The sequence below is a fragment of the Methanimicrococcus stummii genome, assembly GCF_032594435.1.
In the GTDB taxonomy this organism is placed as follows: Archaea; Halobacteriota; Methanosarcinia; order Methanosarcinales; family Methanosarcinaceae; genus Methanimicrococcus; species Methanimicrococcus stummii.
In genome coordinates this window covers 1,729,497-1,787,167 of sequence record NZ_CP131062.1, presented here as the reverse complement: position 1 = coordinate 1,787,167, position 57,671 = coordinate 1,729,497, and the positions used below count along the sequence as shown (strand labels likewise).

59 protein-coding genes (2 of these 59 cut by a window edge) are annotated in these 57,671 nt (G+C 43.4%); 17 read left to right on the top strand and 42 right to left on the bottom strand.

The annotated features are described in order from the left end of the window. Window positions 1-197 carry the 3' portion of a hypothetical protein gene (locus tag MmiEs2_RS08220; protein ID WP_316559380.1) on the top strand. 739 nt of this gene lie to the left of the window's left edge, so 197 of the gene's 936 nt are visible here — the last part of the coding sequence; its start codon lies off the left edge, out of view; its stop codon occupies window positions 195-197. 58 nt (window positions 198-255) lie between these two features. Beyond that, on the top strand, window positions 256-612 hold the full coding sequence (locus MmiEs2_RS08215) for a hypothetical protein (protein WP_316559379.1): 357 nt from the start codon (window positions 256-258) through the stop codon (window positions 610-612). 40 nt (window positions 613-652) lie between these two features. On the opposite strand, the gene cmk is transcribed toward MmiEs2_RS08215, so the two are convergent. The 32 genes from cmk to MmiEs2_RS08055 form a co-directional block, all read right to left on the bottom strand. Then, entirely contained in the window at window positions 653-1,201 is a 549-nt protein-coding gene (cmk, locus tag MmiEs2_RS08210) for a (d)CMP kinase (protein ID WP_316559378.1), read from the bottom strand. A gap of 69 nt (window positions 1,202-1,270) precedes the next feature. After that, window positions 1,271-1,891, bottom strand: a complete 621-nt coding sequence (locus tag MmiEs2_RS08205; protein ID WP_316559377.1) for a DUF106 domain-containing protein — start codon at window positions 1,889-1,891, stop codon at window positions 1,271-1,273. A gap of 74 nt (window positions 1,892-1,965) precedes the next feature. Continuing rightward, a complete protein-coding gene (locus MmiEs2_RS08200; protein ID WP_316559376.1) occupies window positions 1,966-2,613 on the bottom strand; it encodes an adenylate kinase in 648 nt (215 codons plus the stop codon). 175 nt (window positions 2,614-2,788) lie between these two features. Then, a complete protein-coding gene (secY, locus tag MmiEs2_RS08195; protein ID WP_316559375.1) occupies window positions 2,789-4,273 on the bottom strand; it encodes a preprotein translocase subunit SecY in 1,485 nt (494 codons plus the stop codon). A 250-nt stretch (window positions 4,274-4,523) separates the two neighbouring features. Further along, entirely contained in the window at window positions 4,524-5,009 is a 486-nt protein-coding gene (locus MmiEs2_RS08190) for an uL15m family ribosomal protein (protein WP_316560250.1), read from the bottom strand. 19 nt (window positions 5,010-5,028) lie between these two features. Beyond that, window positions 5,029-5,490 (bottom strand): 50S ribosomal protein L30, encoded by a 462-nt coding sequence (locus MmiEs2_RS08185; RefSeq protein WP_316559374.1) that lies wholly within the window; start codon window positions 5,488-5,490, stop codon window positions 5,029-5,031. A gap of 2 nt (window positions 5,491-5,492) precedes the next feature. Continuing rightward, the gene (locus tag MmiEs2_RS08180) at window positions 5,493-6,122 is read right to left on the bottom strand and encodes a 30S ribosomal protein S5 (RefSeq protein WP_316560249.1); all 630 of its coding nucleotides are present in this window, start codon (window positions 6,120-6,122) and stop codon (window positions 5,493-5,495) included. Between the two features lie 5 nt (window positions 6,123-6,127). Then, window positions 6,128-6,646 (bottom strand): 50S ribosomal protein L18, encoded by a 519-nt coding sequence (locus MmiEs2_RS08175; RefSeq protein ID WP_316559373.1) that lies wholly within the window; start codon window positions 6,644-6,646, stop codon window positions 6,128-6,130. A 363-nt stretch (window positions 6,647-7,009) separates the two neighbouring features. Next, a complete protein-coding gene (locus MmiEs2_RS08170) occupies window positions 7,010-9,853 on the bottom strand; it encodes a GLUG motif-containing protein (protein WP_316559372.1) in 2,844 nt (947 codons plus the stop codon). Window positions 9,854-10,153: 300 nt separating this feature from the next. Continuing rightward, window positions 10,154-12,418: a GLUG motif-containing protein gene (locus tag MmiEs2_RS08165; RefSeq protein WP_316559371.1), complete on the bottom strand. Its 2,265-nt coding sequence runs from the start codon at window positions 12,416-12,418 to the stop codon at window positions 10,154-10,156. A gap of 122 nt (window positions 12,419-12,540) precedes the next feature. After that, window positions 12,541-12,729 (bottom strand): hypothetical protein, encoded by a 189-nt coding sequence (locus MmiEs2_RS08160; RefSeq protein ID WP_316559370.1) that lies wholly within the window; start codon window positions 12,727-12,729, stop codon window positions 12,541-12,543. 1,253 nt (window positions 12,730-13,982) lie between these two features. After that, window positions 13,983-16,712, bottom strand: a complete 2,730-nt coding sequence (locus MmiEs2_RS08155; protein ID WP_316559369.1) for a GLUG motif-containing protein — start codon at window positions 16,710-16,712, stop codon at window positions 13,983-13,985. A gap of 340 nt (window positions 16,713-17,052) precedes the next feature. Then, window positions 17,053-17,493 carry a 50S ribosomal protein L19e gene (locus MmiEs2_RS08150; RefSeq protein WP_316559368.1) on the bottom strand — a complete coding sequence of 147 codons (441 nt, stop codon included), beginning with the start codon at window positions 17,491-17,493 and terminating at the stop codon, window positions 17,053-17,055. A gap of 4 nt (window positions 17,494-17,497) precedes the next feature. Continuing rightward, window positions 17,498-17,965: a 50S ribosomal protein L32e gene (locus tag MmiEs2_RS08145; RefSeq protein WP_316559367.1), complete on the bottom strand. Its 468-nt coding sequence runs from the start codon at window positions 17,963-17,965 to the stop codon at window positions 17,498-17,500. Between the two features lie 11 nt (window positions 17,966-17,976). After that, window positions 17,977-18,504: a 50S ribosomal protein L6 gene (locus tag MmiEs2_RS08140; RefSeq protein WP_316559366.1), complete on the bottom strand. Its 528-nt coding sequence runs from the start codon at window positions 18,502-18,504 to the stop codon at window positions 17,977-17,979. Window positions 18,505-18,519: 15 nt separating this feature from the next. Further along, a complete protein-coding gene (locus tag MmiEs2_RS08135) occupies window positions 18,520-18,912 on the bottom strand; it encodes a 30S ribosomal protein S8 (RefSeq protein WP_316559365.1) in 393 nt (130 codons plus the stop codon). An 11-nt stretch (window positions 18,913-18,923) separates the two neighbouring features. Further along, entirely contained in the window at window positions 18,924-19,076 is a 153-nt protein-coding gene (locus MmiEs2_RS08130) for a 30S ribosomal protein S14 (RefSeq protein ID WP_133517082.1), read from the bottom strand. Window position 19,077: 1 nt separating this feature from the next. Next, window positions 19,078-19,575, bottom strand: coding sequence for a 50S ribosomal protein L5 (locus MmiEs2_RS08125; protein WP_316560248.1), 498 nt, complete (start codon window positions 19,573-19,575; stop codon window positions 19,078-19,080). 14 nt (window positions 19,576-19,589) lie between these two features. Next, window positions 19,590-20,288: a 30S ribosomal protein S4e gene (locus MmiEs2_RS08120; RefSeq protein WP_316559364.1), complete on the bottom strand. Its 699-nt coding sequence runs from the start codon at window positions 20,286-20,288 to the stop codon at window positions 19,590-19,592. 5 nt (window positions 20,289-20,293) lie between these two features. Next, a complete protein-coding gene (gene rplX, locus MmiEs2_RS08115) occupies window positions 20,294-20,656 on the bottom strand; it encodes a 50S ribosomal protein L24 (RefSeq protein WP_316559363.1) in 363 nt (120 codons plus the stop codon). Window positions 20,657-20,667: 11 nt separating this feature from the next. Further along, window positions 20,668-21,066, bottom strand: a complete 399-nt coding sequence (locus MmiEs2_RS08110; protein WP_316559362.1) for a 50S ribosomal protein L14 — start codon at window positions 21,064-21,066, stop codon at window positions 20,668-20,670. Next, window positions 21,063-21,395 carry a 30S ribosomal protein S17 gene (locus tag MmiEs2_RS08105; protein ID WP_316559361.1) on the bottom strand — a complete coding sequence of 111 codons (333 nt, stop codon included), beginning with the start codon at window positions 21,393-21,395 and terminating at the stop codon, window positions 21,063-21,065. Before MmiEs2_RS08105 ends, MmiEs2_RS08110 begins: the two co-directional genes overlap by 4 nt. A 10-nt stretch (window positions 21,396-21,405) precedes the next feature. Then, on the bottom strand, window positions 21,406-21,786 hold the full coding sequence (locus MmiEs2_RS08100) for a ribonuclease P protein component 1 (protein ID WP_316559360.1): 381 nt from the start codon (window positions 21,784-21,786) through the stop codon (window positions 21,406-21,408). 3 nt (window positions 21,787-21,789) lie between these two features. Beyond that, entirely contained in the window at window positions 21,790-21,996 is a 207-nt protein-coding gene (rpmC, locus tag MmiEs2_RS08095) for a 50S ribosomal protein L29 (RefSeq protein WP_316559359.1), read from the bottom strand. Then, window positions 21,996-22,973 (bottom strand): 30S ribosomal protein S3, encoded by a 978-nt coding sequence (locus MmiEs2_RS08090; RefSeq protein WP_316559358.1) that lies wholly within the window; start codon window positions 22,971-22,973, stop codon window positions 21,996-21,998. Before MmiEs2_RS08090 ends, rpmC begins: the two co-directional genes overlap by 1 nt. Window position 22,974: 1 nt before the next feature. After that, the gene (locus tag MmiEs2_RS08085) at window positions 22,975-23,430 is read right to left on the bottom strand and encodes a 50S ribosomal protein L22 (RefSeq protein WP_316559357.1); all 456 of its coding nucleotides are present in this window, start codon (window positions 23,428-23,430) and stop codon (window positions 22,975-22,977) included. Window positions 23,431-23,440: 10 nt separating this feature from the next. Further along, window positions 23,441-23,857 (bottom strand): 30S ribosomal protein S19, encoded by a 417-nt coding sequence (locus MmiEs2_RS08080; protein ID WP_316559356.1) that lies wholly within the window; start codon window positions 23,855-23,857, stop codon window positions 23,441-23,443. 9 nt (window positions 23,858-23,866) lie between these two features. Further along, on the bottom strand, window positions 23,867-24,583 hold the full coding sequence (locus tag MmiEs2_RS08075; protein ID WP_316559355.1) for a 50S ribosomal protein L2: 717 nt from the start codon (window positions 24,581-24,583) through the stop codon (window positions 23,867-23,869). 10 nt (window positions 24,584-24,593) lie between these two features. Further along, a complete protein-coding gene (locus MmiEs2_RS08070; protein WP_316559354.1) occupies window positions 24,594-24,842 on the bottom strand; it encodes a 50S ribosomal protein L23 in 249 nt (82 codons plus the stop codon). Next, window positions 24,839-25,612, bottom strand: coding sequence for a 50S ribosomal protein L4 (rpl4p, locus tag MmiEs2_RS08065; RefSeq protein ID WP_316559353.1), 774 nt, complete (start codon window positions 25,610-25,612; stop codon window positions 24,839-24,841). Before rpl4p ends, MmiEs2_RS08070 begins: the two co-directional genes overlap by 4 nt. Before the next feature lie 5 nt (window positions 25,613-25,617). Beyond that, on the bottom strand, window positions 25,618-26,631 hold the full coding sequence (rpl3p, locus tag MmiEs2_RS08060; RefSeq protein WP_316559352.1) for a 50S ribosomal protein L3: 1,014 nt from the start codon (window positions 26,629-26,631) through the stop codon (window positions 25,618-25,620). A gap of 567 nt (window positions 26,632-27,198) precedes the next feature. Next, window positions 27,199-27,933 (bottom strand): Pycsar system effector family protein, encoded by a 735-nt coding sequence (locus MmiEs2_RS08055; RefSeq protein ID WP_316559351.1) that lies wholly within the window; start codon window positions 27,931-27,933, stop codon window positions 27,199-27,201. A 674-nt stretch (window positions 27,934-28,607) separates the two neighbouring features. On the opposite strand from MmiEs2_RS08055, the gene MmiEs2_RS08050 reads away from it, so the two are divergent. Genes MmiEs2_RS08050 through MmiEs2_RS08040 form a run of 3 tightly spaced genes read left to right on the top strand, consistent with a single transcriptional unit; the run spans window position 28,608 to window position 31,449 of the window. Further along, entirely contained in the window at window positions 28,608-29,375 is a 768-nt protein-coding gene (locus MmiEs2_RS08050) for a ribonuclease III family protein (protein WP_316559350.1), read from the top strand. A 16-nt stretch (window positions 29,376-29,391) separates the two neighbouring features. Next, window positions 29,392-30,492 (top strand): radical SAM protein, encoded by a 1,101-nt coding sequence (locus tag MmiEs2_RS08045; protein WP_316559349.1) that lies wholly within the window; start codon window positions 29,392-29,394, stop codon window positions 30,490-30,492. 39 nt (window positions 30,493-30,531) lie between these two features. Next, entirely contained in the window at window positions 30,532-31,449 is a 918-nt protein-coding gene (locus tag MmiEs2_RS08040; protein ID WP_316560247.1) for an SPL family radical SAM protein, read from the top strand. A gap of 138 nt (window positions 31,450-31,587) precedes the next feature. Here MmiEs2_RS08040 and MmiEs2_RS08035 read toward each other — a convergent pair whose 3' ends face one another. Then, on the bottom strand, window positions 31,588-34,089 hold the full coding sequence (locus MmiEs2_RS08035) for a GLUG motif-containing protein (RefSeq protein WP_316559348.1): 2,502 nt from the start codon (window positions 34,087-34,089) through the stop codon (window positions 31,588-31,590). A 368-nt stretch (window positions 34,090-34,457) separates the two neighbouring features. Between MmiEs2_RS08035 and cls the strand changes: the two genes are divergently transcribed. The 12 genes from cls to MmiEs2_RS07975 all read left to right on the top strand — a co-directional run bounded on the left by cls (window position 34,458) and on the right by MmiEs2_RS07975 (window position 48,462). After that, entirely contained in the window at window positions 34,458-35,933 is a 1,476-nt protein-coding gene (cls, locus tag MmiEs2_RS08030) for a cardiolipin synthase (protein ID WP_316559347.1), read from the top strand. A gap of 41 nt (window positions 35,934-35,974) precedes the next feature. Continuing rightward, window positions 35,975-36,604, top strand: a complete 630-nt coding sequence (locus tag MmiEs2_RS08025) for a hypothetical protein (protein WP_316559346.1) — start codon at window positions 35,975-35,977, stop codon at window positions 36,602-36,604. Between the two features lie 284 nt (window positions 36,605-36,888). After that, window positions 36,889-37,320 carry a fibronectin type III domain-containing protein gene (locus MmiEs2_RS08020; RefSeq protein ID WP_316559345.1) on the top strand — a complete coding sequence of 144 codons (432 nt, stop codon included), beginning with the start codon at window positions 36,889-36,891 and terminating at the stop codon, window positions 37,318-37,320. 60 nt (window positions 37,321-37,380) lie between these two features. Further along, window positions 37,381-40,644: an InlB B-repeat-containing protein gene (locus tag MmiEs2_RS08015; protein ID WP_316559344.1), complete on the top strand. Its 3,264-nt coding sequence runs from the start codon at window positions 37,381-37,383 to the stop codon at window positions 40,642-40,644. 487 nt (window positions 40,645-41,131) lie between these two features. Next, on the top strand, window positions 41,132-42,508 hold the full coding sequence (locus MmiEs2_RS08010; protein ID WP_316559343.1) for a fibronectin type III domain-containing protein: 1,377 nt from the start codon (window positions 41,132-41,134) through the stop codon (window positions 42,506-42,508). Between the two features lie 445 nt (window positions 42,509-42,953). Next, a complete protein-coding gene (locus MmiEs2_RS08005) occupies window positions 42,954-44,315 on the top strand; it encodes a fibronectin type III domain-containing protein (protein WP_316559342.1) in 1,362 nt (453 codons plus the stop codon). Between the two features lie 197 nt (window positions 44,316-44,512). After that, window positions 44,513-45,277 (top strand): Fic family protein, encoded by a 765-nt coding sequence (locus MmiEs2_RS08000; RefSeq protein ID WP_316559341.1) that lies wholly within the window; start codon window positions 44,513-44,515, stop codon window positions 45,275-45,277. 86 nt (window positions 45,278-45,363) lie between these two features. Then, on the top strand, window positions 45,364-45,921 hold the full coding sequence (locus MmiEs2_RS07995) for an ADP-ribosyltransferase family protein (protein WP_316559340.1): 558 nt from the start codon (window positions 45,364-45,366) through the stop codon (window positions 45,919-45,921). A 142-nt stretch (window positions 45,922-46,063) separates the two neighbouring features. Next, window positions 46,064-46,225, top strand: a complete 162-nt coding sequence (locus tag MmiEs2_RS07990; protein ID WP_316559339.1) for a hypothetical protein — start codon at window positions 46,064-46,066, stop codon at window positions 46,223-46,225. Between the two features lie 65 nt (window positions 46,226-46,290). Beyond that, a complete protein-coding gene (mmp10, locus tag MmiEs2_RS07985) occupies window positions 46,291-47,532 on the top strand; it encodes a methyl coenzyme M reductase-arginine methyltransferase Mmp10 (protein WP_316559338.1) in 1,242 nt (413 codons plus the stop codon). 83 nt (window positions 47,533-47,615) lie between these two features. Beyond that, entirely contained in the window at window positions 47,616-48,317 is a 702-nt protein-coding gene (locus MmiEs2_RS07980) for an ADP-ribosyltransferase (RefSeq protein ID WP_316559337.1), read from the top strand. A 4-nt stretch (window positions 48,318-48,321) separates the two neighbouring features. Further along, a complete protein-coding gene (locus MmiEs2_RS07975; protein WP_316559336.1) occupies window positions 48,322-48,462 on the top strand; it encodes a hypothetical protein in 141 nt (46 codons plus the stop codon). A 111-nt stretch (window positions 48,463-48,573) separates the two neighbouring features. On the opposite strand, the gene MmiEs2_RS07970 is transcribed toward MmiEs2_RS07975, so the two are convergent. From MmiEs2_RS07970 to MmiEs2_RS07930, 9 genes are all read right to left on the bottom strand, one after another. After that, window positions 48,574-48,756 carry a hypothetical protein gene (locus MmiEs2_RS07970; RefSeq protein ID WP_316559335.1) on the bottom strand — a complete coding sequence of 61 codons (183 nt, stop codon included), beginning with the start codon at window positions 48,754-48,756 and terminating at the stop codon, window positions 48,574-48,576. A gap of 21 nt (window positions 48,757-48,777) precedes the next feature. After that, window positions 48,778-49,188, bottom strand: coding sequence for a hypothetical protein (locus tag MmiEs2_RS07965; protein WP_316559334.1), 411 nt, complete (start codon window positions 49,186-49,188; stop codon window positions 48,778-48,780). A 49-nt stretch (window positions 49,189-49,237) separates the two neighbouring features. Beyond that, window positions 49,238-49,798, bottom strand: a complete 561-nt coding sequence (locus tag MmiEs2_RS07960; protein ID WP_316559333.1) for a hypothetical protein — start codon at window positions 49,796-49,798, stop codon at window positions 49,238-49,240. Between the two features lie 268 nt (window positions 49,799-50,066). After that, complete coding sequence (mcrA, locus tag MmiEs2_RS07955) at window positions 50,067-51,785, bottom strand: coenzyme-B sulfoethylthiotransferase subunit alpha (RefSeq protein WP_316559332.1); 1,719 nt, start codon at window positions 51,783-51,785, stop codon at window positions 50,067-50,069. Between the two features lie 12 nt (window positions 51,786-51,797). Next, window positions 51,798-52,559 carry a coenzyme-B sulfoethylthiotransferase subunit gamma gene (gene mcrG, locus MmiEs2_RS07950; protein ID WP_316559331.1) on the bottom strand — a complete coding sequence of 254 codons (762 nt, stop codon included), beginning with the start codon at window positions 52,557-52,559 and terminating at the stop codon, window positions 51,798-51,800. Between the two features lie 12 nt (window positions 52,560-52,571). Next, window positions 52,572-53,171 (bottom strand): methyl-coenzyme M reductase I operon protein C, encoded by a 600-nt coding sequence (gene mcrC, locus MmiEs2_RS07945; RefSeq protein WP_316560246.1) that lies wholly within the window; start codon window positions 53,169-53,171, stop codon window positions 52,572-52,574. A gap of 37 nt (window positions 53,172-53,208) precedes the next feature. Beyond that, on the bottom strand, window positions 53,209-53,727 hold the full coding sequence (mcrD, locus tag MmiEs2_RS07940; RefSeq protein WP_316559330.1) for a methyl-coenzyme M reductase operon protein D: 519 nt from the start codon (window positions 53,725-53,727) through the stop codon (window positions 53,209-53,211). 29 nt (window positions 53,728-53,756) lie between these two features. Then, window positions 53,757-55,061, bottom strand: a complete 1,305-nt coding sequence (mcrB, locus tag MmiEs2_RS07935) for a coenzyme-B sulfoethylthiotransferase subunit beta (RefSeq protein WP_316559329.1) — start codon at window positions 55,059-55,061, stop codon at window positions 53,757-53,759. Window positions 55,062-55,708: 647 nt separating this feature from the next. After that, window positions 55,709-57,671, bottom strand: the 3' portion of a protein-coding gene (locus MmiEs2_RS07930; RefSeq protein ID WP_316559328.1) for an autotransporter outer membrane beta-barrel domain-containing protein. The gene runs 1,292 nt beyond the window's last position; the window shows 1,963 of its 3,255 coding nt (coding positions 1,293-3,255); its start codon lies off the right edge, out of view; it ends in the stop codon at window positions 55,709-55,711.

Sequence of the window (57,671 nt, the reverse complement as noted above, 5' to 3'; positions counted from 1 at the left end):
ATTACGATAAAAAAGTATTATCGGAAACATTAGACTTCAATCAAACTTTGGAAACATTTGGTTCAGAAGGATATGCATTCACACCACCGACAAAATACTGGATCGTTTCAAAAAAAGCGCGTTCAGTCCTCATCGATGAATTAAAGCAAAATGAATTTGATTTTATTCCGATTCATTTAATAGATGAAAAGGATTAAGGCAAATTAATATTCATTCATCACTTTTTTTGTTCTAATCAATTCAAAGAGCCGAAAAATGACAAACAAAATCTTATTCATATTATACATTTTAACAGGAGCCATTTTTTCGTTTTATTTAGCGATAAAAGGAATGCCGGACATTATGATACTTATTTTTTGCATCGTATTTGGAGGGATGGGACCGATTTTAAAAAAGATGTTAGATGAATGCATATCCATTATCAAAAATCCAAAAGAAAAGATAAAAGATGTAATATTGTTCATAATATTCATCCCAATCGTGTTTGTTTTTTCATATTATTTAAAAGCAAACGGTGTACCATTCATTATAATATTGATCATAAGCATCATATTTGGAGGAATGATTCCTGTTTTGAAAAGAGTTATTGCAAATACACTGCATCAGCAATAATCAAAAAATAACAGATGAAAAAGATGAAGCAAATTAAACTTCATTCATCAACTTTTTTAGCAGCTCTCAAAATCAAATCAACAATCGTCTCCGGATCAAACTTCGAAGAATCAATCACCAAATCATAAAGCATCAAATCCGCGATGTCAATTCCGTAATACATATCGTAACGAACGCGTTCGGATTCTTCCCTTGTTTTTGTTTGTTCCAGTTCAAATTTAAAAGACGAATTGGATCCTTCGCGATTCATAATTCTTCGAACGCGGGTTTCAAGCGGCGCTTTGAGAAGCACGCGCAGGATTTTCTTGCTCGGCGGAACTTCAAGCGACATGTGGCCGGCGAGGCGTCCTTCCAAAATCAAATTGTCTTTTGTTTTGGAAAGCTCTTTTTGACGGTCATCAATTTGCCGATCGTAAGTCACATCCAACTCGGCAAGTTTTCCGAAATCGGCAAGAGATAAGCCGAGATCCGCGGCAATGCTTCGAAAGATTTCACCGGAGGAGATGAATTCCATGCCGGTTTTTTCCTGCAAAAGCTTTGATGCCGTTGTCGTGCCTGTTCCCGGAAGTCCGCTGATTGTAATAATCATATCATGCACCTGAATTTAAAAAGAAAATATGAATCCATGAGATTTAAAAATAAAAAGAAAAAAAGAACATTACACGCCGGCGGCGCGAATGTTCAGGAATTTTCTGAGCACCTGGCTGAAAGCCAAGGAGGACAAGAAGTACCAAAAGAGCCAGTACGTGAACAAATAGAACACACGTCCGCTGAGCAGCTGTTCGCCCCAGAACGGGAAAATCATTGTCGCGGCTTCGTGGCTTCCGATGTAGTAATAAGCCCACATCAAAAACGGAATGGAGACCAAAACGATGTAAAGCATCGGCTTAAACTGGTCTTTCATCATCGTCATCTGTTCCTGCATGATTTCGGCCTGCTGTTCTTCGAGGCGCTTGAGCATGTAAGTGTTTTGAGTTTCCTGAGCTTCTTTCATCTCTTTTTGGAAAATCTTCATTCTTTCCTGGAACTCAATCATTTTAGACTGGTCAACCACGTATTTCTGAATGAGAGACGAATAAATGGCTGTAATGATTGCCATTGCCGATAAAATTAAAAAGAAATTCTGATCGCCGACAATTGAAACAATCGGAGACATGAGAACATCCATGCCTTTGCCGATGAGATCGCGGACGCTCGGAATCATAATGCCGATAAAAAGGATTAAACCGAGGCCCAAAACGATTTTATTGGCCCATTCTCTGACTTTTTGCGTATCCAAAATAATCCGACCTGTACTTGATAAATTGTAAAAATGAATTGTAAAATAATGATAGGATTGAAAAAACAATCCTTTTATTTAAAAGATGCCACGATTTTGTCAATATCGGCAAAAACGACGTCAATGTCTCTTGTGCCGTCGATGTCTTTGAGCAATCCTTTTTCATTGTAATAACCGATCAAAGGAGCGGTTTGGTTTTGGTAAACGTCCAAACGGTTTGAGACCGCTTCGGATGTGTCATCCGGTCTTTGGAACAATTTGTCGCCGCAGGTGTCGCAGATGCCTTCCGCTTTCGGCGGGTTGAAGACGGTGTGGTAGCTGGCGCCGCAGCCGGACATCCATCTGCCGGACAAGCGCTCGACCAAAATGTCGTTCGGAACGACAATGTTAATGACGACATCAATCGGTTTGTTGATTTCATCTAAAATTCCGGTAAGCGCGTCAGCCTGAGGAACCGTTCTCGGGTAGCCGTCAAGCAAAAATCCGTTGGCGCAGTCGGGCTGAAGAAGCCTGTCTTTAATGATGCCGATTAAAACATCATCGGGAACGAGTTCGCCTGCGTCCATGTATTTCTTTGCTTCCAAACCGAGCGGCGTTCCGTCTTTCACATTCGCGCGAAGGATGTCGCCGGTTGAAATTTGAGGAATGCCGTATTTTTGAGAAAGTTTTTGAGCCTGAGTGCCTTTACCGGCACCGGGCGGACCGAATAAAATAATATCCATAGAATCACCTAAAATGTAAAACCTGAAAATATCAGAAATGGTTTAAAAATCTGTGTAATCAGAAGTAAAGGAAATTATCATTTTTGTTATAAAAAGGATTCCATAACGAAACCGTAATGAAAAACGCAAAAAAAAAGACTTGAACAAATTTTGTTCAAGTCTTGGTTTTGAAATTTTAATCTTCTTTTCCGAGGAACGACCGAAGCATCGGATGCATTTCCATCAGCTGTTCGGATGCGAGATCCTCGTACAAGCGGTAGACAATACTGACCGTCAGCAAAAGACCTGTTCCGCCGGCGCCGCCGATTGTACCAAGCAAACTGGCGAACAAAGTCAAAAGACCGATGAACGCGCCGCCGATAATGGTAACTTTCGGGATGTACCGCTGCATGTATTTTTCAATAGATGCAATGTTGTTTCTGAAACCGGGAACTTGCATACCGGAATTGTAAATCTTTTTCGCAGTCTGCTTGGCACCCATTCCGGTTGTTTCAATCCAGAAGAGAGCGAAAATGATACCGCCGGCAACCAATAAGAATGCGTCAACACCGACGTGAAGCAAAATCTGCCAGATTTCGGGAGCTGCAAAGCCCATTGCCGCGTAATTCGCTTCAACGTAAGACGGAATCCAGTCCTGCGGGCTGTTGATTGCAGATAAATAATACATAATACCGTTGACAGGCGTTGCGCCGGAATATTCACCGAGGAACGTAATGCCTCTGCCGGCAAGCAAAACACCGACCAACTGGATGTTTGCCTGGAGAGCGCGAACCAAAATCATCGGCAAAACGGATGCGTAAATCAATTTGACCGGGAATTTACCGCGCGCGCCGCGAACGGAAGTGTGGGAGAGCGGGATTTCAATTCTGACACTTTCGACGTAAACGACAACGGCAAAGATGATAACGGTCGCGATAAGCGCCAAAATGCCGCCGCCGATTAAGACGTAATTCAGAATATTATCGGCCGATGAAAACATTAAGCTGAGGTCGCCGCGTGAAATGTGTTGAATCCAGCGCGGAATAATACCGATGGAATATCCGGTGGAATCCGGAAGCCAGTTGATTAAACCGGTAACGATGGACTGAGAAACACCGGCAACGATGAACAAACTGATACCGGAGCCGACACCCCATTTGGAAACGACTTCATCCATATACATAATAAGAACGCCGCCGATACAAATCTGAATGAACAGGAATAATGTAACGACCCAAGTTTCAACACCAAGGGAAGTAGCCAATCCGGCGTCAGGTTTGATGTAGCCGAAAAGCTGGGGAAGCGTCTCAAGAATAATCATAAAGAAGACAAGGAACTTTTGAGCGCCTTGGAAATAAGACTGGTCGCGCGGGTCGGACAAATCCAAATGAATAATGTCACCGCCGACTAAAAGCTGCAGAATAATGGATGCCGTCACAATCGGACCAATACCGAGAACGATTAATGATCCGGTCGCGCCTGCGAAGAACGCGCGATAGTGCGCAAATAAATCGATCGATTCGGCCGACATACCAAACAAGGGAATGTTCGATAAAATAAAGTAGAGCGCGAGAATTGCAAGCGTCCACATAATTTTATTTTTGAACAACACTTGTTTTTCAGGTCTGGCGACAGCGGGTAACCTTGCAAAGATAGGCTCCATTACACTCCTGAAACTCATTGTTAACACCTGACTTTCACGAAAACATCGCGGCATCCCATTGCCGCATTCCTGTTTTCGGAATACATTTAGTAATTATTGAAATTGTGAAAGATAAATAAATATGAATAAAATCATCAAAATAAGCATGATGAACTGAAAATGATAGCGATTAATAGTATTAATATATTTTTGTATTTTGAAGATGCGAATGTTTATATTCGGCATTAATTGACTTTAAAAAATAAAGAAAAAAAGAGAAGCGAAATGCTTACTCTTCTGCTTCTTCTTCCGAGTCGTCTTCTTCAAATTCATCGAATTCGTCGCCGACTTCGACACATTCGCCGCCTGCTGCTTCAATCTTGGAGCGTGCAGATGCGGAGAACATTTCAGCCTTAACGACCATTGCTTTGGTCACGCGGCCGCTGCCGAGAACTTTGTCGATTCCGATGCTGTAAAGATCAACAATGAATTTGTCGCCGTCTTTTGTGATGTAGTCCGCTTCGTTCTCAAAAAGGAAGGGAACGAGTTCGTCCAATTCACCGACGTTGACGATGAAAACCGGAGTGTCAACGACTGCCGGTCTTGAAAATCCTTTGTAGATGTAACCGGGTCTGTAACCTTCGCGCATGGCACGGATAAAGTGGTGGGCATTGCCTCCCGCATGTCCGCGGCCGCCGCGGTTACCGGCACCTCTTCTGTTCTTGTGAGTTCCGCCGCCGCAGGTGCGTGTTCCTCTGTATTTCTTAGTTCTGATGTGTCCCATGAAAACCACCTTATCTCATTTTGTGCAAAAGCACTGCAATGTCTTCGCCGTGGTTACCGAGAACGCCGCCCTGCTGAACGGTTCTCTTCAAACCTGCGTGTCCTTTTCTCGGGGGGTGAAGTCTGAAAACCGGCTTCATTGCGGGAACATCCTTAATCGCGATTTTGCCTTCGACGAATGCTTCAGCAAATTCTTTGATTGTTTTGTAGGGTGTCGTTTCCGCGATATATGCGTCGGTTAAACGTTCGCCGCCTTCAAGTCTGCCACGGGTTTCAAGAATTTCCGCAACAGCTTCCGCATCGACTGTACCGTATGCGATATAGTCTTTAGATTTTTGGATCATGCCTTTGTAAACATCATTTTCCGGAAGGAAAACGCAGTGATTCACTTTGTGGAGACGGAGCATTTTAAGGGTGTCCGCAATGGATTCTCTGACTGCGACTGATCCTCTGACTCTGATAACTGCGTACATAATCAGATACCTCCGTTGCCTTTCTTGGGCATGCGCATGGTATTCACATTGTTCAAAGCTTCAAATGTCGCTTTGGCAAAGTTGAGTGTGGTTCTGGTGGTTCCGAATGTTTGTGTCCAAACGTCTTTAATGCCTGCTTTTTCAAGCACTTTTCTGGCGGTGTTACCGGCAGCAAGACCGAGACCTCTGGGGGCCGGAACTAATGTCACAACAACGCTGCCGACTTTGCCGGTCACTTCGAAGGGCACGGTGTGCTCTTTTCCGCAAGCGCATTCCCATGAACCGCAGCCGCGGCCGATGCGTGTGATGTTTAATTTTGCTGCGTCGATTGCCTTTTTAATGGCGTTTCCGACCTGAACATCTTTACCCTGACCGATGCCGACGTAACCGTCGCCGTTTCCGACAATGACGGTTGCTCTGAATTTAACACGTCTGCCGGAGTCAGTCATTCTCTGAACCATATTAATGTCAAGAACTTCATCTTCGAGTCCCGGCAAGAGGATATCCACGATTTGGGGTTCTCTTAAGGGGAAACGGGATTTGAGAGCGTCTTCCATTGTTGTGATTTGTCCGTCTGCGACAAGCTTTCCGAGTCTTGTCTTCGGGACCCATTCTTCTTCATTGTAAGCCATGTTTCTCACTTGAACTCCGCTTTGATTTTTTCGACTGCTGCGTCGAACTGTGCCGGCAAGTCAGAGCCGTTGTATTCTGCCGCGATTTCTCCGCGAATGCGTTCGTCGGACGGGAAAATGGATTCGTCGTGGGGGATTTCAAAGCCTGCGTCAACGATGCCTTTTAAGGCGGCGTAGATGCGTGATCCGGGTGTGGATGTGTGAAGTCCGATGTCCAAAACGCCGTATTCATAACCGTTTTTAAGGGTTCTGAGTCCGAAAAGCAAACCGGTTAAGTATGCTGCGGTTGTGTTTCCTGTCGGTCCGGTGTAGCCGTATTTACCGAGTTCGGTTGAGATGGCAGAAGAGTATGTGACATCGCCGATCGGTGTTGGGGCTATAAGCTGTATCTGAACATTGCGTGTGCTTTTGCGCACGACAACGCGGTCCTCTTTGGAGAGAAGGAGTGCGAGACGGGAGTGGTAGTTTGTACGACCCTCTCTTCTTCTTCTCATGGGAACCTTATATCTTGGTCCTGTTGCCATAACTAGCTCCTCAACTATTTTATTTATTAATTTAAATTTAAAATATTAAGTAAATGAATTAAGCGCATAAAATTGAAAACAATTTGAAACAAATCGAAACAATCCAATGAAACGTAATCCGCTGCCCGTTAATCGCTTAACGAAACAGACATTCACAGTGCATAAATGTTCAATGAATTGAACTACAAAAGATGTCCTGTGAAAGAAATTGTAATACAGGTTTGAGATATATAAGGTTTCTGTTGAAAAACCCGGCAAACCAAAATGGAATTGAAATGAAATAAAACGGAATCTGAATATTTTGATTAAAAATAAAAAAGAAAATGAATAAACGCGAAAAACGTTTACTCATGAATTAATCTCTTATTCCCGGTTTTTATTCCAGAAATAAACAATGCAGCTGATGATAATAATCAAAAAGATTAGAATCAAAAGATACGACATTTGAACAGAGCCGCCTTCTTCATCAGGATAAATGATTTCAGAGCCGTTGTTTGAACTTAAATTTTCGTTTGTGAACCCTTGACCCGGACTTTCATTTAAAATCGGGCCGGCGGAAGAGGGCGTCGAATCGTTGACTTTTGCCTGACCGGTTCCGGAACCGCCGCCGGTATTCGGACCGGGCGCAGGGCCGGGACCCGGACCGGGCGCCAAATCAATTGAAGACAACAAAGGATAGGTTTGATCTTCAATGATGAACCAAACGTGATTCGTATCAAAAGCCGGAACAATATCCCAATTTGTGACAACATTCGGCGTTTGATATGTTTCGATTTTTTTCATGTCAGCGGAGGAGGCCGGCGTTCCGAATGAATTCGTGAAACCTGTGCCGGCTGTTTCTACGTAGAAACAGTCGGTGATAATCGGTATCCCAAAATAATTGCCGATGATTCCACCGGAATTTGTCCCGGATATCAGAGAAGCAGTCCCTGCAAAATAACTGGATTTGATTTCAGTTGATGTTGTAACTGTTCCGACAAGACCGCCGGAACGATTTCCTGCTTTAACTTGAGCTGCGGAATAACAGTCTTTAACAGATCCTGCCAAACCTCCGGCAAGACCACCGGAATCAGCCCTTTCAGCTGTCACGGAAACACCGTCTGAAACAGAACATCTTGCAAAATTAGAAGAACTATCAGCATAGCCAACCAATCCGCCAGCATAATCGCACATGGTAATCACCGAAACATTATCTGAAACAGAACAATTTGAAAAATTGCCTTTCGAAACATAGCCGGCAAGACCGCCAACCATATTGTTGTCAGAAAACAGGGAAACATTATCTGAAACAGAACAATTTGAAAAAACGGCGTAGTTGTTAACATATCCGGTAAAACTGCCGACATAATACACACCGTTCACCGAAACATCGCCTGAAACAGAACAGTTTGAAAAACTTATATTATTATAGGCACGTCCGACAAAACCGCCGACATGCCGTTCTTCGGCAACCACTGTAACATCATCAGAAATGGAACAATTTATAAAATCAACATTATTACTAGCCCTGCCAATCAGACCACCGACATAAAGTTTCCCTTTTACATCAGCATCAATCAAAGAAATATTTGAAAAAGATGCATCAGACACAACTCCAAAAAGACCTACACATTCATTACTTGGCAAATCAATTTTTAAATCGGAAATCGTGAACCCATTCCCTTCCAAAGTCCCAATAAACGGATTTGATAAACTGCCGATCGGACTCCAATTTGCATCGGTGATGACAATATCATCAACCAAAATGTAATCTGCATCCATTGTGTACCAATAATCATTCACAAAATCATACTCATTGGAACCGATTTTTTTAAGTTCGGCAACAGATGGAATTGGAATTGTGTTGCTCCGCAATGCAAATAGTTGGGGATAAGCGAGATTTTCTCGAATATACCAAATTTTAGAAGGATTTGGAGAATTGGAAATCGACCAAGCTGTTGAAACACTGCCCCCTGTTTCATAGGTTTCGATTTTCATCATGTTAGCAGAAGAAACGGGTGTTCCGAATGAATTTGTAAATCCTGAGCCGGAAGTATCCAAGTAGATACAATCGGTGACGGTTGGAGCAATATAGTAATAGTCGCCGAGAATTCCCCCGAGCTTATCTCTGGAGTCAACAGTCCCTGCGAAATAACTTGATTTGATCGTAACTGGTGAATAGCCATATCCGACAACAGCGGCATATCCAACAAGACCGCCAGCATACTCATTTACAGCTTTAACTTGAGCCGCCGAATAACAGTCTTTAATTAAACCAGACCCAAAATAACTGATAAAACCACCGGCATAAGCGTTTTCAGCAGTCACAGAAACATCACCCGAAACAAAACAATTTGTAAAATCAGCAGCACGAAGAGTATAACCGACAAGACCGCCGGCATAATCATTTTCGGCAGTCACGGAAACATCGCCCGAAACAAAACACTTCGTAAAGTTAACATAGGTAGGAACATAGCCAATAAGACCACCTGCATGATTTTTAGCGGTCACGGAAACATCACCCGAAACAGAACAGTTTTCAAAAATACCATCACTGACATGACCAACAAACCCACCAACGCCATTATTTTCAGCAGTTATGGAAACATCGCCTGAAACAGAGCAATCTTTAAAAATACCATAGTCGGCGTGACCAATAAGACCACCGACATGATTCTTACCTTTAATTTCAAAATTGCCGTTCGATGTCAATGAACTATTATTCATTAAAAATTTAGCAGGAGAACTGACGTGAACATATCCGACTAAAGATCCAATCCAATTATAATAGACTGAATTTGCTTCGTTTGTCAAATTAGATTCAAGAACAATATTGACATTTTTAATTTCGATTCTATCAGCGGAAGAAGGATTACCAACAGTTCCGAATAAACCAAAACCATCAGGTTCCCTATTGCCACCGTCAAAGTTTTTAAGAGTTGTCGTTCCTGTCAAACTTGCAAAAATGATTGAATGTCCTTGACCATCAAAAGTTCCGACAAACCGATTGTTTCGGTCGCCGATAGAATTCCATGTAGAATCAGTAATTATAATATCATTAATCAGAACATAATCCCCACCTAACGGAAAAGCAATATCATTTCCAATCTTTTTCAAATCATCAACCGAGCCGATTTCAATCGGATCGGCTGCGATTGCGGTTCCGCTCATCAATACGAATGCAATTAAAAGAATTGCAAATAAAGAGACTGATTTTATAGTTCTCATAAATCAAATCATACCTTTTTCTAAATTTTAATAAATTGAAAAATTAATTTAAAATCGTAAATAAAACATCAATTGAAATAAAATTTAATTGAGGATGAATAAAGACTATATTCACTTATATAAAATGTTTCATAAAATAGATTAATATAATTAATATAGATTGGAATAAACAGAAGATATTTGTTTTTTAAAGAAATACCAAAAAAATAAAGCTGCCGCTCATTCAAAAACAATTTTTTAAAAAAGAAAGAAAATGAATAAGCGTAAAAGCTCATTCATCAATTTTTAATTTATTTTTTATTAAACTCTTTTCTTATACAAGAAAAACGCAACGCAGCCGACAACGATAATCAAACCGGCAGCGAGCAAAATATACAATGTCCGATTGGAACCGCCTTCATCAGAATAACTGTCTTGGGGAACATTGTTGTTTTGACTGTTATCAGAACCATTCGTTGCTTGAGAAGGTGCCGGAGCAGTTGTTTCGTCCAAAGCAGGGGCTGAAGCAGAAGCAGGTGTTGAATTAACAACTGTCGCCTGACCGGTTCCGCCACCGCCGCCGCCTGTTGTCGTCGGAAGATAATTGGGTATTCCGGCATAAATCGAAGACAATTTCGGGTAACTGCCGCTTGTGATGTACCAAATATAATCCGGACTTTCCGAGCTGAATATACTCCAATCGGTATAAGTTCCGATTTTCTTCATCGCAGCGGAAGAAACGGCTGTTCCGTAAGCTGTCGGTGTTGCACCTGAGCCGCCATCATTCAAGAATTCATTTGAATAGTATGAATTTGCGAAAGTCGGAGATCCGCTCGAATTGCCGAGAAGTCCGCCAAATTCCGAACTTGCGGTTGCACTGCTGTCGAGAGTAACCGTTCCTGCGAAGTAGCTTGATGTAAAAGTGCTTGCATCGGAAGTCATACCCACAAGGCCGCCGACCATATCAGACCCGCTAACATCCGTTGTTGAATAACAATTCGTTATAGGACCATAGGAAGAACCGATAAGACCGCCAATGGCAGTACCTGTAGTACCGGCAGTTACCGAACCGTCAGTGACAGAACAGAAATTAAGAATACAGCCGTTGCCGAATCCAACTAAACCGCCGACACAGTAAATTCCGGTAACATCGGTGTCTGAAACAGAACAATCTTTAAGACTGGCAGCACTGACAGCCCATCCTGCAATTCCGCCAACCCACGTGGAACCTGTCACTTTAACGTGATCAACGGAGCAATTTTCAAAAACAGGAGCATTGTTGCCGGATCCGACAATACCGCCGATAATACCGCCGGCAGGGGATTCGGTCACATTAAGATAGGAAACGGAACAATCGTAAAATTTAACTGCTCCTCCATAAAGTTCCACACTGCCGACAAGACCGCCGACTTGAGACTGACCGGTAACATTTTTCCCGACAACGGAACAATTTTGAATTTTAACCACTCCGCTCGTAACTTCACCAACAAGACTGCCAACACCGGTTTGCCCTTTAATTTCAACATCAATCAAAGAAATGTTTGAAAAAGTTGCATCGGCTGCGGTTCCGAAAAGACCAATTTGATCGACAGTCGGAGAATTAATTGTCAAATCTGAAATCGCATATCCTTTTCCGTCAAGAGTTCCGGTAAACGGTGTTGTTGAATCACCGATCGGAGTCCAAGTTCCTGTGAGTGGAATATCATTAACCAAAACATAATCTGCATCCATGCTGTAATAATGAGCACCGACAGGATCGTAGATACCGGATCCGATTGATGCAAGTTCAGCTTCGGTAGAAATCGGAATGGATCGTTTCAACCAAAAAAGCTGCGGATAAGTCACGCCTTCATAAATATACCAAGTATTCAGATAATTCGGAGAAGCGGAAATCGAAAAACCCGGATAAGTTGCACCGGCTTTCATTTCAGTGGAAGTCTTGGATGTTCCGGCAGCTGTCGGCGTTGCACCTGTGGTGCCGGTGTCAACAGAAGTATCCAGATAAATACAATCAGTAATGGTTGGTGCAGTTCCAATAGTATTACCAAAAATTCCGCCGATTTTGGAAGCTGCTGTCGCGCCGCTTTCAAATGAAACTTCTCCTGCGAAATAACTTGATGACAACGTACTACCATCATAAAATAAGCCGGCAAGACCGCCGGCAATATCAACGGATTTAACATCCGCTGTCGAATAACAATCTATAATGTTACCATTACCAAAACTACCAGCAAGACCACCTGCAGCATCCAATGAGGCGATTACTGAAACATTGCCGGTAAAACAATACTCGAAATCAGAACCAGATCCAAGACCTAAAAGGCCGCCGATCACTTGATTTCCTGAAATCACTGAATCTTGTACGAAACAGATGACAAAATCGGAGCCGGAGTCAGAACCTGAGATACCGCCGACAAAACCTTGACCAGTCACTTCACCGGAAACAGAACAACTGTCAATAACACAATCTGTCGAATTACCAACAAGACCGCCGACACCCCGGCCACCGATAATATCAACATCAATCAAATTAATATCTACAAAATGAGCATCTTGTGCGACACCGAAAAGACCAATGTCAGACACACCGGATGAACTAATTGTCAAACCGGAAATTGTGTAAAGATATCCGTCAAAAGTTCCGGTAAACGGTGTTGTTGAATCACCGATTGGAACCCAATTAACGCCGGAAAGATCAATATCTTCGATTAAAATGTAATGAGCGTCCAGCCGTTTGAAATCGGCATCAGGCGACGCCCCCCCCCCCCATGTGAAATGTAGCTGTCAATGTAAGCTTGATCAACTTCAATTTCCCCGGCGGCGAGAGCGGTTCCGCTCATCAATACCAAGGCAGTAAAAAGAACTGCCGTCATTAATATGAATTTTATTTTTGCCATAAAAACACTCCATACGCTCACGAATTGCTAATATTGTGAATCAATTGCAGCGAAAATGAAAAATCTAAGAATCAAAATGCTGCAATTTTTATGTAATTCAGCAACCGAATGAGAAATATAACTATTGTATGAGATAAATACTTTTTCGGAAAATTTAGAATTCGAAATTTTAAACTGTTTCGCCTAACTTTGTTTTATTTGAAGATTTGCATAAGGGTTTGCCGTATCACTGAAAACAAAAACCGAAACATCGGTTTTCCCGAATTTTCGGCAAAGCCGAACTCCCGATGAAACTCTAAAAAAAGAAAATTTGAATGAAAAAAGGAGTTCAAGTTTTTTATGAAAATTAAAGAAAAACGATGTTTCGTTTTTTTCCGAAAATGACTGATTGAAAAGACAGAACAACCACCTCCGGCGACGAGTTTTGCGAGCGCAGCGAGTCAAAAGGAGGAGATGGAGATTCGCACCCATACGTCAATGAAAATACAAATCGGTCGTCATCATTTAATTTTTTAAAATTCAAATATAGTTTTCTTTTAAATTTTCTTTTTCTTTGAAAACCTCTCCAAATTTTGTATTTCGTTCGCCGCTTCGCGCCGCCCGAAATCCAAAATTTGTAGTCGGGTTCGCTGTATTTCTGACAACAAAACCGAAACATCGATTTTTTCAATTTTTTTGGCAAACCCGAACTCCCGATGAAACTCTAAAAAAAAGAAAATTTGAATGAAAAAATGGAGTTCAAGTTTTTTATGAAAAATGAAAGAAAAACGATGTTTCGTTTTTTCCGAAATTGACTGATTGAAAAGACAGAACAACCACCTCTATCGACGAGTTTTGCGAGCGAAGCGAGTCAAAAGGAGGAGATGGAGATTCGCACCCGTAAGAATAAATGAAAAGACTGACACAGCTCACGGTTTTGTCTTAGATTATATAATTCAGTAATTTATTTTCTTTAAAATTTGCTTTTTCTTTGAAAACCTCTCCAAATTCCGATTTTGTTCGCCGCTTACGCGTCGCCCAAAATTCGTAATTTGGAGCGGGGTTCACTGTATCACTGAAAACAAAACCGAAACATCGGTTTTTTCAAATTTTCGGCAAACCCGAACTCCCGATGAAATTCTAAAAAAAGAAAATTTGAATGAAAAAACGGAGTTCAAGTTTTTTATGAAAATGAAAGAAAAACGATGTTTCATTTAACAAAAAAAGATTGAAAAGACAGTTTCCCGTCTTTTCAAGAACATTTTAAAAACAATTCAATTCTTTTTCTTCAAATAATAAGCGACACCGGCAATGACAATAATCAAACCAAGGCCGAGAATCAAGTACAAAGTCCAATCGGTTCCTTCTTCTTCGCCGTAAGCATCAGCATTTCCTGAATCAGCATTCGGATCGGAAACGACATTCGGAATGTCGGAAGTTTCGCGAATCGTATCATCTTTTAAACCCGGAATTTCGGCTGTTGAATTAATAACGCGAACATTTTCGCCGCCAAAACCGGAACCGCCGCCCTGTTTCACGGGATCTGCCGGAACATAATCACGTGTAAAAAGAGGATAGGTTTGTCCTTCAACAATAAACCAAACAGTATCGTCATTGAGATTATCGGAAATATCCCAATCGGCAACAACTTTGCCGTCTGCCAGATAGGTTGCAATTTTCTTCATTTCGGTTGAAGAAGCAACTTCAGATCCGTCAATATTCGTCGTGAGAGTTTCTGTTTGAGTTAAATAAACACAATCTGTGACGGTTGGTTCAAAATAATATGAACCGGCGATTCCTCCGATATCTGTGCCTGTTGTTCCTTCACTGAAAGAAACAGTTCCCGCGAAATAACTTGACGAAAATTCAGATGAAGCATACCAAACATGTCCGGCAAGACCACCGACATAATTATTCGCTTTAACATTCGCCGTTGAATAGCAGTTTTCGATTTTGCCGTTAAAATCACCGACAAGACCGCCGGCACGATCACCCTCAGCAGTCACCGTAACAGCACCAGCACCGTTTCCTGAAACAGAACAACTATCAAAAGTTCCGTCCGAAACATAGCCGACAAGACCGCCTGCATTATCAACTTTAGAAGCTATCGAAATGTCACCTAAAACAGAACAATTATCAAAAATACCATTGGAATTAACATTGCCGACGAGACCACCGGCGCCATGTCTATTTGCAATGATTTGAATTTCGTTTGAATCTGAAAGAACTGAACAATTTGTAAATTCAGAAAGACCGTAGTTCACAAAACCGACGATACCCCCGGCTGCATCGTTATTGGAAATGACAGAAATGGATGCGGAACAATCTTCGAAAACAGAGTCGTACCAGGAATTTCCGACCAATCCGCCGACAGCCCAATCCTTGGTTATGGAGAAATCGCCATCGGTTTGAATGGAACATCCGATAAGCTGACTGTCATTAATTCGCCCGACTAAACTGCCGAACGGAACATTACCTGTTGAACCTGTCGCGGTTAAATTGCCTTTTGCAATAAGCTGAGCATTTTTAAAAACTGCATTTTTGGAAACACCGAATAAACCTGCACCGCCGACTGCGGAGGCAGGATCTTCATAATCAAAATCGGTATCTTCCATAAAAGTAATTGTAAAATCGTTGCCATTAAAAGTTCCGGTGAACGGATTGCTGTCATCACCGATAGAATCCCACGTGCCGCCAACAATTTCAACATCAGCGATTAAATAATAATCAGCGTCCATCGTGTACCAATAATCATTTGCTGTATCATAATCATTGGAACCGATTTTTTTAAGTTCAACATCCGTTGAGATTGGAATTGTGTTGCTTCTCAATGCAAATAATTGAGGATAAGCGATGTCTTCTTGAATGTACCAAGTTTTTGAAGCGTCGGGCGCATTTGAAATGTCCCAGCTTGAATAAGTTGTGACTTTCTTCATGTCAGCGGAAGAGACGGATGTTCCAAATAATGTCGTCGGAGTTGCGCCTGTGGTTCCGACATCAACAGAATCACTTGAATAAAATGAATCGGTGACGGTTGGTGTCCCATAAGGAGAACCGATAATTCCGCCGATATAGGAACTGCTGTCTGCACCGCTTCCGAGAGAAACGGTTCCTGTGAAATAACTTGATGAAATATCACAGACAGATGGAGAAATTGCGTACCCTAACCCAATTAAACCACCTGCGTAAGACATTGCTTTGATTGTTGCTGTTGAATAGCAATCTGTGATTGTACCTGATAACCAGCCGACTAAGCCGCCGGCATACCTATTTTTGGCAATCACGGAAACATCGCCCGAAACAGAACAACCAGTGAAATCAGCATTGTTGCTAACATAACCGACAAGACCGCCGGCATTATTATTTTCGGCAGTCACGGAAACATCGCCGGAAACAGAACAATCTTCGAAAACACCATTTTTAACATAACCGACAAGACCGCCGACAGAATAATTACCTGTAATTTCAAAATTGCCATTCGATGTTAATGAACAACTATTCATTGAGAAATAGTTAGGAGAACTGACATTAACATTTCCGATTAAAGATCCGATACAATAATAATATGTTGAGCTGATTTCATTTGTCAAATCAGATTCAAGAACAACATTGATATTTTTAAATTCAATGACATCCGTTGCGGAAGATTTACCGACAGTTCCGAATAAACCGAAACCGTCATAATTAGTACTGCCGCCATCGAAATTCTTAAAAGTCGTCGTTCCCGTCGAACTTGCAAAAGTGATGGAATATCCCTGACCGTCAAAAGTTCCGACGAACGGTTTGCTGATATTGCCGATAGAGTTCCATGTATCATCGGTAATTTCAATATCGTTTATTAAAATGTAATCGCCGTCTAACGGATAATTAGTTTCATCAATTCCGATTTGTTTCAAATCGCTTGCTGAACCGATTTCAATCGGAGCGGCGAGAGCGATTCCGCTCATCAATACGAATGCAATTAAGAGAATTGCAATTAAAGAGATTGATTTTAGAATTTTCATACCCAAGCCTTCATTAATTTTTTAAACCAAAATGTTATTGGAAAAGTTTTGTAAATAGTTTTGAATGTTAATTAAAAGTAAGCACGTTAAAAAGATTTGGAAAAAATAAATACTTTTTGTAAATCGGAAAAATTGGAATTAGAAATTTTAAACGGTTTCGTTTTTTTGTTTTATTTGAAAGAACGAAGTGAACAAAAGGAGGCGTTGGAGATTCGCCCCCCACGAATTTAACGAAAACATAAACAGAACAGTTGCAGCCCGAAACACAGCTTTCGCTCACCAAACGAAATTTTCAAAAAAAAGAAAGTAAAAATGTGTCTTGCGACACACTTTTTTTAAATTATTCTTCAACTTTAATGTGGGCTTCAAGGTGAGCGACGTTTCTGAATTCGCCGCCTTTTGCCTTTCTGTAGAATTTACAGTAGGTTGTCTTGTCGATGGTTTCATCGGCGCGCATTTCTTTGAGTCTTCTTCTGAGTGCGCGGATTTTCTTCATCCACAAACCTTTGCTGTATGTTCTGGCGCCTTTCTTACCCTTTCTGGAACCGGGACCTTTTCTGTGGCCGTACTTGCGCTTTTCAGCGACAAGTCTTGCGCGTCCGCGGCTGACACCTTTGACTTTCTTGGCTTTGATGGCGCCTTCGGCGATTAATCCGCGAATGTCTTCACGGGTAATTGCCTGGCCGATCTCTTCCATTCTTGCCGGGTCGAGCCAAACGCGGTCAGAACCGCAGTCGAGAACCTGGGAGGCCATTCTTCTCTGGTTTTTCAAATTCGCCATAAGATTATTCCTCCTTTCCCGGGTTTAAGACTTTAATGTTGAATTCCCTGCATTTCGCAACGATTTCAGCTCTCTTCTTACCGCCGACTTTGCCGCCGATTCTGACAGCTTCAATCTCGGGATCGACGAGAACAAGGTCGTCCACATTGTAAACCAAAACCTCATCGTAACCGGACGGGTGAAGACCTTTCGTTAAGACAGGGCTTCCGTAGCCGACAGTTGCGATACAGCCTTTACCGAGGTAGCCGCGGCGCTGCTTGCTCTGAAGACCGCGCGGGCGTCTCCACGATTTTGTCAATCTCTTGAACTTGTGGTGGTTTTGTTTGTGGAAAGACGGTTTCTTGCCTTTCTGAACTTTTCTGACTTTGAACAAACGTCTGAACTCAGGGTCCGCATCAAGCAAATTGGTTGAGACAGCGGGTGCGTCAGCATTGACGTTTTCAACAGTTTCTTGAATATTTTCTTCTGTCATTTAAATCACCTTTATTTCTCCACCACATAAATTCCGTCCTGGAAAACACGCGGGTCAAATCTCTTGATTTTGGTTTTCTGTTCGATGTTTGCCGTTGTCTGGCCGACATCTTCCTTGCAGATACCCGAAACAACAACGCTGTTGCCGTTGATCTTGACAGCGGTGCTGCCGACAATCTTCGCAACGCGAGACTTCTTTTCCCCAAGGAAATTGTTAATCACGAAAGTTTTACCTTCGACTTTTGTCTGCATCGGGAAGTGAGAGTAAACGATGTTCATCTTGTACTCGAAGCCTTCCGTCACGCCTTTAATCATGTTGTTGATGTGAGAAGCGTAGGTGCCGACCATTGCCTTGTAATTCTTGCGTATGATTTCGGAATCAACAAGAACTTCGCCTTCGTTGATGGAAATCACAATGCCGGGATAATACAATTCTTTGGTGTTTTCGCCTTTGGGACCTTTAACAGTCACGACACGGTTGTCGTATGACACGGTCACGCCTGCGGGAACTTCAACTGATCTGGAAATTTCTTTTGCCATTTTTCAGTTTCCCCCTTAGTAGACATAGGCAAGCAGCTTTCCGCCGACATTTTGTTCACGTGCTTCGTGGTGAGACAAAACACCTTTAGACGTGGTCAATACAAGAACGCCGAAGTTCTTTGCGGGCAAATATCTCTTTTCCCACTTCTCGAAATCATCGAGAGTCAGGGAGTAGCGGGGCTTAATCGCGCCGCAGTCGTTGATTGCGCCTGCAAGTTTCACTTCAAAGACACCGGCTTTGCCGTCTTCGATAAATTCGAAAGACTCAAGGTAGCCGCCTTCTTTCATCACGTTCAAAACATTGCCGATCACTTTAGAAGCAGGGCGGATGACACAAGAGGTCTTTCCGACTTTTTCTGCGTTCTTAATAACGGACAATGCGTCAGCCAAGGGATCAAATAATACCATATCTTGTCACCTCAGCTGTATTTGTTAAAGCCCATCTTCGGGGCAACTTCTCTGAAGCAGTGTCTGCACAAGTAAATGCCGTATTTGCGGACAAGCGATTGCTTGCGGCCGCAGCGTTTGCATTCATTTGCACCTCTTCCGAAGCTCTTCTTAGTTTGTACCATTTTAGACGACCTCCACACCGTAATTTTCCGTCAGGAATGCGATTGCATCTTCCTTGTTCATTTTGTGTCCGGCAGGGACTTTTCTCTTCTCGATACGTCTTTTGCTGATTCTGTCACCGGGTCTTTTGAGGACGACAACGACGTCCATACCAAAAACACCAATGTTCGGATCATACTTCATACCGGGGAAATCCGTGTGTTCTTCAATACCAAAGGAAACGTTTCCGTTGATATCGAATTGGGAGGCTCGAAGAGTGTTCTCGACAATGCCTAAAGAGGTTGTGAGGAAGCTTTCCGCGTTCTCGCCTCTTAAAGTCACTTTACAGCCGATCGGCTCTTTTTTACGAATGCCGAATGCCGGAGCAGTCATTTTCGCGAAGGCGCGAATAACTGTTTGTCCGGTGATTTCCGCAAGTATGTTTTCTGCATCGACAAGGTGCTGACCGCTTTCGCCGACACCCATGTGGACAACGACTTTTTCAATGACAGGAGTTCTCATAGAGTTTGTCATATTTATTCACCCAATTTAATAACTGGTTTGTCTTCACCGATTACGAAAACATAGTTTTCGATGGTTTCAATATCTGAATCAATTCCTGAAATCGTCACGACATTGTTCTTAGAACTTTTGATGACATTGATTTCTTTGAGCGTTCCGACCATACCGCTGTGACGGCCGCCTGTGATCATGGCGAGGTTTCCGACCTTGTATTCCAACTTCTGGAGAATTTGTTTGTCCGGAAGTGAAATTTTAATCGTGTCCTTGGTTTTGTAGTCTTCGGACGCGAGGATGTTGGTTCCGTCGTGGAGGTTCAACTGAGTTTTGCCGCCCTTCACGGTGGTCTTGTTCAATATTTTGCAGACCTTGAATTTGGCGCGCTCATCGTCAATTGTGTTGAGATAGAGACGGCCTTTGGAGTCCTGCAACATACGATAATACTGATTGTTTGCCGGAATTGCAATAACGTCGAAAAGACCGACCGGGAACTTCAAGCTCTTGCGGGCGGTGCCGTCAACGAGAACCTTCTTTTCCAAAAGGATCTGCTTGGCTTCTTTAGCGTTATCCACAATCTTTAACATGTCGCGCAAAATGACAACGAGCGGAAGACTTGCTTGTTTGCTGTGCGGACCGGGGCTTGTTGCCGTAATCCATTTGTTAGTCTTTTTCGGGACTCTCCAGCTGGTCGGCATTGACATTCTCTTTTGGTGCATTTAACTCACTCCTTTCCGCGAATGCGTTCTTCGCGCGTTTTGTCTTTCAGTTCGAGCTTCGTGATCATCACGACGGACGGGTAAACCGGTCTCGGGACTTCTTCGCCGTTCACTTTCGTGGAGACGACACCGGAGACATGGATTGTGCCTGCGTGGAGATCGACTTTTTCAACTTTTCCGGACACGCCTTTGTAGTCGCCGCGCATAACGGTGACAGTGTCGCCGGTAATGACGGGTGCTGAGCGCGTGTTGTATTTGACGGACAAGTCGCTGCTGAGGCGTGCGCCCATGAATTTCTGCTTCTGGTGAAGCGGGGCGTTGTATCTTGCCTTTCTTTGTTTTCTGGGTTGTTTAGATGTAGTAAACATTTGAAATCACCTCAGACAACAATAGAAGCGGTTGTACCGACTTTCGGGAAACGTTCTGCAACTTCTCTGGCGACCGGACCTTTAATGTCGGTGCCTTTCGGAATACCGGATTCGTCGACGAGAACCATCGCATTGTCTTCGAAACAAATGCGGATACCGTCGGGTCTTCTGATTTCCTTCTTTTGGCGGACGACGACCGCGAGAAAGATCTGCTTTCTCATTTCAGGCGTTCCTTTCTTAACGGAAACAACGCACAAGTCGCCGACACCGGCACGCGGGTATCTGTTTTTGACACCGCGGTATTTTTTAACGGAGATAATCTGAAGGACTTTCGCGCCTGTGTTGTCAACGCAGTCAATGCGTGCGCCGGCGTTTAAGGCTCTCGGAATGTTTGAGCGAATTGCTTTCATTCTTTAGCCCCCTCAACTTTAACAACGACAAATGATTTTGTCTTGCTGATCGGGCGGCACTCTGCAATCGTCACAACGTCGCCGACTTTCGCGTTTAAGCAGTGGGGGTTGTGCGCGTGCATAATTGTGCGGCGCTTTTCATATCTCTGGTACTTGGGTACCATTTTCTCATAACTTCTTTCGATGACGACGGATTTGTCCATCTTGGTGCTGATGACGGTGCCGACCAGGATCTGCCCTCTGACAGGGAGTTTTCCGTGGAACGGACAGTTAACGTCGTCGCAAACCTTTGTGGGTTCCGGAACGTCTAATCCAATATCTCTTGCCATAAATTTAGCCTCATTTTCTTGATTTCTTTAAGTTCTTTATCCGATTTTGGGGTTGTGAGAGCGTGATGTTTCCATCGATTTTTACGGATATGTTACGGCCTGTTTGAGAGATCCTTTCCGGAATGGTAAATACGAATACCGTTCCCGCCTTGGGAACGATGACAACGCGCGAATGCGCGGTGTCAATCGGCTCCGAACTTGTTCGGAGCTCGGTGACAGAAGTGAGATCGGATTGAAAATCCGTCTCAATTTCAAGCGTATTTCGGGTTTCGTCAACGACGAGTCCGGAAAGACCGTTTATTGTCGGGTCGCAAGAACTGTCCACCTTAACAAGCAGTCCGATCAATTCGTGATAGGGCAGCTCTGCAGGTGTGATCTCAATTTGTGTCATTCGTTATGAATTATCTTTCATCTCAACTTGAATCGTCTTGATGCGTGCGACTGTTCTTTTGATTTCACCGATGCGTCCCGGGTTTTCGGGAGCGCCGCCGGCGGAAGTCAAAGCGCGTTCGCGGATCAATTCGTCATTCAACTTTTTGATTTCGTCAATTCTTTCGTCTGCTGACATCTTGCGGATGTCGCTGGTTCTTAAGATTGCCATTATTTCTTAGCCTCCTTGTGAACGCGGGCCATCGGGTGCCAGTAGTCGTATTCGTTGTGTTTGTGCTGCCAAACGCCTTCAACGAGTCTTCTGATTTCGTCAATGTCGGAATCTTCGACAACGATTTCGTCGCCTTCGCCGGCGGATGCGCCTTCTTCGACGCAAACTTCGGCAACAACTTCGGTTTCGGTGACTTCAACAGCGACAACGTCGCCTTCTGCATCAACAACTTCCGTCACGACTGTTTCTTCAACAACAACTGTTTCGGGTTCGCACACTGCTGCGTCTTCTGTAACAGCTGCTGTTTCGGCTGCTGCTTCTGCGGGCGCGGCGGTGTTTTCTGCGGCGGCAACTGCATCGTCCGCTTCGGGCGCTGCAACGACGCCTTCAATCATCTTGAATGCGTCGGGCAAAATTGCACCGGGCTGAACGATTTTAACACGGCAGCCGAGAGTTCCGAGTTTCTTGACGGCAACGGCGTAGCCGGTGTCAACGATCTGCTCTGCCGGGTGGCCGGAGTGCTTCACGTATCCGTCAATGAATTTTTCGGTTCTGGCACGGGCGCCGGTCAATTTACCGGAAATGATAACTTCACAGCCGAGCGCACCTGCTGCCATAACGGCGCGGATGGTGTTGGTACCGGCTTTTCTGAAGTACCATCCTCTTTCAATTGAGGAAGCCAAACGGTTGGCCATAATCTGTGCGTTGAGCTCGGATTTTTTAACTTCCTGAGCGTCAATTTGGGGGTTGTCGACACCGTAGATGTCAATAACGTCCTGTGTGAGTTTGCGGATCACTTTGCCGGCTTTTCCGATAACCATACCGGGTTTTTCGGAATAGATCGTAATCTGTGTGCCGAGCGGCGTTCTGCTCATGTTCATTCCGCCGTAGCCGGATCTGCCGAGCTGCTTTGCGAAGTGTTCATCCAAAGAAGCTTTGGTGTAACCGTCTTTCACGAATTTTTTCTCAACTGCCATATTAGAGCACCTCGCTCAAAATGATTTCAATGTTCACCGTGGTGGTGTTTTTCGGAGAGGCGCGTCCGCGAGCTCTGGGGAAATATCCGCGAATGACTCTTCCTCTGTTGGCACGGATGCTTTTGACATACATGCGGGAGGGTTCGAGTCCTTTGTATTCGGCGTTGCTTTCCGCGTTTCTCAAGACTTTTAACACTTCAACGGAGGCGTTGACGGGGTATTTACCGTTGGCCATCGGTCCTTTCTTGTGACCGGAGCCGTCGGTGTGTCTCTTAAACGGAACTGCCTTTTTCATGACAACGACATCATTGAGGAATGCCTGCGCTTGCGTCAGTTTCATTCCCTGAATGTGGTGGCAAATTTCTCTTGTTTTCTTAAAAGAGATATGGAGTTCGGAAGCCGTTGCTTTGGAAGTGGATTCCGGATCGGCTTTTACTGCATAGTTAAGTCTTCCCATTTTTCACACCTCACTTCAACGGAACGAATTTACTGGAACGGGTTGCACCGACACCTGCGCTTCCGTGGGAAACTCTGTTTCTTGTCGGAGCGAACTCACCGAAGCGGTGAGCAACCATTTCAGGCTGGATTTCGATGCTGACAAACTTCTTGCCGTCATAGACGGAAATTGTTTTGCCGACCATTTCCGGAAGAATAATCATTCCGCGTGTGTGCGTTCTGATTTCCTTTCCGTCACGCATGTCCGCAAGGGCTTTCTTTTGGACTTCCGTGAAACCTCTCTTAATCGTTCTTCTCTCGCGTGAGGGGAGAAGTTCTGCGAATTCCTCAATGCTTAAAGCCTGAAGCTCAGCAATGGTTTTTCCGCGGTAAGTATACTCACCCTTACGCTTCGGTAATCTTGATGATCCTGATTTTTTTGCTGCCATAATATCACCTTAACGTCTCTTTCCGGTTCTGCGCGCGGCAATGTGACCGACTTTAGCTCCCGGGGGTGCGTTTCTGCTGACTGTTGTCGAGCGCGTGGGGTGCTGTCTGTTACCGCCACCGAACGGGTGGTCTCTCGGATTCATAGCGACACCTCTGACACGCGGGAATCTCTTTGCACGAACTTTCATTTTGTGGAATTTCTTACCTGCTTTAAGGAACGGTTTTTCAACACGTCCGCCGCCGGCAACCACACCGATCAATGCGCGGCATTCGGGGTTGAACCATTTCAACACACCGGAGGGCATTTGAACGGATGTTCTGTTTTCTTCGTGAGAGACAACGGTTGCATAAGTTCCAGAGGATCTTGTGAATTTTCCGCCGTCTCCGGGCTTTCCTTCAATGTTGCAGACCAAAACACCCTCGGGGATCTTTCCGACCGGGAGAATGTTTCCGGCTTTCACTTCAGCTTCGGGGCCGCAAGCGACTGCCTGTCCGACAGACATGCCTTCGCAGGCGATCAAAAGCTGAGAGACACCGTTGTCAAAGAAAACTTTAACGATCGGCGCGGCTCTTGCCGGGTCGTGTTCAACATCGATGACGGTTCCGTTTAAGGTCGTACCGGCAGCCGTCACGGGATGCATTAATTCTGCTTTAAATTTATGAGAAGGCGCGCGGAAAGTCGGGCTTCCTTTACCTCTTCTCTGTGCGATAATTCGTTTACCCATTTATACCACCTTATGCCAATCCGAGCCTGGTCGCAATTTCGTGGGCTGCATCCGGCTTTTCGAACGTGATGATTGCTTTTTTCTGTCCTTTCATGGTGGTCATGGTTCTGACGTTTGTGACCTTAAAACCGTAAAGCTCTTCCATGTCGGATTTGATCTGGTGCTTGTTGGCACGGAAATCGACGATGACCTGAAGTTTACTGTCTTCCATGTGGAGCATGGCCTTTTCTGTAATGAACGGATATTTAATCGACATCATTCCAAAACACCTTCCTTTTCTGTCAGTTGGTCGATGGCGGCTTTTGTCCAAACGGTCAAACGGCCTGCGTGTGTACCGGGCGCGAGAAGCTCTGCGTTGAGTTCCGCAACGGTTGCGACATCAACACCGGACAAGTTTCTTGCGGCTTTGGAAACAGCTGCATTCGGGCCTGTAACGAGCAAAAGACTCTTTTTGTTCTTGTATTTTCTTCCTCTCATTTTACCGCGGCCGGCACGGATTGTACGTCCGACTTTTGCGCGGATGACATCGTCGTAAACGCCGATGGCTTCAAAGAAAGAAACGACATCTTTTGTTTTGGAAATTGCTTCAAAAGCGTTGTCGGCAACAATCGGAAGTTCTTCAGTCATGAAGATGTGACCGCGTGTGATGACGAGATCTTCGTTGCAGGTTGCAGCGATTGCGGATCTGACAGCCATGCGTCTTTCCTTTTTGTTGACTTTTTCGGAATAATCCGTTTCGGGTTTCGGCGGGTGGGCGCGGCGACCTCCTTTTGCGTGGGGGATACGCGCTGCGCGGGAACCGTTGACAATTCTCGGGACGTGAGAAGCGCCGCGGCCTGAACCCCAGCCTGTTGCAGAGGTCTGCATGCCGGCGTAGAGTGTGGGACCGTACGGGTGTCTTCTGTTTGCCTGAGCGGCCAAAACGGCTTTCTTGATAAGGTCCGGGCGGTAATCTTCGGAGAAGACTGTCGGAAGTTCAATTTCGCCGACCGGCTTGCCTGATAAATCTAAAATTTTTGCTGTTGCCATTTAATTCACCCCTGCTGAGACTGCACGCTGATGTGAACGAGTTGCGGCTCACCCGGCTGTGCTTTCTGGTATCTGATCGGGTCTCTGATGCGGATCAATCTTTTGGCCGGGCCGGGAACGCTTCCTTTGATAAGGATGTATTCGCCGCTGACAAGACCGTAGTTGATAATTCCGCCTGCGGGCGTAATTTCAGCGCCGTCTTCGCCGATCTTCAAAATGCGTTTGTTGTATTCGGTTCTCTGGTGATAGCCGGTCTGACCCATTGCGGGAACTTGCCACTGCACGTGTGCGGGGCGGAACGGACCGAGTGTACCGATCTGTCTCAAGCTGCCCTGACGGGAGTGTTTTCCTTTCATGAGGGAAATGCCCCATCTCTTAACGGGACCCTGTGTTCCTTTACCGGTCGTAATGGCTGCTGTGTCGACGATTGCGCCGTTCTTGAAGACATCGGTGAATTTGATTTCCGTGCCGAGAATAGATTTGGCGTATTCGAACTTAGCGCTCATGTCGGTACCGCTGATGCCTGTTTCCATGACATCGGGAACTTTCTTGGGAATGCTTGCGATTGATTTGGGCTGCGTGTAGGTAATGACACGAATGTCGGTAACATCGCCGCTTGCAATCAATTCTTCGATCTTGGCAAATGCGTCAGCCGTCTTGTCGGTTTTCGGGACGCGTAATCTGCGTTCCAATTCCGGTTCAAGGGCGGTTGTCCAGGCTTCTGCTGCTGCGACTTCGCCGTATGTGTTTTTCACGTACGCGCGGATAGCTGCAACATGGATTGCGGGTGTTTCGATAATGGTTACCGGAACAGAAATTTCCGCACCGTTGGTAAGACTGTTCTTGATGTCATCGATCATAATGACATGAGTCATACCTGCTTTGTATCCTGCAAATGCCTGTAATTTGGGTTCCCCGGAGGCTTCCGGCCAGGATCTGAATCTGGGGATGTGGCTTTTTGCTCTCTTGCGAGGGCTGTAAGCGCGTGAACCTCTGTCAGGTCTGTGTATGCTTGACATTTTTTGACTCCTATGGTTATACTGTCGAATTCCCGGGAGCAAAAACAACTAGGTCAGACATCATGGCAGATTTGAAAAACCAAAAAACGCAAAAACGATTGAGAAGTAAAAAAGAACAATAAAGAACATAATCACTTTTCGAGTGAATTCTTTAATGACTAATATATTACACTTCTTAACCGGATGCATAAATGAGCGCTGCATCGGCAGCTCATTTCGGTTAATCTAATTTAATCCATCCACAACATCGACAACGAAAAATATTAATTTATAACATTTCCGTGTTTCCCGCTTAAAAAGCGAGATCGGGCATTCATACGAATTGGCCCTGACACTTATGTTGTTCCTACGAGTTCTCACCGGATTAATATTAGACAAGCGGATTTCGCTTGTTAATAAGTAAGACGGTCTGAGAATAGAATAAGTAGTATTTAAAGATATTCCATGAAAAAGGAATGATTTCAAAAAGAAAATCAGGAAGAGTCAGAAAGGAAAAATGAAAAAGATTTTGGATTTTCATTTTACTTCTGACTTTCAGTTATTTGACATTTACTTTTGACTTATGATTTATTTCGACTTTTTATCTGTTTGATCTTCATTTACTTTTTGGTTTACGGTTTTTGTTTCCCGAACATTTCTCTTCGGCGGCCTGAAATACCGGCTGAAATTATAGCGCGGATTGTGCCGGATTTCTTTGATTTCTTCCGTTTGTTTGGCTTTTTTCTTTCTGCCGAATTTGAGTGTTGTTTTACCTTTGTCATTGGAAGACCAGTAGAAGTAACTCGAGAAGAGAATATATAAACCGCCGACGATCGGCGTCAAAATGGCGCAGACCGTAAAGACGATGGAATAGTAAGAGAGAACGGATTTGCGGTAAACTGATCGTGAATTCAATATGATTTGAGCCGCCAAATCGTAATCCAAATTGCCGGCAGTTTCTTCATCGTTAAAGTAAGTGTGATTGACAGCTGAAATATACTGTTTTGCATCGTCGAATTTAGCGACGTGTTCGTAATAAATCAAACTGTCAGTCGGCAGCGGATCTTTGGATTTGTAAAGATATTGAAGTTTGATATTCGGCATGAAAGAGGTAATCACCGTGATGATTCCGAGTGATGCGAAAACCAAAAAACTCCAAAAATAAATTGTCGCGATTTCCGGACGGTACGGCGTTTCATCGTAAATACGAAAAGCACCGATGATGAGAACGCCGAGAAGTGTGACAATGATTGTGTTTTTGGCTTCAGCGTAACGAAGCCGCTCAAGAATCATATCATAAGTTTGATAAAGAAAATCCCGCACAATAATCCACCCGTTGAGTATTAAACGATAAAATATACAATTAGAATATGCAATTAAAACATACAACATAATTAAAACATACAACATAATTAAAACATACAACATAATTAAAACATACAACATAATTATAAAATACAATACAATAAAATAGGCTGAAAAGGATATATAATTTTTGAAACCTGTCAAAACCCGAGTTTTTTAAAAATACGAAGCCGACTGATTTAAAATAAAATATGAAGACATGAATAAATTTAATCAAAATTGAAGCTATGAAAAGGTATAAAAAGTATACCAAACACATTGAACAATGATAAGAATAATTATATAAAGAAAATAATTTTTAAAAGAGATGTATTTTTAAAATGAAAATACTAAATTTGAAAAGTGAGAATATATAAACTGAGAAATAATTATTAGAACAATGGGCGAACATATGTAAAACAAAGAAAAACAACTTTAAAAGTTATAAAAACAATTTACATTGAAATTAAGCTTAAAATAAGCTTAAAATTAAATTTAAAATTAAACTAAATTTAAAATAAATTTAAAATTAAACTTAAAATTAAACTAAAGATAATTTTAACAAAACGAACTTAAAAACGAACCGGAATAATAAAACGGTTTAAAAAACGCAGCAAAAATGATTTAAAAACGAAACGAGGAGTTGAATTATAATGGATAAAAACGAAAAAACGCCGGCTCAATTAAATTTTCAACTGACACCGGAAGATGAGGAAATGAAAAAAGAAAATGATTCTTTTGACGCGCTTAAGCAATTCGAAGCGGAAATCGGGTATGTTTTTGATGACATATCACGGCTTGAAGGGGCTCGCATTCAAGCGTCAAACAAAAGGACCGCCTTTTTTGGGGACGCGGTTTTGGATTTTATCGTTTCGGAATTCTTGTTTAAGAATTACACGGAATTGGAACAGGGGCAGCTGACAAGTCTGAAATCTCATTTGGTTTGTGACGAAAAGCTTGAAAAAATTGTAAAGAAAAACGGATGGGACGAGTATTTAATCATAGAAAAAGGAATTGTTGGGCGATCCAAAAAAATGAATTCAACATTTTTGGAAGCGGTCGTCGGTGCGATTTACTTGGACAGTGGGCTTTCCGAGACGGAAACCTTTGTTTACCGATTTATCGTCAATAAAAAAGAAGCCGAAAAATCAATGAAATCTTTGGTTTCGCCAAAAGTGAAATTGTATGAATTCTGCCAGCAGCATTATTCGGGATTCCGCCCGGAATCGTTTATGATTTCAGAAGACGGACCGTCTCATGACAGAACATTCGTGATGGGATACCTGCTCCCGAAAGAAATCACCGGACTGAAAAATGACATTGCCGGCGAAGGCGAAGGAAAAACGAAATCCGATGCCGAAACCAAAGCCGCCGAAAAAATCAACCGCCAGCTGATTCGAATCGGTTTGATGGAAAAATAACAAAAGGTAACATAAAATGAATCTCCCGAAACTGAATCATATGATGTCAAATGCAATTGACGCTGCGGCTTTAATCGCGATGGGCAAAACGTTTCGGAATGAAAAAGAGCGCAAATTTATTTCAAAAGTAATTCCCGCGCTGAAAGAAGATTCAAAAAGAAGAGACGCGTTGGAAACGGAAGGAATTCATATTCCGCCGTTTATCATCACCGGCATCTCGGCGCAATGCAATCTCCGATGCAGCGGCTGTTATTCTCGCGCGTTTGATGCTTGCGGCGACAGCGATTCGCCGAAAAGCAATGAAATGTCGGCTGACGAATGGAAAAATATTTTTTCGCAGGCGGATGATCTCGGCATATCCATTATTCTTTTAGCCGGCGGCGAGCCGATGATTCGAAAAGATATTTTAAAGACCGCCGCCGAATTTCCTCAAATTATTTTTCCGGTTTTTACAAACGGAACGTTGCTTGATGATGAAATGATTCGCTTTTTTGATGACAATCGGAATTTGATTCCTGTGTTAAGCATCGAAGGAAAAAGAGAGGAAACAAATTTACGTCGCGGCGGCGGTGTTTATGAAAAAATTGAAGCCGCCGCTGAAAAAATGAAGGCGGCGGGCATTCTCTTCGGCGCGTCAATCACGCTGACAAATCGAAATATTCAAACGGCAACAGATGTCGAATTTGTCGGAAATTTGGAATCAAAAGGATATTCGTTGGTGTTTTTTGTCGAATACGTTCCGGCGCAATCGGGCAGCGAAACGCTTGTTTTGACCGATTTTGACAGAGAATTTCAGGGAAAGCAAATGAAAACGCTTCGGTCCAAATTCAAAAATATTATTTTTATGGCGTTTCCCGACGATGAAAAATATCTGGACGGCTGTCTTGCGGCCGGCCGGGGATTTTTCTACATCAACGCGTCCGGCGGCGCCGAGCCGTGTCCGTTTTCACCATATTCGGATGTGAATTTAAAAGACCATACGCTTTTGGAAGCGTTAGAGTCACCGCTTTTCAGAAAATTAAGAGAAGACGGCATTTTAGAACAGGAACATCACGGCGGCGGATGCATTCTTTTTGAAAATAAAGATGCAGTCAGCCGATTTATTCAGTTGAAGTAATTCGACAAAAATTTGAATGATGCGGTTCATTTGAATGTGATGAAATACATCGCCGCCAAAAAAATGATTCTGCCGGTGAAATACGAAATTGATATTTTCGGCAGCACGCATATGATGAACATTTACCGCGGCTGCGACCACGGCTGTATTTATTGCGATTCCAGAAGCGAATGCTATCAAGGCGGCCGCCCGGAAGGGGATTTCGGAATCGTTCACGCGAAGGAAAACGCACTTTTTTTAATTGATCGGGAACTTCAAAATCGGCGAAAAGCAAACGCGCCTGAGATGGTTGTCGGAACGGGGTCAATGAGCGACCCGTACAACAGTTTTGAAAAAGAATACGAATTGACGCGCGGCGCGCTTAAATTATTTGATAAATACAAATGCGGCGTCGGTGTCATTACAAAATCGGCATTGATTTCAAGGGACGCCGCCCTTTTCGCGTCAATTTCAAAACATTCGCCCGTCAACATTGGAATAACGATTACGACGGCGGATGCCAAAATCAGCAAAAAAATCGAGCCGAATGTTTCAAACCCGGCCGAGCGTTTTGAAGCTGTCAGAAAGTTGGCGGATGCCGGCGTTTTCTGCGGCGTTCACATGAACCCGCTTTTGCCGTTCATCACCGATACCGAAGAAAACATCCGCTCAATCGTTGAAAACGCGGCGGAGAACAATGCCAATTATGTTCTTTGCTACGGCTTTGGAATGACGCTTCGAAAAGGAAACCGTGAATATTATTATGAAAATTTAGATAAAGAGTGGCCGGGCTTAAAAGAAAAATACATGAAAAATTACGGCAGCGCCTACGTTTGCAATTCCGAAAACGCGAAAATGCTGGCCGAGTTTTTTAAAAACGAATGTGAAAAACACGGTTTGCTTCATCGAATAAAAGACATTAACGCCGCGTGGAAAAAAGAAAAGCCGAAGCAAAAGAAGTTGTTTGAGTTTGAATAAAACCTGTTGAATGAAATCCAATCTTGAACAGAAAATAGAATTAATTAAAACTGAACGAAAAACAAAACTAATTAAAAACTGAACGAAAAACAAAAAATAAAATTAAAACCGCGTTTGCGGTTTTAAAACTTTTTTAAATTAAAATTTGCGTCCTTTCAGATACAAGCAAACGCATAATCCGACAATGACGAGCCCTGCCGCCAAGATGCCGATTAACATTTTGTTTGAACCGCCTTCATCGCCGTCGCCGTCGGATCCGAATCCTTGATTCTCGCCCTGCGGCGTGTTTGCAACCGGTTCGTTTTCGCTTGTTTCCGCTGCCGCGCCCGAGCTGCTGCTGCCGGATGCGTCCGTTGCAACTGCGCTTGTCGTGTCAACGACAGTCGCAGAACCTGTTCCGCTGCCACCGCCGCTCGTCTTCGAGACAGTTGCCGGCACAGGAATCAAATGGGAAGCATCGCCGGACATGTCAGCGTCCTGATAAAGGAAAATCGGAAGCAAGAAATCTTCATTTGTTCCGAGCATCCAAACGGAAACATCAAAGTTTTCCCAAACAGAACCGGAATCGCCAAAAGTATTCCAAACATCAGCGGATTCGACATCGTCACCGTTTTCAGCATCAACATCGTCGAATAATCCCAAAAGATTTTCCATTTCATCCCATGCGTAAACATCATCGATTATTAAATCGAAAACGGTTCCCGCAATCACACCGATGATTCTGCCGGCAGCTAACGGGCTGCTGACTTCTTCATTTAAAGCGAAACTGTTTGAAATTGTTAAATCCAGCGCGTCGCCGTATTCGGCGACTAAACCGCCGGCAACTTCCGTCTCGGCAACGACTGCGCCTGTTGCGTAACACTCGTCAATGAGACCGCCTTTCATCGCGCCGACTAAACCGCCGGCTTCCGAATCAGCGAAAACGTCGCAGTCGGAATAACATTGAACCAAACTGCCGTCTGAGAGGAATCCGACAAAACTGCCGGCGTGGTTTGCGGCCGCGGTGACCGTTCCCGTAACGGAGCTTTCGGAGATTTCAGTCACGCCGTTTGCGTGGCCGATGAGACCGCCGACATTTCTGTTGCCTTCGATAACAGCGTCAATCAAATGAATGTTTGAAATTTTTGCATTTTCGGTAACACCGAAGAAACCGACATTGTTTCCGGTAGAAACGACGCTGAAATCAGAAATCGCAAAAGCGAAATCTTCATCGCCTTTGAAAGTTCCCGTAAACGGTTCGTTTTCGGTGCCGATCGGATCAAGAGAAGCACCTTCCATGTCGATATTTGCATCAAGAACATAATCGGCATTCAAAGTCCAAGCCTTCATTTCACCGTTGTAATCTCTCAGGAATTTACCCGAGCCGATATTTTCCGGCTGAGATTTTAAGCCGACTGAAATTGTTTCAGGCTGATGAAGCGCCGAAAGGCGCGGATAAGATTCGTCTTCGTAAATATACCAGATTTTGTCAAGAGACTCATTGCTGATGTCCCAGCCGGTAAAAGTTGTGCTTTTCATCATGTCTGCTGTTGTCTTAGGCGTTGCATTTTTGGAGTCAGATTTTTCAGCCGTTGTTGTGTCGTAGAAATTGCCAGATGAAGATACTAAAAAATAAGTATAGCCGATGAACCCGCCGGAATTTGATGTTCCTATTCCGGTAACTTTTCCAGTAGAATAAGAAGTTTTAACGGTTCCTCCATTACCATTGCCGATTAAACCACCTGTATATCCGCCGTTAACAGTTGTTGTTGCCGATCCCGTCGCATAACAATTCGAGATGATAGAATTTAGATACATTACTCCGACAAAACCGCTTGCATTTCCTCGTGATGTCACATTTCCGGTCGCATAACTTCTTTCAATCGTTGTATAGTCAATAGAGCCGACAAGCCCCGCAGCTTCACCGCGTGTATCCCAAATGTCGCCTGTTGCAAAACATTCAATAACAGAGCTGTTTTCCAAATAACCGATCAAGCCGCCGACATTATAGTTGTAAGACGGAGACGCTGTCACATTCAAATCAGAATAGCAGTTTTGAATCGTCGTATAAACACCGCGACCGATTAAAGCCCCTGTATGATAAACCGCCACAGTACCCCCATTGCTGCCGTTTAATGAAACGGTTCCGCCGGATTCGAGTTTAGTAACAGAGCAATTTGTAATTGACGGTTTAGAACTTGATGTACCATTGATAACGCCGACAAGAACGCCGGTATAATTACCGCCGGTTTTCAAATTAGATGCGACAACAATTGTTACATTTTCGAGTTTTGACGTGCCTTTAATTTGACCGAATAAGCCGTATCCGTCCATATTGTTGCTGCCGGATCTTGCAAATGTAATTCCCGAAGGATTGTTAAATGTAATCTTTTGACCGTTGCCGTTAAGCATCCCGGTAAAAGGCGCGCTGTTATTACCGATTGCCGACCAAGTCGATTCAGTAATTTCAATATCGTTCATTAAAATGTATGAATTGCTGAGACCGCTTTTAATTTCTTTAAGCTGATCAACTGTTGTAATCTGATAAGGATCTGCTGTCGTTCCGGTGCCGGTGCCGCTGAAAGCCGCCGCCGTTCCGCTGAGTAAAAACAAGATTGTAAAAACAGCCATTGCTATTGCTGCATATTTCGAAATTTTCATGATTAGGTAACCTCACCTGTTTTTAATTATTTTTCAACAACTGATTCGTCCCTCTCATGAACAAAAATTCATCGAATATAATTGTTAAAATAGCTTGCTTAGAATTCAAAAATTGTATATAATGATGTCGACAAAAGATATTCTACTGCCCCCGATTACAGTGAAATATGTTTGAAAATGAGACAGAAATTCGAATGATTTTTGGAAAAATCGAAAAACTTCCGAAAAAAATTCATTGAAAAATCAAGATGGTGAAAATTGAATTTTTTGCGAACAAATTATATCAGATTGAGCGTATAGAAAATACAAGTTGAAAAACACAATTTTTAAAAACGATTAAATGATTCAAAAACAATCGGGCGAAAAACATGGCAATTGATTGGACGATTTTTCAGGAAATTTATCACATTCTTTTAATTGTAATCGTTTTTCTGAACCTTCTCGCCGCGCTGACGATTGTTTTTTATGAACGGCGCAGCCCGCAGATTGCCGCCGCTTGGATTTTGCTTTTGCTGTTTCTTCCGGTTCTCGGCTTTGTCGTGTATGTTTTCTTCGGGCGGCATCTTTACGGCAAATACAAATACGGGAAGAAAACGGAAGCCGACAATCAATTTGAACAGATTTCGTCCTATCAAATCGAACAATTGAAAACGTCGGATTTGAAATTGACGGATGCCGGGAAAAACTTTGAATCCACCATCGCGCTTTTGCTGAATCAGGATCATGCCGCGTATTCAACGAATAACGCCGTTGACGTTTACATTCACGGCGAGCAAAAATTTAAGGAAATGGAAAATCTCATCCGCGGCGCGAAACATCACGTTCACATGGAATATTATATCATTCGAGACGATCCGCTCGGCCGAAGAATTATGAAAGCTTTGACGGAAAAAGCGGCGGAAGGAGTTGTCGTCCGTGTTCTTTTTGACGCGGTCGGCGTTCACAAAATCGGTCCCGATTTTTATAAAGATTTGAAAAACGCCGGCGGCAAAGTTTACATTCAGTTTCCGCTGCTGGTACCGTTTATTAACACGCGCATCAATTACCGCAATCATCGGAAAATTTTAGTTGTTGACGGCGCTACCGGTTTAATCGGCGGCTTTAACATCGGCGAGGAATATCTCGGGAAAGGGCCGCTCGGTTATTGGCGGGACACGCATTTGAAAATCTGCGGCGGCGCGGTGGCAAGCCTTCAAAAAAGATTCATTAAAGACTGGAATTTCGCGGCTGAAAAAGATGCGATCAAAGACGATTCAAGATATTATCCGCAGGAAATTACAAAACCGATTGGTGAAACCGCGGTTCAGATCGTCTCTTCCGGGCCCGACTCTGAAAATGCGGCGATTTATAGCGGTTTTTTGAGTTTAATCGGCCGGGCGAAAAAATCAATTTACATTCAAACGCCTTATTTTATTCCGGACCAAAGTATTTTTGAAGCACTTCGAATCGCGATTTTATCGGGAATCGATGTCCGGATTGAAATTCCGTGCAAAGCGGACATGCCGTTTGTGTACTGGGCGTCGTTTTCATACCTGGGTGACCTGATTCGTCTCGGCGCGAAAGGATACACTTACAGCCACGGTTTCATCCACAGTAAAACGGCTGTTATCGACGGCGAAGCGGCAACCATTGGAACGGCGAACTGGGACATTCGAAGCTTTAAGCTGAATTTTGAAACAAACGCTTTCATTTACAACAAAGAATTCGGGCAAAAAATGAATGAAATCATTTTGGACGAATTGGAATCGGACTGCACGCAAATCACCGCTGAAATTTACAACAGCCGGCCGTTTTCGGTGAAAATCAAAGAAGGCTTTTTCAGATTGATTTCACCGCTTTTGTAAGCAGAAATAAATACAGTAAAAGCATTCAAAAGATTATGTCAATGCACGAAACAGAAGATTTTTATGAACTCATTTTAAACGGCGAAGTCGATGCCTTTTTTGAATTGATTCGCAGCTTTAACATGGATTTCGGCACTTTAAAAGGTATGTTTTTGTTCGGCGGGATTTATGACAACATGACACCGGAAGGCCATGAAAAGATGATGGCGTACGACATTGGGCAAACGGAAAATGAAGATGCCAAGAAGTTTGTCGAAGATTACAGAAATTGGTTTGAAAACAAAGACGATGTCGCCTATTACGTTAAAAAAGCGCACGACAGCATGAATATCGAACAAAACATGTCGGCGGCTCAATATTATATTCAGAAAGGACTTGAAATCGATTCGAAAAATACGCCTTTGAAATTGTATGAAATTTACATTTTTCTGAACTACGCTGAGGACGAGGAAGGAAATCCGCTGATAAAGGCTTATTTGGAAATCATAGACATGATGATTGAAAACGGAATAGACCGCTCTGAATTAGTCGCATTCGCCCGCTATTTAAAAGCGGCCGCCTATTATCGTTTGGAAGAAAAAGAAAAGTCAAAAACCGAAATGAAAAAAGCAATCGAACTCATGCCGGAATATCAAGCGGTTTATGAGGATTATTTCGGAAAAAACGACTGATTTAAAAAATCAATAAAAAACAAAACCGGTAATCAAAAAAATAATCGAATCCGATCAAAAACGTAAATAATCCCCTTGATTATGTTTTTACATTTTTATCTTTTTTTAGCAATCGAATCCGTGTTATACGATTCAATGAAATTATCGGAACATAGGATATATATAAAATAAATAGAATTATCTAACGTTTTTAAAAATTATTTTTAATAAAAAGTAAAAACGTAAAACGTATTTTTATTTTACCGTAATTAAAATTATTAACATGATATTTAGAGGGGACTATTTTGGTAAAAATACAGACTTTTAAGCAGTCGATCAGCGTTTTGATTTTGGCGGCACTTTTGCTTTTCAGTTTAACAGGAACGGCGGCGGCGGCGATTAATCCGCCGGAGAATTTTATGGCAGATTTATGGGGCAGTTCCATTGAACTTAATTGGGATTATGAACCTGCTGCTGTTGGCTATATCATAGAGCGATCTACAGATGATTTTGCGACAATTGAAAAAACTTACACAATAACAGGCACCTATCAAACTTATTATGAAGATTATGAAGACCTGTCTCCCAATACAAAATATTATTACAGAATCGCCAGCGTTTCATCAACAAATGAAAAAGGATGGAGTCAGCCAATAGACATAACATCACCGAAAACAATTCCCGGAAAAGTTCAAAATGTTGTTGCAAAGGCAATCATTACAGACAATATCATATAGATAACATGGGACGAAGAGTCCAGTGCCGACGGTTATAATGTTTACCGCAGTCTGAGTGGAATGGGATATACCAAAGTGGGCGACACAACAAACACTGTTTTTGAAGACACAGGTTTGAATGCTGATACATGGTATTCCTATGTGGTATCTGCGTATAATGATAAAGGAGAGGGAGCATGGTCGAATACAGACGCAGTAACATACGCACTCCCGAATCCAAAAATTGAAGAGGAAGGATTTTCTCACATAAAATTAAACTGGCCACGGATAACGAATTCTGCTCCATCGGGAGACGCGGATGCTTATAAGATTTATCGTGCTCAATGGGAGGGCGGTGTTTATGAGCAGATCGGTATGATCACCGACCCGGGAATCGGAAACATTCCGAATTATAATGACACCTATCTGAGTTCTGATACAAGATATTACTATGGCATTACCGCTTTAAGAAGTTATATAGATGAATTCGGCTACACACAATATCGTGAAGGACCGATGGTGAAAATAGACGGTAAAACTTTGGGCGGCGGCGCTTCCAAGTACGAAGTCACTTACAACAAAAACCACGGGTATCCTGAAATCGAATGGACAGACCCGACCGAATATGAAACGAATGACAACGTCATATTAAAAGGAATCACCAACCTCGATTTTGACTGGAACAGAACGGCAGAAGGCTGGGCGTTTAAAGGTTGGATTAAAGACAGCCAAACCGGAACGGCGATTTCCGGAACTTCTTTTGTGATGGAAAATGCCGATGTCATTCTTTACGCGAAGTGGGAAGAAATCGATTATACCGTCACGTATTATGAAAATGACGGGACGAACAATAGGGATTTTGAAGAAACAACACCGTATAATGTCGGAGATACCGTCACTTTAAAAGCAATTACAAACGGCGATTTTGATTGGAACAGAACAGCAGAAGGCTGGGAGTTTAAAGGTTGGGCGAAAGGGAGCCCGACAGGAACAGTCGTCACAGGACCGACTTTTACAATGGAAACCGCGAATGTCGATTTGTACGCGAAGTGGGAGAAAATCGAGTACATTGTCACGTATTATGAAAACGACGGAACGCACAACAATGATTTTGAAGAAACGACAAAATATAATGTCGGGGATTCTGTCACTTTAAGAGAGATTACCAATAATGATTTTGACTGGAACAGAACAACCGAAGGCTGGGAATTTAAAGGATGGGCGAAAGGAAGCCCGACAGGAACAGTCGTCACAGGAACTTCTTTTGCGATGGAAACCGCGAATGTCGATTTGTACGCGAAATGGAAGAAAATCAATTACACCGTCACGTATTATGAAAACGACGGAACGCGCAATTCTGAATTTACAGGTTCAACGTTGTACCAAGTCGGAGACACTGTTCCTTTAAAAGAAATCACCAATGGCGATTTTGATTGGAACAGGACAGCGGAAGGATTCAAATTTGAAGGCTGGAGCAAAGACAGCGCTGTCGGAACACCGCTTTCCGGAACAAGTTTTACAATGACTGCCGGAAATGTCAAGCTTTACGCGCAGTGGACACCGATTTACACCGTGACGTTTGACGCGAACGGCGGTGTTTTTGACGGATCCGAAACCGTTTCCGGAACAGGAATTGTTCAGTCGTTTGATTTGGGAAAGACTGTTTTGACCGTTGAAGAAATTGAAAGCGGTGCAGTGATTTCAAGTCCGTCGGCGGATCCGACGTGGATTGATCACGGATTTGTGAGCTGGCATGAAAAGGAAAACGGGAATTTGAAAGCCGAAGCCTGGAATCCGGCCGCGCCGATTACAAAAGATTTGGAATTGTTCGCCAAATGGACCGAACCCGCAGAAAAAACGTATCGCGTCATTTATCACGCGAACGGCGCGGATGACGAATCTAAGATTCCGATTGACGCAACCGAATATCCGGCCGGCGCTTATGTGACCGTCAAAGCCAATGAAAACGGACTCACGAAAGGAAACGACATTTTCAAAGGCTGGAATACAAAACCGGCAGGCGACGGAACGCATTACGATGAGAATCAAGCGAACGCTTTCCAAATGGGAACGGAAAATGTCGTTCTTTACGCCGAATGGGCACCGACTTACACCGTCACATACATGCCGAATGGCGCGACAAGCGGAACAGCGCCGACCGATTCAAGCCGTTACGAATCGGGAGATTCGGTGACGACAAAAGATAAAAACATGCTGGACAAAACCGGTCACGCCTTTTTGGAATGGAACACGCTCCCCGATGGAACCGGAACGACTTACGGCGAAAACCAAGTTGACGCATTCCAAATTTCAAACGGAAATGTCATCTTGTACGCGATTTGGGATGCCGGCGGAATACCGCAGACAACTTTCACCGTGACTTATGACGAAAACGGCGCGACAAGCGGAACAGTTCCGGTTGACGGGAACTCTTACAATTTAGCAGACTTTGTGACAACATTAGGAAATACAGGAACGTTAACAAAAACCGATTTTGTCTTCAAAGGATGGAATACGCTTGCAGACGGAACAGGAGTGCATTATGATGAAAATCAAGCCAATGCTTTCCAAATTTACAACGATGTGATTTTGTATGCCGAGTGGGCGCCGACTTACACGGTAACGTATGACGCGAACTACGCCGACAGCGGAACGGTTCCGATTGACGGCACCCGTTACGAATACAACGACGCGGTTTATTTGCAAGAAAATACCGGCAATTTGGAAAAAGCAAACTCCAAATTTATCGGCTGGAACACGCTTCCGGACGGAACGGGAACATCTTACGATGCCGACATATCCGAATTCTTTTTGATTACGGAAAACACAAGACTTTACGCGGAATGGACACCGGTCTACACCGTCACCTACCACGGCAACACCGAAACCGCCGGAACGCCGCCGACAGACTCGGCAGAATATGAAAACGGCGAATCGGTTATGATTCTTGATAAAAATACGCTCGTCAAGTCCGGTTACACGTTCAAAAACTGGAACACGCTGGCTGACGGATCCGGAACCGTATACAATCAGGGAGCGACATTAACGATGCCGGATCACGATGTTGATTTGTATGCACAGTGGAAAAAGAACAGTTCGGGTGGTGGCGGCAACAATACAACGCCGGAAATCAAAGAACCGGTAAAGAGTTCGCCTGCGGAATCCGGAACGATGCAGGGTCCTGAGCCGGAAGAAGAGCCCGAACCCGAGCCGTACATGGAAAGCGCCCCGGCCGGTTACGGAGCATGGGCGTACCCGCTTCTTTTGCTGTTTTTAATCGTCATTGCCGTGTATCTTTACATGAGATACAGAAAACGAAAAGCAGCAAGTCAAGCAAAGGTTTGAGTTCGACTCAAACCTTTTTTAATTTTTATTTTTTGTGCTTGTTTACATTTTTGCTTTGTTTACGTTTTTTGCTTTGTTTACGTTTTTTGCGTTTTTATTCTCATTTTTTGTTTTTCATTCTGTTTTTCTGTTTTTTCATTCTGTTTTTCTGTTTTTTATTCTTGTTTTTCTCATTTTTAAATCATTTTTAACTCTTCATTTTGATTTATTTCATTTTTTAAAATTGTTACATGAATTGCATTCGAAAATAACAAATCAGATTCCATTTGTTGAGATTTTCGGATTTATAAAAATGTTTTAACAGATGTATACTATTTCAGTGATATAAAGAAATACATTACATATATTTTTAAGAAATGTTTAAATAATGTAAATAGAATGTAACGACAAAATTTTTTTAAAGAATATGGGGTAAAAAATGAATTTTACAATTAACAAAAAAATAAAAACGGGAAAAATATTATCGATTTTTTTGCTTTTAATATTGATGATTTCTACGTTGAATGTGGCGGCTGCAATCTACCCGAACAAACCATATTATATACAAGCTATAGCAACCGATTCGGATCGAATCACTGTATCTTGGGGTACTTCTGCATATGCCACAGAATATCATGTTTACAGATCAGCCGCAGGCGGTCCGTTCATGCAAATCGGCGCAACCGGCGGGACTGTATTTTATGATGGTTGGTTAGCTCCGAGTACAGTATACTCTTATTATGTTGTCCCATACAACAGACCGGATAATATTTACGGACCCCCATCCGACAGTGCCGGTGCCATGACTCCAATGAAACTGAATCCGCCGACACCTTATGCGAACACAATCAATTCAAGCGCAATTCATGTCACCTGGAACTCTGTCATGGATGCCACCCATTATAAACTGTACAGATCAACATCAGCAGGGGGAGGATTCATAGAAATCGCGAATTTGACCGGAGCAACGTACACTGACACAGGATTGGGAGCTGACACCACTTATTATTATGTCGTTCGGGCGCACAATGCGTATTATAACATTGATTCGGAACAATCCACTATCGCCTCCGCTAAAACATTGCCTTACATTCCGGAAGCGCCTGTTGTATTTGCGACAGCGTTGAATACGACTGCGATTGACGTGGAATGGAACAGTATTCCAAATGTTGACGGGTATCGAATATATCGTTCATTAAACGAATTTTCCGGATATGACCTAATTGAACAAACAATGTCATTCATGACGAGATATGAAGATACACGGGGATTGATACCGGACACGACTTATTATTATAAAGTGATGGGATTCACATATCTACAGGACGGAATTTTGTCTCAGCCTGCCGGTGCGACAACGCTTAAAATCGGCGTTCCCGTTCTGACGGCGGAAGCTGTTGATACGCAAAGCATTCAATTAACGTGGAATGCGGTACCTGACGCGTTTGATTACGATGTCTATCGTTCCGATGATGAAAACGGCGTGTATGTGCTCATCGACATGACTGATTTGACGCAATATTTGGATTCGGGTTTGAGCCCGTCGACCACTTACTATTACAAAGTGTCCGTTTATGACGGCAGCCAGCGTGGAGAGCAATCTGCTCCTGCTTGGGCGACAACGAAAACACCTCAAACGCCCGGCCCGTCAACGCCTGAGCCGAAAATCGAATTAAAACCGGAGCCGGACATCAACAGCAATGTTAAAACAGTGACAAGCGGAAGTCCGATTCAGGCTTTTGAAGCGCCGGTTGAAGAGATTTTGGGAACGGAAGTGAAAAACGGCGCCGCCGGATTTGTCTTCCCGTTATTCTTGCTGCTCGCGGTTTTGACAACAGGCGTTCTTTACGTCAGAGCGAAAAGAAGAAACGAATCCAAAAAATAAAAAATTAAATTTTTATGAATCAGATTTTAAATCAATCTTTTGATTTAAAAATCTGACATTCTTTTTTTCAATCATTTTGATTTTTCCGGTTTTTCAAATTTTAAGTTTTTTCAAAATTCGGACATTTCTTTATTTTCTCTTAAATTTCTCTTTCGTTTTTTCTTTCATTTTTCATTTTCGGAACCTTTCAAAGTTCCGATTGATGTCAAATTTCAAATAACTGTACAAATCAGCAGGCACAGGAATTGCCGAATGAAAATTATATGAGTGATATAATCAAATAGATTAAAACTATTTTTTAGAAATATTTATATAGAGAAATGACTTTTAAACAGTAAAAATTACTATTAAGATTGTTTGGGGTTATAATATGAGTTTTACAAAAAACATAAAAAAAGGAAAAATATTATCAATTGTCCTGTTTTTGACGTTGATGATTTCACTCGTGACTGTTGCATCTGCGGCGGTTCCCGAGAAGCCGACATATATAGGCATAGCGGAAATTGGCAGTTCTAACATAGAAGTCGCTTGGAGTCCGGTTGCCAATGCTGATTATTATTATGTTTTCAAATCCGCATCTGAAAACGGTGTCTATGTAATGATAGATGTAACCAGTCAGCCGAAATTCCAGGACACCGGATTAGAAAGCATGAAAATGTATTATTACAAAGTTGCCGGCTATAATGAAACCGATGGCTACGGACCGGAATCAGATATTACATCTGCCAGAACGGCTTTGATGGAACCATATATTACTGCAATTACAGGCGGCCCGAGTTCAATTATTGTTGACTGGTCTTACATTAATTATTACGCGGACTCTTATTGGGTCTACAAATCTGAATTCCCGAGCGGAATGTTTGTACATATCGGAACAACAACCGAGAACAGATTTGAGGATACCGGACTGGGTTATGATACGACATATTACTATTATGTCAAATCTTACAACGAAACGCACGGCGTTTATTCAGACAGATCGAATATGGATGCCGCCAAAACAGGTCATCTGAAACCGATTGCGCCGATTGCTTATGCAACAACAATTAATTCGAGCGCGATTAAAATTGAATGGAATGACATTGCAAGTGTTGACGGTTACAGGCTGTATCGTTCAGATTACAGGGAAGGACCGTACAGTCAAATCAAACAAACAACATCGCACATCACCGAATATATCGATGAAGGATTGGAGCAAAGCACGACGTATTATTACAAAGTGAGCGGATACGTGCATACCGTGGAGGGACATCCATCCGACCCGACCGACGCGACGACCCTTTACGTCGGCAAACCTGTGCTGATTGCGGAAGCTGCCGGCACGTCAAGCATTCGGCTGGAATGGAATGTCATTGACGACGCATTTGATTATGACGTGTACCGTTCGTTGACGGAAAACGGCGTTTATGAAAAAATCGACACGACCGAATTCGTTGAATATTTGGACACGGGTTTGGAACATTCAACCACTTATTATTACAAAGTGGCCGCGTATGACGGCGTCAACCGCGGCGCCCAATCGGAAACGGCAGAAGCAACGACTCAAACACCCGGAACAACCGGACCGTCAAAGCCTGATCCTGAAACAAAACCGGAAGTAACGCCGGAAGCAGAAGACAGCGTGAAGCCAATGACCGCCGGAAACGAAATCCCGGCTTTTGAAACGCAGGTTGAAGACAATGCTCAGAGCAATGACGTGAAAAACGGATCAGCCGGATTTGTTTTGCCGATATTTTTGATTCTCGCGATTTTGACAACGGGCGTTCTTTACGCCAGAGCAAAAAGAAGAGTCGGATCCAAAAAATAAGAATTTTTGGAAAAAAACGAACAACAGCGAATAAAAACAATTGAATAAAAAAACGAGCCAAAAACGAAAATAAAAAACGATAAACCAAAACAAATTTCGGAAATGAATCGAAACAAAAAACAATATGATTCATTTTCTTTACTTTTTTATCTCAACGTTTAAATAAATGAAGCTGTTGTTTTGGTCGGGGAAAACAAATGGAAGTCACCGACAAAAGATTTTTTATGAAATTCAATGATGCCGCCGGCCGAAAATTACGGCAGCAGACAGCAGCATTTGTTGAAAAATTCAATCATTTGTCCGAAGAGGAAGACGAAGATATTTTCAGACAGCTTGCTTGGTGGCTGTGGGAGGCTGAGAAGAAATCACCGTCAAAAGATGTCGGTGAAGATGAAATCGTTCGCGGCATTCTCGCTTACCAAACGGCTTATCAAAAAGAATTGAACGAGCAGAATTTCCATGAAGCCGTTTATTATTTGTCTGAAATTTTAAAAGGACCGAATAAAAAAACGATGACGATTGCTTACCGCCGTGTTCAGGTCGCCATTTTTAACGAGCGTGGGCGCCGAATTTACAAACCGCCCGAATCCGAATATGTCGAGGCGCTGATGACCGCGCTGTTTCAGCAAATCCGTCAGCTGCTGCGAGAAGAAATGTCGCCGGCAGAAGTTTTCTACCACGCATCGCTCATTCATCTGAAAATGTTTTTGATTCACCCGTTTGTCAAAAATAATATGAAAGCAGCGATTTTGCTTGAAAAATGGTTTTTGGCGGAAAAACTCGGGAAAGTTTACATCAAACTGCCGTCTGAAAAGTATTATTGTCAAAATAAAGACCGATACAATGTCAATACGCTGATTGGAACGGCATTTAATAATGTTGATGACGCGCGGAGTTTGCCGTTTCTTTTAATGCTTCCCGAAGCTTTAAAAATTGAAGATATCGGGATTGACGAAGAATAAAAATTGATTTTTGACATTTCATATATAAACATTCCTTTTTTGAAAAAATAAACGGATTAAAGAACAAGTTCTGTTTTGAAAAAAACATGGAAGAAAAAGAATTTGACACGTCGGTAAAACCAAAACAGATCGGGAATATCGTTGCGGAAGCTCCGGGAACATACAACGCACAAAAAGAATTAAAATCAGTTCAATGTTTCCAAACAGAAAAACCAACAATACCTGAAATGGTTTCCCTTGGAGATTATCAAGATGTTCACCCATGGAACACTCAAAAACAAGATTGGAGTTTTAAAATTTCTGAGAATTGGAAAAAGAAACCCTGGTGTTATGTCATTAATTCTTGCTGCCGATCTCAAGATTTTTACAATTCTATGGTAAAAGAGGAACAAGATTTGATTGATTTTCGAATCAAAAACTTAGACACTCTCATTGAAAAAGGAAAAATAATCGGAAATCCCATTGTTTACAGAGGCGTTTCTGAAGTTGATTGGCTGCCTGAGAACCATGGCGAAAAAACAGAATATACTGAAGATGCATTTGGAAGTTTCAGTTTAGAATTCGAAAAAGCATATCAATATGTTAATCCAAAAAATCCGATTATTTTTCAATTGACTTTAAAACCTGAAATGAGAGCATTTTAGGTTGACCATGCCGAACATGAAGTATTAAGACCGCGAAAATGCACATACAAAATCATAAAAATAACAAAACGAAAAATAAATATAAAAACCATGAGTAAAGAAGTAAAGATATACATCATAAAAGAGATCTTGAAGTGAGAACATGAGACACGAATCAATGAGCGAATTTTTAAGACCGACCGGACGCATAATAGAATTTACGCCTCAAGAAATGGAAGAAATCGAAAAAGAAATTGTTTATGCTGAAGAAATGCTTGATAAAGAAATAGAACGTTTGAATGAAAAATATAAAAATGAAGATTGAATTCACGATCTCAATTTCATATTCAGCCAACAATTTATTAATATCAAACATTCTTTTTAGTCCTCATGGAAATCTTGGTTGATGTCGGCGGAAATCCCGGAACGGACTGCCGCGGATTCTGCAAATATTGCTATTTTAAAAAAGTCGGCGCAACCGAGCCGCTCGGCTGCAAATATTGTCCGCCTTTCGTGAAAGGCTGCGATTATTGCACTCGAAGCGTTCGCGAATCTCATCACGGTTTTAAGCCGATGAAACAGGTTTTAGATGAAACTGCTTCCAAGATTTACAACATGAAAGCCGAAGACATCACAGGATTCGTGATTACCGGCGGCGGCGATGTCAGCTGTTATCCGGAATTTTTGCCGCTCCTGTCATTTCTTTCCGATTTCGGTTTGCCCGTAAAAATCGGTTACACCAGCGGCAAAGGTTTTGACGGATCGGAAGGACCGTTTTTAAAAGACGCCGGTATTCAGGAAGTCAACTTCACGCTTTTTTCGTCCGATCCTGCGCTTCGAAAAGAATACATGCATGACCCGACACCGGAAATGTCGCTCAAAGTTTTTGAAGAACTTTGCGGATTTTGCAATGTTTACGCGGCAATCGTTCTCGTTCCCGGCGCAAACGACGGTGCGGTTTTGGAAGAAACGATTTCGTGGCTTGAAAAAGTCGGCGCGAAAGGCGCGCTTCTCATGCGTTTTGCAAACAAAACGGAAAACGGTTTAATTCTCGGAAACGAGCCGGTGATTCCGGGTGTTGTGTCTCACACGATTGAAGAGTTCGCCGAAATCGTTCGAACCGCAGCAAAAAATCATCCGAATCTTCGAATTTCGGGAACGCCGCTTGAAGATCCGCTTTTGGATTCTCCTTTTGCGATTCGAAACGTTCCGGAAGCGCTTTCAAAACTTCCGAAAATCAACATGGAAGCAACGATTATTACAAGCACTGCCGCCGCCTCGCGCCTTTCAGAAATTTTTGAAAAACTCGGCGGAACCGTCAATGTAGTTGCCGCCGAAAAAGACATCGGCTGTTTGATTACCGCCGATGATTTCAGGAAAATCGACCAAACCGAAATGAAAGATACGGTTTTCATTCCGGGGCGCTGTTTCGTTCACGAAAAAGACGTGAAAGAAATTTTAATTCCCGAAAAATCAAAACGCATTGTTCGGCGCGGCCCCGACACGCTTTCCATTGACGGCGAAATGTCGGCAAGCATGACAAAAGAAGAATTGCTGGAATTTGAAATTCAAGCGTTTACGGAATTGATTGAACAGATTAATGCGCTCGGGCTGCCGCCGGCCGAAAAATGATTGATGCAAAATAAACGGGATATAAACATTACGATTTTTGAAAAAACGATCAGCTTAAGGGTTTTGAGTGAAAGCAAACCTTTATGGAAAAAATAACGAAAAACCAAGCAATCGACAGCGGCAGGAAAAATCTGTCCGGCATCATTTTAGAAACGCCTGCCGAATATGTTGTAAAATCGAAATCCGATATCAAATGCATTGTTTTAGAGGAGCTGACATCCGCCGAGAAAATTGCTCTCGGAAATTATCAGGATATTCATCCATGGAACGAACAAAAACGTGATTGGAGCTTTGAGATTCCGGAAGCGTGGCATCAAAAAGCATATTGCTACTCAATTAACAATTGCTGCCGCCATTCAGATTTTTATGACAAAATGAAACACGATGAAAAAGAACTCATTGATTTTCACATTGAAAATTTAGATTCTGCAATCGAAAAAGGAAGAGTGAAAGGAAACCCGTTTGTTTATCGCGGTGTTTCGGGAGTCGATTGGCTGCCGGAAGATCATTCTGTCGGGACGGAATATGTTGATGATGCTTACGGAAGTTTCAGTTTGAAATTAGGAAAAGCATTGGAATATACGAATTCTCAAAAACCGATTATTTTTCAGTTGAAAATAAAACCTAAAATGAAAGCTTTAAAAATTGATGATTCTGAATTTGAAGTATTAAGACCAAGAAAATCAAATTATATAATTGTCAACATTTCGAAACATTTAATTAAAAGTTCGGAAGATGAATTAATTGAAGTTATATTCTATAAAATAGAAGAGGTCAAGAAGTGAAAATATGAGACACGAATCATTCAGTGAAATATTAAGACCAACCGGAAGAACTATTAAATTTACCCAAGAAGAATTAGAAGAAATCGAGCGAGATAATATTAGAGCTCAAAAAGATATTGAAGAACGCATCAAACGTGCCGAATAGGGATTACCCTATTAATTTCACATTTCAAATATCATATTGAACTAAAAGTCCTTCCCATATTGTTCCTTTCAAACTTTCATCTATTTCTTTTATTTTTGCTTCATATGCTTCTTATTCTGCTTTTCTTTCCGGTGCTTTGGCAATTTCGTCTTTCACTTGTTCAATTGAAGTTGAACCGTACCAGTCATTTTCAAAAACGCCGTCATCAATTTCCGTAAACACATTCGGCGCGCCGATATAATACCAATTCAAAACATTGTTGTCCGCGTCATAAGTTGTGTTCAGAAACAGCAAAACAGTGTCACCGGTTTCAAGCTAAGGGGATGTCGTGACATAAAAAGTGTAACCGTCGGCTTCCCCGCCGGGTGTCCGAACAATCAATTCGGAAGCATTGCCTTTCAAAATCTCAAAATTTTCAAATTCATAATAAGTATAAATTCCGGCGCTTCTGAGTTTGTATTTTGACAAAGGCTTTTCGCCGTCCTCGGTTCCCCAAGAACCGTATTTATCAGAAATTGTTCCGACTGCAATCAAATCAAAATCCGCCAGTTCTTCAAAATCGGGAAAATGGTAACAAATCACCATCATTCCGATGCTGCCGTTAACCGGCAGTCCTGTTCCCCTTTGATGTTCCCAGCTGTCGCCGACACCCAAAACCGCGACAACGATTAAAACGGCGAAGAAAAGAACCGCCGCGATTTTCATTCCTTTCGAACTTTCAGTCATATTAATTCACGACCCTTTCACGACCCTTTTTGAGATTATTATTTGCGATTCAAATATTTGCCGATTCAGAATCGACAATATCCTTTTTCAATTGCTCAAGCGAAATATTGCCGTAAACGTCGTTTGTAAAAACACTGTTGTCACGCTCCGTGAAAACGCCCGGCCAATTAATATAATACCACAAAATCCGATTCCCGTCGGCATCTTTGTTGTTCGTCAAAAATAAAAGCACTTGATCGCCGACTTCAAAAGAAGACGTTTGCGTGGCTTTCAGCGTGTAGCCGTCAACTTCCCCGCCTTGAGCGCGGCCGATGATTGTTGTGGTGTTTCCTTTCAAAACATCGTCGGGTTGGAATGTATATTCGGTGTAAATTCCCGATTTGTAAATATCAAAACCGGACGGCTTTTCACCGTCATCAGTCCCCCAAATCCCTTTTTTACTCGTAACCGTAGCAACTGCAATGAGATCGGAATCTGAAACCAGTTTATCATAATCCGGAATATACCAATTGATAAGGACTTCACCCAAGTTTTTGTTTTCAGGCTTTTGGCTTTCATAAAACATGTAAACGACAACTGACGCGATGATGAGAATGGAAATTGCAAGCAAAATAACGCCGAGTTTTCGTGATGTGAATTTTGAAGACATAGTATCGAAAAAATAAAAGGAAGAAGATTATAAATGATTTTCTTTGATTGCGAATGATTTGGAAGTTAAAAACTGGAAGAAAAAACAAATCCAACAAAAACAAAATGAAAAACCAACAAAAAACAACTCAAAAAAAGAATTTTCCAAATAACCCGAAAAAACATTCAAAAAAAAGAAAAAGAATTGCCGGACAAATGTCCGACAAAACTGAATTTTATTGACTATGAAATTATTTGGCCGGAATGACCAATGTTCTTTCACCGGCAGGCTCGAATTCTCTGAGTGCGCCGCGACCGAATTCGTATCTCGGTCTGGTGAAGTCGAACGGAAGAAGGTCGTCTGCGAAACAAACTTTGACCAACGGGTTGACGGTGTAGGCATCGCCTCTTGTGGAGTGTGCTGCCATTGTGATACCGGCATAACCGCCCTGGTGACCGACGTTCATAGCGTAGTTGGGGTAGTTGGGACCGCGGAGTTCTGCGGGGGCACCTTCGTCGCCCTGGTATGAACAAACGTTGGAGGCACCGCACTGGTCCTGCAAGTCGTAGCCGTAGAAGCCGAGACGGCCCCATGCTTCCTTGTGGAGGTACATGGAGAGGTACCAGCCGGAAAGACCTGCGTTACCGTTTCCTGTTGCGATGGAGACACCACAGCCGGCTGCGGCTGCGAGGGATGTTGCTCTCTGGGAACCGCCGAAGTGGTCTTCGAGTGCAGACGGGTATCTCTCGTATTCTTCGATACCGAAGAGTGTGGATTCTGTTGCGATGTCTTTGATGACTTCGTTGGTTGCCTTCACTTTGTTTGCAGTACCGGTCTTGGCTGCGTTGTTGTACTTCTTGTTGATGTAATCAAGGTTGTAGTACAAGTTGTTGTCCAAAATGTCGTCAGTGTAACCTGCGGTTGCGTACTGTGTGAAACCGACACCACCGGACATGTAGGAACCGAGCCAGATCTGGTCGTACATGACACAGCCTGCGCCGACAACTTCGAGAGCGACCTTTGCGGGGTCTTCGACGTTGACACGGCTGGACTGGACAATGTCACAAAGGTGACCGAACGGGACTCCTCCGGGTTCGTTGGGTGCTCTGACACGTCTTGCGGGGAGCATTTCACCCATGTTGATGGAACCTGCGTGCTTTGCAGCGTAGGACAAGTCAGCGACAGCTGCTTCACCGGCGCACATGTTGTACGCGGAGATGAAGGACATACCGATCTGCATTGCAGACCATCTGCTGGTCTGACCGCCGTCAGTAGATCTGATGACGATTGTCGGGATGTGGAGTGCCTGCCAGGAAGAGTTTCCGATGGCTGCTTTTAACTGTTCTGCCTGTTCTGCGGGGAACATCTTGTTGATGTCGATTAAGAACTGCTTGTCGATTTCGTCAGCGAGGTCATCGTTACCGGTGAACATTTTAACGTAACAGTCGTCGACTAAGCCGGGGTGACATTCAACCATCATTTCCTGAACGACAGCGCCGCCCGGAAGGGAGTGGTTGAGGTTTTCGAGATAGTTGTTGATTGTTTCAGGTGTAACTTCCTTACCCAATCTCTTCTCGAGTGTGTCGTGAGCCATGTCGAGACCGACAATGTTGGTTCTCTTAATGTCGTCAACCATCTGCTGCATAGCGGCGTTGTTGACATAGTGTAAGTCATCCGGGTCACAAACGAGGTCTGTGCCTGAAATTCTGTACGGTGTGATGGCTCTCTGACCCAACGGTGCACCGGTGTGCATCATGGGGTTGTAACCGACAAGGCCTCTCTTTTTAGCGATTTCCTTACCGGCTTTGATCATTTCTCTCTTTCTGGGGCTCTGTTCCGGACCAAGTCTGTAGAATTTTTCAGTCTTGGAGGTAATGTCGGTTCCGCCCTGTCTGTTGTCACCATAGTCCTCAGCGAATTTGATTTCCATGGATCTCTTAAATCTTGCAAAAATATCTTCTTGTGCCATTTTTGTCACTCCTTACTGTGCTTTCTCCACACCGGGTCTGAAGCCGTACTGAGTTCTCTGGAGGTAAACTCTCTGAACCCATTCAACTGCTTCTGCATCGGATCTGAACGGAACGTTGTCCACACGGTAGATGGTGGTTCTCTTGGCTAATTCGTCTTCGGACATGGGTTTGCCGAGGTTGACTTTTCTGTCGAGCGGAATTGCGACCTGGTCTTTGTCCATGATGATGACGTCGCCTTCGAGTCTTGCTCTGTCGAGCATGTCGAACATAACGCCGTCTTCCTGGAGACGGACAGAGTGACCGTGGACAGTTGCGCCGCGGAGGCTGGAGCGTGCCGGGCAGGTCATTTCGGTTTCGATCTGATCTTTTGCGACAATTTCCATGTCTCTCTCACGTGCTTCGACAATCTGACGACCGGAAAGTGTACCGGGGTCAACGCCTCTGAAGTTGATGGCTGCGTAGTAGGATCTGACGTACGGAACGGACGGTGCGTTGTACATAGAGTCAACGAACTGAACGTATCTGACACGGTCGCCTGCTTTTGCGCCGGGTGTGGGTTCGACCAGTTCTCTGATCGGGCACGGCGGTTCTTCCATTTCCGCTAACGGCGGGTGGGTGCTGGGGTAGTCCTGACCGGGGGCGCGGTGGCCGAGGATTGCGGTCAAGTCTTCGTCGGAAATTTCTCTCAATTTTTCCAAGTTGTGACCCATGTGTTTTCTTCTGTTGTCTGCAACAGAGGTTGTACCGGGATAATATTGTGCTTTGTATGCCATATTCTTAACTCCTTATTGGATTTGGCCTAATGTTTCCTTTACTTTAACGATAATCTCACTGAGTTTTTCTCGTGAAGCCGCGTCACCTCTGGTAACGCCGTTGACGAGATTCATAATAACACCGTCGGAAAGCTGATCTTTCTCTTTGGGTTTGACGTAACGGGTTTTAATGCCGACTTTTGCGAAATCTTCGAAATCGACAAGCGCTTGTGTAATAATAACTGCGGGAATGCGTACGCCGCTGAAAATATCTCTGGCTTTTTTGACAAAGTGGTTTCTCACATTACCGAAGTGAATGATTGCCATTTTGTGCATATTGATTTGGTCAATTTCTTTCGGATCAATACCGAAAGAGCCCATTGTGCCCGACTCGGGGTAGCCGGTACCTGCGTAAAGGACCAAAACGCCGGTTTGAATATTTTCTCTGCGAATCGCGTATGTAATCTCGCAAATCGGTTTTGTTACGTGTCTTCTGCCCGAACCCATCGCCACAACGACCACATCAAGCTTACCGGCCTGGGAAAGCGTGCCTGCTCTCGCAAGACTTCCGCCTTTTCCGTGGCTGATGCCGAGGCGGCAGTCAACGACTTGGGTGTTTCGGTCAAAGTTCATCATAATTTAAACCTCAGTGCGCAGTTTCTCAAAACAGTTATTCGCTGTCTTTTTCTTCCTTTTCAATGTAGACAATTTGATCGAGTTTGCCTTTCGGATCGGTCATGCCGAGCAATCTTTCGTCGGGATTGGGACCCATTTTGGCATAGTCAACGACGGTTGAATATTTCTTGAAAAACACGCCTTTGTAAAATTCAAAGGGAAACGGAAACGTTTCATCGCAGATTTTCTTAATTTCATCAGCCGTTTGATCGCTGTCAACTTCAACGAGAAGACGGCTTAAAGTGACACGCATGTCGACTTGCTGACCTTCCACCTCAATTGATTTTTTAAGCGGGTGATTGACTTTTTCGCCGGTTCCGGGACCGTATCCGACTTTGTCGGGGAGACGGGATCCTTGGACCTGTACTCTGATAATGCCGTCGCAATCGTAAATTCTTCCGAGAAGCTTTTCCGATGTATCAGGACTCAAGATTCTCTGCGGAACAATTTCAATCTGAACTGTGTTTCCGCTTGCGGGTTCGCAATTACATCCTGATTCAGTGGGACATGTCATAGTTTCATCAGACCTTCATCTTTGGTTATTTAGAGGGCTCCTGCAACGGCTTTAATCGGTTCTCTGAACTCGTCCATTGTACCGAACACATCACCGATAAGCTGGGATGTGGATTCGATTGTGAACATCTGAGTTCCTGCGTCAAGAGACACTGCTGCTGCGACACAGGGGATAGCAAATCCGCGGGAGTGTCTTGTAACGACGTGGTTACCGTTGAAGATACCCGGTCCGCCGCCACCATAGATTGAGTGACTGAAGAAGGAGAAACCAACGGATGCACCCTGGAGTTTACCGTAGTCACAGCCCGGAAGGCCTGTTTCTTTTTCGAGGATGTCGTTGAAGTAGAGCATTGTTGCTGCGACGTCCTGTGCTGCGCGTGATGCACCGCAGTTGACCATGGAAGCTGCAAGTGTACCTGCTGCTGCGTACGCGTTCCACATTGCGACATCGTCTGCTTTGTAGAAGTTGTAGCCGGAAGGACCGGTTTTGTCAACGTGGATGATCTTGTTTTCAATGGCTCTTGCGACCATGGATTCGATAACAGTTCCGACGGTTCCGTCTTTGCCGTTTTCTTTGACCATGTCATAAACCATGTTGTTGGCGTTTAAGCCCTGGTAAGCAAGACCGAGGAGCTGGTGTCTTTCGAAGTCACCGATTGCGCCGCCCATTTCGAAGATACCGGTCTGCTCATAGATTGAGGAGAGCGCGGCTGCGTTCATTGCGTTTCTTCCGGTAATGGCTGCAACGTGGTTGGATGTGATGTTTCTGAGTGAATAGCCGAGACCCTCATTGTTTTGGGGGATGTCGAGAATTCCTTTGATCGGGCTGCCGGCCATACCGACTGTGACCGGGTAGCTGCCCCAGCAGGCTGCTTTGACGATCATAGAGTCGTACATGTCGGTGTTGTAAGCATCAAGAATTGCTTGTGTCATGGCTGCCGCACTGACAGTCATGGAGGCGGTGGATTCTGCGCCGGACATCAAACGTGCTGTCGGGATCTGAATCAAAATTTGTTTACCGCCGGCCAAGGGCTTGACAACGGTGTCGTCGCCTTCGTCGACCTGAACCAATTTTTTGACTGCATCGACGATTGCGCCTGAGTTTTCAACCAAGTTGTACTCAAGTTTACGGCCGAGAATTTGCTTTGCAGCGCCGCCCATTTTACCGGTTGCGAGAGATTTCTCGATACCGGCGAGGTTAACGGCAACTGAACGTTTGGTGTCCATGATAATTTTCTGGATCGCCTTGTTTTTGACCGGAGCAAGGTCTCTAATGTTGACGTTGCTCTCTAAGAGTTGTCCTCTATCGCTGTAGATATCTACTGTGTCAGACACGGATATATCCTCCTTATTATGTTAAAACGAAATCGGGATGATAAAAAATACGAACCGATGGTAGAACAAATCTGCTAAAATAGATCTATTACAGATTGTTCAAGTTTATCATTCCAATCATCTATCAAATTCGTAAATTTCGTACTTAAAGGTTTTGAGTTCACAAATTATAACGGGTTTACAATAATAATCGGCGGAATAATATAATGATTAATTTTTAACAAAAGTTAATACTTTGAAACCGGGTCGTGTTATTTTGTCCGAATCAGAAAATAAAATCAAAAAATAACCCAAAAAGGAAAAAAACAATTAAACTTTCTATCAAAAGGTTTTTAATGAATGTTCATGTATCAATCCGTTTCGCGTGAATTGAAAAATAAATATAAAATTCAACTGATTTTGTTTTAAAAAAATTAAAAAAGTCTGAAAAATCCAGGCGTTTTTCGAATTATTTTGACGAATCAACCAAAAATTAACAAAAATGCCAAGATTTCAAAAAAGATTTCAAAAAAGATTTCAAAAAAGATTTCAAAAAAGATTTCAAAAAAAACAAAGGCGAAATTCGCCTTTGTTTTAATTTCATTTTATTTTTCAATTTTTACTTTAATTTCATTTTATTTTTACAATTTTTACTTTACTTTTGATTTTTATTTCATGTATCTGCGGCCGACAACAAAAATGACGGCGCCTGCGACAACAATGAAACCGACAATCAAAATCCAATACGGGAAAGATGCCGAACCGTTCGGCAAATCATCCGAATAACCGGGAGCCGGTGTGTTTTGTCCGGAACCGTCGCTGACATTGCTGCCGTTGTCGGAGCCTGCGTTGCCGGCTTCACCGGAGGGCGTTTCAGGGTTGACAACATAAGCCTGTCCGAAACCGCTTCCGCCGCCGGATGCTGCCGCGTTCTGCGGCCACGGCTGCCACATGCCGAGCGAGCCTGCCTGCCAGGTCAGAATCGGGAAACCGTATTCGGATGTCAGGTCGGCTTTCCAGCTGTTGGTGGAAAGCGGTTCCCAAACGGTGCCGAGATTGCCGCTGTCATCAAAAGTGTTCCAAAGATCATTCGTTCCGACTTCAAAAACATCAGCCGTTTCTTTTGAAATATCGAAATTGCCTTGCATGGAATCCAAAACCTGAATGCTATCCAAAACGAAATTGACGCCGCTGTCAACCGTTCCGAAAACGCGTCCGGTTTCTGCCAATGACGCGCCTTTGACATAATCATTGAACGCAAAACTGTCGTTTAAAGCCACGGTGTTGACGGAAACGCCGTCTCCGACAAGACCGAGAAGACCACCGACAGCGCTGCCGGCACCTGTAACTTCACTTGTCGAATAAATGCGATCCAAATCAGAATTGCTTTCCGCAGCGGAAAGATAGCCGATTGCGCCACCTGCTGCCGAGATTCCGGATTCGGAATCCGCAACAACTCTGCCGTTTACGTAACAATCAGAAAGGGTTCCAGAATTCAAGAAACCGATTAAACCGCCGACATTTGATTTGGCTTGAACGTTTGCAGATGCCGTGCTCTCAGAAACCGTTCCGTTTCTTTGAATCGCGCCGACCAATCCGCCGACATTGCTGCCGTCTGCGATAACATTTCCTGCGAAACTGCTTTTTTCGATTTTCGCGGAAAGATAAGTGTTGCCGAGCAAACCGCCGGCGTAATCGCCGCCGACCGTGACAATTCCGGAAGCGCTGCTGCCGCTGATGTCAACACCGTTTGTGGATCCGACTAAACCGCCCGCGCCGTCTGTTGCCGCCGTGACGTCTCCGTCAAAGCAGGAATCCGCAATTGTCAGGACGCCTTCAATCTTACAGCCGACCAAACCGCCGGCGCCGAAATCAGCCGATTCGACTGTTCCTGCCGCATAACTGTTTTGAATCAAAGTATCCGAACGGATGTTTCCGACTAAACCGCCTGCGCCGGAATCCATTTGCATACCGAAGAAAGAAGCTGAACGCGTTCCCATCGGGGTTGTTGTTGCGACAGATCCGACATAATTGCTGTTGTAAATGCCGGCATTTGACTCGAACCAAATATATCCGATAAGACCGCCGGCGTTTTCCATCGCTTCAATCAAGCAGGAAGACGAACTGTCAAGAATTGTCAAACTGTGTCGAGGAGAACTCGAATAAGCCAAACCGCCGCCGCCGAGAAGGCCACCGACATTATTTTGAGACGATTTAACAGAGCCGGAAGAGGAACTGTTGTAAACAAGTGTGCTCGGGCCGCTGCTGAAACCGACGAGTCCGCCGACATAATTGTCGGTTCCGGACACATCGACTGATGAAATGCAATGAATGATGCTCAGCGTTCCGTTTGTATGATTTCCGACAAGACCGCCGACATAACTTGTTCCTTGAAGTTTGCCGTCAACCGAGCAATTAATAATTTGAGTTGAAATCGATTTGACAAAACTGTCTTCATCATAAATGCGGCCGATTAAAATACCGTCGTGTCCTGCAGTTGAAGAAACATCCGCGTTAACAATTTTTATGTTTTGGAAAACACCGTCAATAACGCAAGGGAAAAGACCGGTATAAACATTTGTTCCCAAATATTCAATGGTTAAATCCCGGATTTCGTAACCGTTTCCGTCA

Coding starts and splice junctions, on each gene's coding strand:
- MmiEs2_RS08215 (WP_316559379.1), top strand. CDS start 256: ATGACAAACAAAATCTTATTCATATTATACATTTTAACAGGAGCCATT.
- cmk (WP_316559378.1), bottom strand. CDS start 1,201: ATGATTATTACAATCAGCGGACTTCCGGGAACAGGCACGACAACGGCA.
- MmiEs2_RS08200 (WP_316559376.1), bottom strand. CDS start 2,613: ATGGATATTATTTTATTCGGTCCGCCCGGTGCCGGTAAAGGCACTCAG.
- secY (WP_316559375.1), bottom strand. CDS start 4,273: ATGAGTTTCAGGAGTGTAATGGAGCCTATCTTTGCAAGGTTACCCGCT.
- MmiEs2_RS08185 (WP_316559374.1), bottom strand. CDS start 5,490: ATGTACGCAGTTATCAGAGTCAGAGGATCAGTCGCAGTCAGAGAATCC.
- MmiEs2_RS08180 (WP_316560249.1), bottom strand. CDS start 6,122: ATGGCTTACAATGAAGAAGAATGGGTCCCGAAGACAAGACTCGGAAAG.
- MmiEs2_RS08175 (WP_316559373.1), bottom strand. CDS start 6,646: ATGGCAACAGGACCAAGATATAAGGTTCCCATGAGAAGAAGAAGAGAG.
- MmiEs2_RS08170 (WP_316559372.1), bottom strand. CDS start 9,853: ATGAGAACTATAAAATCAGTCTCTTTATTTGCAATTCTTTTAATTGCA.
- MmiEs2_RS08160 (WP_316559370.1), bottom strand. CDS start 12,729: ATGGCAAAAATAAAATTCATATTAATGACGGCAGTTCTTTTTACTGCC.
- MmiEs2_RS08155 (WP_316559369.1), bottom strand. CDS start 16,712: ATGAAAATTCTAAAATCAATCTCTTTAATTGCAATTCTCTTAATTGCA.
- MmiEs2_RS08150 (WP_316559368.1), bottom strand. CDS start 17,493: ATGGCGAATTTGAAAAACCAGAGAAGAATGGCCTCCCAGGTTCTCGAC.
- MmiEs2_RS08145 (WP_316559367.1), bottom strand. CDS start 17,965: ATGACAGAAGAAAATATTCAAGAAACTGTTGAAAACGTCAATGCTGAC.
- MmiEs2_RS08140 (WP_316559366.1), bottom strand. CDS start 18,504: ATGGCAAAAGAAATTTCCAGATCAGTTGAAGTTCCCGCAGGCGTGACC.
- MmiEs2_RS08135 (WP_316559365.1), bottom strand. CDS start 18,912: ATGGTATTATTTGATCCCTTGGCTGACGCATTGTCCGTTATTAAGAAC.
- MmiEs2_RS08130 (WP_133517082.1), bottom strand. CDS start 19,076: ATGGTACAAACTAAGAAGAGCTTCGGAAGAGGTGCAAATGAATGCAAA.
- MmiEs2_RS08125 (WP_316560248.1), bottom strand. CDS start 19,575: ATGAGAACTCCTGTCATTGAAAAAGTCGTTGTCCACATGGGTGTCGGC.
- MmiEs2_RS08120 (WP_316559364.1), bottom strand. CDS start 20,288: ATGCACCAAAAGAGAATGTCAATGCCGACCAGCTGGAGAGTCCCGAAA.
- rplX (WP_316559363.1), bottom strand. CDS start 20,656: ATGTTTACTACATCTAAACAACCCAGAAAACAAAGAAAGGCAAGATAC.
- MmiEs2_RS08110 (WP_316559362.1), bottom strand. CDS start 21,066: ATGAAAGCAATTCGCTCAAACATTCCGAGAGCCTTAAACGCCGGCGCA.
- MmiEs2_RS08105 (WP_316559361.1), bottom strand. CDS start 21,395: ATGGCAAGAGATATTGGATTAGACGTTCCGGAACCCACAAAGGTTTGC.
- MmiEs2_RS08100 (WP_316559360.1), bottom strand. CDS start 21,786: ATGACACAAATTGAGATCACACCTGCAGAGCTGCCCTATCACGAATTG.
- rpmC (WP_316559359.1), bottom strand. CDS start 21,996: ATGGCAATCTTAAGAACCAGCGACATCCGCAAGATGTCAGCAGACGAA.
- MmiEs2_RS08090 (WP_316559358.1), bottom strand. CDS start 22,973: ATGGCAGTTGAGAAAAAATTCGTGAAAGACGGTTACACCAAAGCTTCT.
- MmiEs2_RS08085 (WP_316559357.1), bottom strand. CDS start 23,430: ATGGGAAGACTTAACTATGCAGTAAAAGCCGATCCGGAATCCACTTCC.
- MmiEs2_RS08080 (WP_316559356.1), bottom strand. CDS start 23,857: ATGGCAGCAAAAAAATCAGGATCATCAAGATTACCGAAGCGTAAGGGT.
- MmiEs2_RS08075 (WP_316559355.1), bottom strand. CDS start 24,583: ATGGGTAAACGAATTATCGCACAGAGAAGAGGTAAAGGAAGCCCGACT.
- MmiEs2_RS08070 (WP_316559354.1), bottom strand. CDS start 24,842: ATGATGTCGATTAAATATCCGTTCATTACAGAAAAGGCCATGCTCCAC.
- rpl4p (WP_316559353.1), bottom strand. CDS start 25,612: ATGGCAACAGCAAAAATTTTAGATTTATCAGGCAAGCCGGTCGGCGAA.
- rpl3p (WP_316559352.1), bottom strand. CDS start 26,631: ATGTCAAGCATACACAGACCTGACAGAGGTTCACGCGCTTACAGCCCT.
- MmiEs2_RS08050 (WP_316559350.1), top strand. CDS start 28,608: ATGGATAAAAACGAAAAAACGCCGGCTCAATTAAATTTTCAACTGACA.
- MmiEs2_RS08045 (WP_316559349.1), top strand. CDS start 29,392: ATGAATCTCCCGAAACTGAATCATATGATGTCAAATGCAATTGACGCT.
- MmiEs2_RS08040 (WP_316560247.1), top strand. CDS start 30,532: ATGAAATACATCGCCGCCAAAAAAATGATTCTGCCGGTGAAATACGAA.
- MmiEs2_RS08035 (WP_316559348.1), bottom strand. CDS start 34,089: ATGAAAATTTCGAAATATGCAGCAATAGCAATGGCTGTTTTTACAATC.
- cls (WP_316559347.1), top strand. CDS start 34,458: ATGGCAATTGATTGGACGATTTTTCAGGAAATTTATCACATTCTTTTA.
- MmiEs2_RS08025 (WP_316559346.1), top strand. CDS start 35,975: ATGCACGAAACAGAAGATTTTTATGAACTCATTTTAAACGGCGAAGTC.
- MmiEs2_RS08015 (WP_316559344.1), top strand. CDS start 37,381: ATGGGATATACCAAAGTGGGCGACACAACAAACACTGTTTTTGAAGAC.
- MmiEs2_RS08010 (WP_316559343.1), top strand. CDS start 41,132: ATGATTTCTACGTTGAATGTGGCGGCTGCAATCTACCCGAACAAACCA.
- MmiEs2_RS08000 (WP_316559341.1), top strand. CDS start 44,513: ATGGAAGTCACCGACAAAAGATTTTTTATGAAATTCAATGATGCCGCC.
- MmiEs2_RS07995 (WP_316559340.1), top strand. CDS start 45,364: ATGGAAGAAAAAGAATTTGACACGTCGGTAAAACCAAAACAGATCGGG.
- MmiEs2_RS07990 (WP_316559339.1), top strand. CDS start 46,064: ATGAGACACGAATCAATGAGCGAATTTTTAAGACCGACCGGACGCATA.
- mmp10 (WP_316559338.1), top strand. CDS start 46,291: ATGGAAATCTTGGTTGATGTCGGCGGAAATCCCGGAACGGACTGCCGC.
- MmiEs2_RS07980 (WP_316559337.1), top strand. CDS start 47,616: ATGGAAAAAATAACGAAAAACCAAGCAATCGACAGCGGCAGGAAAAAT.
- MmiEs2_RS07975 (WP_316559336.1), top strand. CDS start 48,322: ATGAGACACGAATCATTCAGTGAAATATTAAGACCAACCGGAAGAACT.
- MmiEs2_RS07965 (WP_316559334.1), bottom strand. CDS start 49,188: ATGACTGAAAGTTCGAAAGGAATGAAAATCGCGGCGGTTCTTTTCTTC.
- mcrA (WP_316559332.1), bottom strand. CDS start 51,785: ATGGCACAAGAAGATATTTTTGCAAGATTTAAGAGATCCATGGAAATC.
- mcrG (WP_316559331.1), bottom strand. CDS start 52,559: ATGGCATACAAAGCACAATATTATCCCGGTACAACCTCTGTTGCAGAC.
- mcrC (WP_316560246.1), bottom strand. CDS start 53,171: ATGAACTTTGACCGAAACACCCAAGTCGTTGACTGCCGCCTCGGCATC.
- mcrD (WP_316559330.1), bottom strand. CDS start 53,727: ATGACATGTCCCACTGAATCAGGATGTAATTGCGAACCCGCAAGCGGA.